The following is a 57098-nucleotide window of genomic DNA, read 5'->3' on the forward strand; positions in this document are numbered from 1 at the left end:
CTGCGCCCCGACGACCTGGCCGCCCTCATGACCGGCGCGCACCAGCCCGGCTGACGCCCGACCCCCGCGCGGGAGCGGCACCACCCTCCTGACCGCTTCGCCGGGTCCTCCTCGGCCAGCGCCGCGACGCTCTCGGCCTAGGTCACGTCGCACCGCCAGGCGGACGCCTGCCCACCGCGGGCCGTGATGGCCGAAGCGACCGAGGAGCCGTCCTCACGACGCGGGCGCCCTCGTCGGCCGGCCGTTTTCGCGAACGCCCGCCCGAGTCCCCGCGCGGGGGTCGGGCGTCAGCCGGGCTGGTGCGCGCCGGTCATGAGGGCGGCCAGGTCGTCGGGGCGCAGGAAGGACGGCGGCGGTGGCGGCCCCCAGTTGAAGAGGCCCTGGGCGCCTTCGAACGCCTCCGGCTTCCACAGCTGGTCCTCGAGGATGCAGTCCATGTCGGAGTAGTACTCGGAGAAGTTGCCCGCGGGGTCTTTGAGGTACCAGAAGAAGTTCGAGCCGGCGTGGTGGCGGCCGAGGCCCCACACATGGCGCTCGGGGTTGCCGTCGAGCATCGTGGTCGCGCCCCGGCCGACGTCGTCGATGTCGTCGACCTGCCACGAGGTGTGGTGGAGGAAGTTCACCGGGGCGCGCAGCACCAGCAGGTTGTGGTGGTCGGTCGAGCAGCGCAGGAAGGCTCCCTCGCCCTTGATCTCGTCGGAGAGCTTGAAGCCGAGGCCGTCGGTGAAGAAGGTCCGGGTGACGTTGAGGTCCGTCGATCCCACCACCGCGTGCCCGAGCTTGCGCGGCCGCACCGGGTCCGTCCGCAGCACGCCGGGGGCCCGGGTGCCGTGCCGCTCGATGCGGCCCGGCCCGTTGTACGGGGTGGGCGGCGTCTCGGGCTGGGCCAGCCGCCGTGCCACCCGCACGACCGCGCGGAACCCGGCGACCGGTTCGTAGGCGATGAGCGCGTCGGCGGTGCGGGTCGTCGGCAGGCCGAGCCCGTGCAGCCGGCTCGCCACGCGGTCCAGGTCGTCTGGGTCGTCCGCGCCGACGACGATCTCGATCAGACGCCGCGTGGGCGCGGCCACCACGCGCAGTTGGTCTCCGCCGTCGCGGGTGGCCAGCCAGCCGTCCTGCCCGGGGCTGAGGCCGAACTCGGTGTAGTAGGCGCTGGTCGCACGCGGGTCGGGGACCCCGATGGTGACCGAGGACAGCTGGTGGAGAGCCATGGCGGCTCCTTTCGCAGTAGATCGGGGTCCGCCGGTCGTCGGCCTGCCGCCCGAGGCGCACTCCCCGGCCGGGGCCCGCGCCACCGCACGCAGGGGCCGGGCGATCGCCCGGCCCAGCCGCCCCAATAAAACAGCATGGTGAATTTCGCCGAAGGGGGTGTCAAGCGCCGCGATCGTATTCATCATGGTGAATGACGAACCCGGATGATCTGTCGAGCCTCACTTGCTAGTGTATCCAACGATGATTAATATATCCAACCTCTGGCTGGGAACTAGCCCTGGAGGTCCGCAGATGTCCGACCAGATACCCGACCGGCTGCCCGAGGGCGGGACGGCAACGGTTCCGGACGAGCCGACCGCGGAGGCCGGCCCGCCGGTGGTGGGTGGTCGTCCCGCCGCCGAGGGCAAGGACGCGGTCGCCGGCGCCCTCATCCCTCAGGCCCTGAGCCGCCACCCGGACTGGGACCAGTGGGAGGAGCCGTGGTGGATCGCCACCGGCGTCAAGACCCTCCTCGCCGCCCGATGAACGCTCAGGAGACGCCCCAGCCGCCGGACGCGACCCGGTACGCGGCGCCCGTCGTGCAGGGCGACCCGGTGGAGGTGGCGGACCGGGTGTACGTCATACCCGACCGGCGCGTGCCGCTCGTCCCGAACATCGGGATCGTGGTCGGCGACCGCGCCGCGCTGGTGATCGACACCGGCGTGGGGCCGGGCAACGGCGCCCATGTGCGGGACACGGCCCGGCGGCTGACCGGCGGCCTGCCGCTGTACCTCGCCATCACCCAGCTCGACCCCGGGCACGGCTTCGGCGCGCAGGCGTTCAAGGGCCACGCCACGATCGTCTACAGCGCGGCACAGCGCGACCGCTCGCGCCACCACGCGACCGCCTACCTCGCGACCTTCCGCGGCATGGGCGGTGCGGTGGCCGGCCGACTCGACGGCATGGAACTGGTCGAGCCCGACCTGACGTACCAGGACCGGTGCGAGATCGACCTCGGCGGGGTGCGGGCCGTCCTGCGCGACTGGGGCCCGGCGCACACCGCGGACGACCAGACCGTCCTCGTCGACGGGCGGGTGCTGTTCGCCGGCGACCTGCTCCAGTCCCGGATGTTCCCGATCCTGCCGTACTTCCCGCCGTTCGACACGCACTTCGACGGCGACCGCTGGATCGAGGCGCTGGACGAGCTGATCGCGCTCGACGCCGACGTGGTGGTGCCCGGCCACGGCGAGGTCACCGACACCCGGCAGATCCGCGAGGTGCGCGCGTACCTCGCCCATGTGCGCGAGCAGACCGCGGACTCCCGCGCCCGCGGGGTGCCGTTCGACGACGCCGCCGCCGTGATCGAGCGGAACGCCCTTGCCCGCTGGCCCGGTTGGGAGGTGCCGCGCTGGATCCGCTACGCGGCCTTCGCCTACTACCACCAGGACAGGAACGAGGCGGTGCGGCAGTGAAGATCATCGGCCTGGAAGAGCACTTCGTGACCGGCGAGGTGATCGACGCCTGGCTCCGGCTCGATCCGCACTGGAGGGATCTGGCGCTGCGGCCGGCCACCCAGGGCGAGCCAGCCCGGCTGCTGGCGGACCTGGGCGCGTCGCGGTTCGAAGCGATGGACGAGACCGGCATCGACACCCAGGTCCTGTCGCTGACCACGCCCGGTCTGCAGAACCTGGCGCCTGCCGACGCCGTCGCGCTGCAGAGCGCGGTCAACGACGAACTGGCGGAGGCGGTGCGGGCCCATCCCGACCGCTACCAGGGATTCGCCGCACTGGCCACGCCGCAACCGGACGCCGCCGCCGAGGAGTTGGTGCGTGCGGTGACCCGGCTCGGGCTCAACGGCGCGATGGTGTTCGGCCGTACCCGGGAGCGCCACCTCGACGACCCGGTCTTCTCGCCGATCCTCGAAGCCGCGCAGGAACTGCGTGCCCCGCTCTACCTGCACCCGCAGTCGCCCCCGCCCGAGGTCCGCGCCGCGTACTACCGCACGGCGGACGAGCTGACGACGGCGGCGCTGTCCACCTTCGGCATCGGCTGGCACTACGACACCGGCGTGCAGTTGCTGCGGCTGATCATCGGCGGCGTCTTCGACCGCTACCCGGAGCTCCAGGTGGTCGTCGGACACTGGGGCGAAGTGGTGCTCTTCTATCTGGAGCGGATCGCGAAGATCCCTGGCCTCGCGCGCCTGGACCGCCCGCTGCTCGACTACTTCCGCACCAACCTCTACCTCACCCCCAGCGGCATGTTCAGCCGCCGGTACCTGGGCTGGGCCGCCGACATCGTCGGCACCGACCGGCTGCTGTTCGCCACCGACTACCCCTTCGAGTTCGCGCCGGCCGGCGGCGCCCGCGCCTTCCTGGAGCAGGCGGACCTGACCGCGACCGACCGCGAACAGTTCGCGTCGGGCACCTGGGAGCGGCTGTGCGCGGGCATCCGCCGCGCACCACTCGCCGACCGAACCGGCTGAACCAGATCAACCGGACTAACCGGACTAAGGACCACAAGGAGCTACAGCCATGCCCCAGCAACCCGCACGCACGACCCCGCCGGTGGTCAACGTGTCGAAGGTCGGCTACGTCGGCTTCCGGACGCCGGATCTGGACCGGCTGGTGGAGCACTACACCAAGACCCTGGACTTCGTGCTCGTGGAGCGCGACACCCGGCGGGCGTTCCTCACCACGTCCTTCGACCACCACTGCGTGGTCCTGGAGCAGGCGCCGGAGAAGCAGTCCCGCAGCTTCGTCGGCTTCCAGGTCGCCGAGGACCTCGACGCGGCGGCCCGTCGGCTGCGCGAGGCCGGCTACCCGGTGGAGCGGCGCACCGACATCGCGCCGGCCACGCCGACGGTGCTCGTCGTGGAGGAGCCGCTGACCGGCACCCCGATCCACCTCTACGACGCCCAGTCCGGCAGCGGCGTGGACGGCCAGGAGACGCTGCGGCCGACCAAGCTCGGCCACGTCGCCGCCTTCACCCCCGAACTCGGCCCGCTCCAGGACTTCTACCAGGACCTGCTGGGCTTCCGCTGGTCGGACACCGTCGGCGACTTCTTCGTGTTCCTGCGGTGCAACTCCGACCACCACGCCGCGAACTTCATGGCGTCGAAGAAGTTCACCGGCATGCACCACGTCGCGTTCGAGACCCGCGACCTCAACCATCTCCAGACCCTGCTGGACCACCTGGCCACCCGCAGCACCCGGCTGGAGTGGGGGCCGGGCCGGCACGGACCCGGCCACAACATCTTCACCTACCACCGGGACCCCGACGGCAACAACATCGAGCTGTTCACTCAGCTCGACACCATCAGCAACGAGGCCAACGGCTACTTCGAGCCGCGCCCCTGGCACGAGGACCACCCGCAGTACCCCAAGACGTGGGAGGTGGACCTCGCCACCATCAACAGCTGGGGCCCGATCCATGACGGCCAGATCGACCACTGAGCCCACTAAGACCACTGAAACCACTGAAGGCCCGCGGCAAGGGAGCGTCATGCAGGACGACTACGACGAGTACGGCGGGAACGAGACGGTCGACGTGGTCGTCATCGGCTACGGCCCCGTCGGGCAGGCGACGGCCGCCCTACTCGGCGGCAGGGGCCACCGCGTGGCGGTCTTCGAACGATGGCCGAGCCTGTACGGGCTGGCCAGGGCCGGACACGTCGACCACGAGATCATGCGGATCTTCCAGTCGATCGGCGCGGCCGAGGCGGTCGAGCGCGACGCCCACCTCGCCGACCGGTACGTGTTCCGCAACGCCGAAGGCGAGACCCTGATGGCGTTCGACTACAGCGCGCAGGGCATCTCCGGCTGGCGCAGCGACTACATCGTCTACCAGCCCCGCGTGGAGGACGCCCTCGACGCGGCGGTGCGGGCGTGCCCATCGGTGACGGTGCACCAGGGCTGGGAGGCGTCCGACGTCCGGCAGGACGCCGAAGGCGTCGAGGTCACCGTCCGCAGGGTCGAGTACGACGCGGCCGGCACACGCGTCCACGCCGGTCGGCCGCACACGGTCAGGGCCCGCTACCTGGTCGCGGCAGACGGCGCGAACAGCTCGGTGCGCACGCGGCTGGGCATCGCCTGGCACGACCTCGGGTTCCGCTCGACGTGGCTGGTGGTGGACCTGGTGCCGACCGGCCCGATGTCGTTCGACTTCGACAACGGCCAGGTCTGCGACCCGGCGCGCCCGCACTGCCTGTTCCAACTCGGCAAGGAGCACCGGCGGTTCGAGTTCGCGGCCATCCCCGGCGAGGACCCCGCGCGGCTGGCGGAGGAGAAGACCGCCTGGGAGCTGATGGCCCGCTACGAGGTGACGCCGGCGAACGCGCGGATCGAGCGGCGGGCCGTCTACACCTTCGGCTCGTCCATCGCGCAGCGCTGGCGCTCCGGCCGCGCCTTCCTGGTCGGTGACGCCGCCCACCTCATGCCGCCGTTCATGGGGCAGGGCATGTGCACCGGCATCCGCGACGCGATGAACCTCGCCTGGCGGCTGGACCTGGTGCTGACCGGCCGCATGGAGGACGAGCTGCTGGACGGCTACGAGACCGAACGCGCCCCGCACGCCGAGACGCTGGTCCGCATGTCCATCGCGGCCGGGCAGGTCTCCTGCACCTTCGACCCCGAGGTCGCCGCCGCCCGCGACGAGGCGTTCCGCACCGGCACCGTCCCGCCGCTGGACCCGTTCCCCGCGCTCACCGCCGGGCTGCTCACGGGCGGGGACGACCCGGTGTCGGGACGGCTGGCGCCGCAGGGCCGTATCCGCCAGGGCGGACGCACCGGGCTCTTCGACGACCTCACGGGCCGCGGCTGGATCCTGCTCAGCACCCGCCCGGTCCCCGGCCCCGCCGACGACCGCGTGCGGGACCGGCTCGACCGGCTCGGCCTGCGCACCATCGTCGTCGACGAGGCGGCGGACGTCGACGGCGGCTACGCCTCGTACTTCGAGGCCGAGGACGTCGCGGCGATCGTCTACCGGCCGGACTTCTACGTCTTCGGCAGCGCCCGCCGCGCCGAGGACGTACCGGCCCTGCTCGAACGCCTCGCGGCGATGCTGCCGCCGCGACCGGCGGACGCCGCCGGTCCGGACTCACCCGCGCCCGCGCAGAGGCAGGCGTACTCGACGCAGGGAAGAAAGTGATGGACAGGAATTCGCAGGGCGCCACGGAACACGGCGTCATCGTCGTCGGCGGCGGCCCGTCGGGACTGGTCGTCGCGGCCGAACTCGCCCAGGCCGGCGTGGACGTCGTGGTCTTCGAGCGCCGCACCGGCGTCGTGCAGTCCAGGGCGGGCACGATTCTGCCGCGCGTGCTGGAACTGCTGGACGCGCGCGGCTGGGCCGACGAGATCATCGCGCGGGCCCACGAGATCCTGCCCAACCCGCTGTTCCGCACCCACATGTGGGCCGGCATGAAGCCGGTCGAGTGGCACCACCTGGACTCCCGCTTCGGCTACCGGCTCGTCCTGCCGCAGAACATCACCGAAGAGGTGCTGATCAAGCGGGCCTTGGAGTGCGGCGTCACCATCCGCCGCGGCATGACCGTCGAGACCGTCCGGCAGGACGACACCGGCGTGGAGGTCACCGCGGTCGACGCCGAGGGTGTGCGCCGCAGCGTACGGGCCGCCTACGCGGTGGGGTGCGACGGCGGCCGCAGCGTCGTGCGCGAGCAGGCGGGCATCGCGAGCACCGGCCACCCGGCGACCTTCACCGGCATCGTCGCGGACGTCCGTATCGACAACCCGTGGGCCGAGGGCCGCCGGATCGTCGACAACGACCGCGGCTGGCTGGCGTCCTTCCCGTTCGGAGAAGGCGTCACCCGCTTCAACCTGGTGCACGCCGACCGCATGCACGCCGACCCCGCCGAGCCGGTCACGGTGGAGGAGGTCCGCACCTGTCTGCGGGAGATCCTGGAGACCGACCTCGACTTCGCGTCGCTGCACTGGGCCTCGCGGTTCAGCGACGCCACGCGCATCGCCGAACGCTTCGCGCAGGGCCGCGTCCTGCTGGTCGGCGAGAGCAGCCGCATCCACTACCCGGCCAGCGGCGTCGGCATGAACTTCTGCATCCAGGACGGATTCAACCTGGGCTGGAAGCTCGCCGCCGTCGTCAACGGCCACGCCGACCCCTCCCTGCTGGACAGCTACGACGCCGAACGGCGGCCGGTGGCCGAGGAGTTGCTGCGCAGCGTGGCCGCGCAGTGCGCTGTGCAGTTCGCGTTCTCGCCGCAGGCGGTGGTGTTCAAGCGCTGGTTCGAGTCGGTCGTCATGCCCGTCCCCGAGGTCAACCGGCGGCTGGCGCTGGAGCTGAACGGCCTGGCCCTGGCCTACCCGACCGCGCCCGACGCCGGGCCCCTGGCGGGCCGGCGGATGCCCGACCTGGAGCTGCGGCTGCCCAGCGGCACCACCACCGTCGGGGCCCTGTTGCGCGGCCAGCACATGCTGGTGCTCGACCTCACCGGGGACGAGCTGCTGCGCGGCCTAGCGTACGCCGCCGCACCGGTCGACGTGGTCAGCGGTGTGCCGGTGCGGCTGCCGGAGGACCTGCGTACGGCGACCACCGTCCTGGTGCGTCCCGACGCGTACGTCGCCCGGGCCTGGACGGGCGGCGAGCAGGAGGCCGACGTCAAGGCGGAGATCCAGCGGTGGCTGGCGCACGCCCGGTGAACGGCCGTGGGCGTACCGCCCGGCCGAGCGGACTCGGCGCCGACCGGCCCGGACGGCCGGCGCCATGACCACCGGCACCGAACAGCGCCCGGCCCCGCAGGCGGTCGCGCTCCCCGCTCTGCTCGGGCGCGGCCGGGTGCGCGGCGCCGTCGCGATGCTCGGCCCGGCCTTCGTCGCGGCCGTCGCCTACGTGGATCCGGGGAACTTCTCGACCAACATCACCGCCGGCGCGGAGTTCGGCTACCAGTTGGTGTGGGTGGTGGTGCTCGCCAACCTCATGGCGATGCCGGTGCAGTTCCTGTCGGCGAAGGTCGGCGTCGTCACCGGGAGGTCGCTGCCCGAACTGTGCCGCGACCGCTACCGCGCGCCGGTGCGCTGGGCGCTGTGGGCGCAGGCGGAAGCGGTTGCGATGGCCACGGACCTGGCCGAGTTCATCGGCGCCGCGGTCGGCCTGAACCTGCTCTTCGGGGTGCCGATGGTGGTGGCCGGGCTGATCACCGCGGTCACCGCGTTCGCGGTGCTGGCCCTCCAGGTGCGGGGCTACCGGCCCTTCGAGCGGGCGATCGCCGCGCTGCTGCTCGTGGTGACCAGCGGATTCGTCTACGAGGTGGTGGGCGCCGCGCCGAGCCCGGCCGCAGCGGCCCACGGCCTGTGGCCGTCCATACCCGGGGGAGACGGACTGTTCCTCGTGGTCGGCATCGTCGGGGCCACGGTCATGCCCCATGTCGTCTACCTGCACTCCGCCATGACGGCCCGGCGGGTGCACGCCCGCGACGACGCCGACCGGCGCAGGGTGCTGCGCTTCGAACGCTGGGACGTGATCATCGCCCTCGGCCTGGCGGGCGCCGTCAACCTGGCGATGCTGGTGACCGCGGCAGGGCTCTTCCACGGCTCCGGGGCCGCGGCGGTCGCCACCCTCGAGGAGGCGCACGCCGGATTCGCCCGGTCGATCGGCGGCGCCGCGGCGACGGTCTTCGCCGTCACGCTGCTCGCCTCGGGCATCTCCTCCTCGTCGGTCGGCACCTTCTCCGGCCAAGCGGTGATGGCCGGCTTCGTCGACCGCACGGTCCCGCTGGCGCTGCGGCGTCTGGTCACGATGCTGCCGTCGCTGGCCGTCCTCGCCGCGGGCCTCGACAGCACCTCGGTGCTCAACGCCAGCCAGGTCCTCCTGAGCTTCGGCATCCCCTTCGCGCTGGTCCCGCTCATCGCGGTCGCCCGCGACCGGCGCGTCATGGGCGCCTTCGCCTGCCGTGGCCCCGCCGTCGTCGGCGTCGGCGCGATCGCCGCGGTGATCACCGCCATGAACGCGTTCCTGATCGTGCACACCGTCACGGGCTGACCGTGCACACTGTCACCGGCACACCGTCACCGGCCGACCGGGCGGCGTCACGCGCCGGCGCGCAGTACCTGCTCGGCCTCCGGGGCGAGGGCGCGGACGCAGGTGCGCAGCCGCTCCAGGTCGCGGTGCGGGTCCAGCGCGTCGAAGACCAGGGAAGCGGAACGCGCGTAGTGCAGGACGAGCTCACGTACCGCCAGATCCGGGTCGCCGCTGCGGGCCGCGTCCAGGATCGCCCGGTGCTCCACCCGGCGCTCGTCGCTGTGCTCGGTCACGGCGAACCGCAGCCGGTAGCGCTCGCAGTGTTCAGCGAGCCGATCTATCTCGGCGCACACCCGCGGTCCGGCGCCGGCCACCAGGACGTGGTGCATCGCGTGGTGCGGCGCGCGGACCCCCAGCGCGTCGCCGGCCCGCTCGTAGTGGTCCATCTTCGCCATGCTCGCCTCGAGTTCGGCGAAGTCGTCCGAGGTCAGCCGCGGCACCGTGACACGGATCGCGGTGGCCTCCAGGGAGATGCGCATGAGGTACAACTGCTCGAAGTCCGCGGCCGACAGCGCCGCCACCTGGACCGGATGGTTCGGCTTCGCCACCACGAGACCTTCGCGCTGCAGCAGGCGCAGCGCTTCACGCAGCGGCGTGCGCCCGACGTCGAAGCGATCGGCGAGGGCCCCCTGCGAGATGCTCAGCCCGGCTTCCAACTCGCCGTGCAGGATGGCGGTCCGCAGCCGGTCGTGGGCTGCCGCGACGTTCTGGCCGTCGCGCTTGCGCCCCGCTTCCTGCGTCTGTTCGGGGTCGGTCGGACCGGGACGTGAGTGGCTCATCCGCTCTTTCTCATCACTGGATACTTCGCGCACCACGGTATATCACCGGGCGCGCACGGTCGTGTGTGTCCGGCGCACGGGGCCGACGCCCCCGCCCCGCTGTTTTCCATGCCGTCACACCCATGGGACATACATCCAATAGTTCCTATTATATCCAATTAACATCATTGGACACTATCCAACCCGGGAGGCGGCCCTTCGCCGCCTACGACCCGGGCAAGGACATGCTGTACGGCCACGCCAAGCCGAGGAAGGGCCGGACGAGGTTCACGGAACCAGCACGCCACCAACGAACGGCTACGCGACCTGGTCGACAGGGCAGACGTCGCCTGATGCCGTACTGGCGGAAATCACCATGCTGATCTATCGTGAGGCACCGTGGGAGCAGAGACCTGGAAGTCCGCGGGTACGGACAACGAACGGCACGTCGAGCTCCCCGGATTCCGGCGCGCGGACTGGACGCCGGCCCCTGCCGGCGCGCAACCCACCCGCCCGGCCGCCGTCGCCAACGCGCTCGAAGTCATGGCCCAGGCCGAACCCGGACTCCGCCTGGGAACCAAGGACGAGTTGCGCGCCCACTTCGGTGTCTCAGTCGGGACCTTCAACGAAGCGCTGCGCATCGCCCAGGGCCGCGGCGTGGTCACGGTCCGGCGCGGTCCCGGGGGCGGTCTTTTCGCCCGCCGGCAGTCGCCCCTCATGCGCCTGGGCAGTACCCTGCTGACCTTGGACGAGGGCGCGGCGGAGTTCGTCGCCGACGCCTTGCGCCTGCGCAAGGCCCTCGACCCCCTTGTCATGGAGGACGCGGTCGCGCATGCGACCGCGTCCGACGTCGAGGAGCTGCGCGCGGTCGTACGGCGGATGGAAGCCGCCGTCCGGGACGCGGACATCGAGACGTTCGCGCGCGTCAACTGGTCGCTGCACGCGCGCATCGCCGAGATCAGCCGCAGCCCGCTGCTACGCACGTTCTACCTGAGCCTCATCAAGGTCCTGGAGTCCCAGACGCTGGAGGCGGCGCCCGCGGACGCGGCCCCGGAGACCGCTCCCGAGGATTCCGAAGCCCGGGGGGACATGGCAGCCCGCTGCGAGTTGCACGCGCGGCTCGTCGAAACGGTCGCTCGGCACGACAGGGACGAGGCGCTCGCCGTCATCAAAGAGCACAACGACACCGACAACGCCGTGGTCGGCGCCGGACGCGCATCCTGACCGCCCCGGCCACCGGCATGCCGGGTACGAACTTCATCAGCAGGACGAAGAACCGGGTGAATACCCGAGGCGGCGGAGGCTTCTTTCCGTTTCGGTGGGCCCACCTTTGCCGGCCGGCTCCCGTTCAACGATGCCTAGCCTGACTAGAAGGCGCCATACGTCAGTGGAGGGATCACGCTGGAGAACTGGGCAGTCCGGCGCGTGCCCGGAGCGAGCCGCCCATTCTTGGGGGGACTGAGTGGCAATACTCTCACCGACTGGTCCTGTCATCGCCTGGCCGGGCTTGCAGAGCCCGTGAGTGCAGGAGGCGATCAGGCTCCGGGCGTGCGCCACCGCCTTGTCCTCCCGTCCCTTCAAGGCGTCACGCCGGGCCCCCTTGACGCTCTTGTCACCTCTCTTGTCGTAGTCCTTGAAGGCGTCTGCCCCCTTGGCCTGTCGCAGCTTCTCGACCACGAGCTTGTTGCTGCCGCCCTGTGCCCCTCCAAACGCTTGGAAATGCAGCAGCAGCCAAAGGTCAAATGACGGATGCGAGAGGGCGAGCTCGACTTTGGACTCGGCTGCGTTCTTGACCGCCTGAGGGATGTCATCCCACTGGTCGCGATCGAACAGCGCCCACGCCTCATCCTCACCGGCGGCATCCCGTGCGGCTTCGACGACCCTGGAAGGCGTCTGCCCGTTCCTGCGACACACCGGCTGGATCCGGAAAGGCCGCCTCCCCTGGCCATCGCCATCCCCGAACTGCTCGTTTAGATACTGCAAATAGTCGGGTTCTGTGGACTCACCCTCGCAGGCCACATACAACACCTGTACTTCACGAGAGCGCGGACTGGATCTTGGTACCAGCGGACGTTCGTCTTCCAGACGCCCGCGTCTTCTCCGCCTTCCCTGTTCCCGCTCTTTCCCCATCCGCCCGGTCACGCCGTAGCCTTCGCCTTATTCCCGGACAGTTCACGAACGATCTCCCCTGCGGTCACCCGTGGCACCCCACCGTAACGACCACGTAGATAACCACGTTCCAGGTTCTCCTCCTTGCGCGGCTTAGCCTCCGTAAGCGGATACAGTTCGGTCTCTCCTGAGCGTTGCTTCGCTGTGATCCACACCTGATCACGGTCGAGCGGACGGTCAAGCACCTCACTGCCCAGCAAGGTCGCGTCATGCGTAGTGAAGATCAACTGCGCATCGCGCGGATTGGATGTGGGATCTTGGAAAACGCGTACGACCTCGGCCGCGAGTGCAGGGTGCAGACTCGAATCCAGTTCGTCCACCAGCAGGACCGATCCCTGGTCCAGGACAGTGAGCATGGGTCCCAAGAAGGCAAACCAAGCATGAGTTCCTAGAGATTCTTCTGTACGGAAATCCAAGGGAATCTCTCCGCCGTCCGGTGTACGGTGCCACAGCCTGAACTCGCCACTCTCAGGGTCTGTGTCAAGGCGAGTGACTCCCAAGTCAGCCGATTGCAGCAACTGCACGATCCGCTGGTGGTAAGACCCTGCATGCTCTGAGCGTGTCAGCAACCGCTTGGTCCAGTTCATTCGGGCAATGAGATCTCGTCCCGGTGTCTCCAACCACAGGTTGCTGAGGAACCATCTGTGTATCGATGACAGCTGAGGGTCGTTGAGAGTCGCAGCGACAGACAAGAACAGAGCGTTCGGGCGGGTCAGCTTTACCAGGGGTTCTCGTTCTCCTTTGAATCCCTCTCCCCTGAAGATGAATTCTCCACCTTCCGAGTCCGGGCGGTTCACCTCTCGGTCGAACCAGACGTTCCGGCGGCCGTGCGGATACGCGTGCAGCCACTCCGCCTCCACCCGCTCGTCCGACAGCTCAAAACCATAGGTGTAGCGGACGGGATCCCGGCCCAGTACAAGGTCCACTTCGAACAGGCTTGTCTCCTCACACGACGTGGAATCAAGCTTGAAGGGCTGCCGGGGAACCACCCCTGGCGCCTTGGCCCAGTCCGCGAAAGAATCACGCACCGCGTCACGCATCAGCCGGAACCCGCTGAGCAGGTTGGACTTCCCCGACGCGTTGGCTCCGAATACGCCTAGTGCGGGTTGCACCGAAACATCCCGTCCCCGGTACTTGAGACCCGTCCTACGCCCCGAACCCTCATCGAATTCAGTTGCGATCAGCGACAGCTCATGCTCGTTACGGAAGGAACGATGGTTTGCCAGCCGGAAACGGATCAGCACCGTAGACCTCCTATCGAGACACGGCTCTCCGCCCTGCCATCCACGGCTTGGTACACAGAACCTGCATGAAATAGCCTATGACGCCCCTCTAGCGGATGCCAGCATAGGACTCCCTGTTCATGCCGGTGCGTGATCTACGCCAGTGAAGTGCAGCGCTCCTCAGGGTTCCTGGGAGCCTCGGCCCCGGGACGACCCTGATCTCCGCCCCCTTGTCCGCCCACGCCCTGCGCTCACCTATCCGGCTCATCCCATGAACGTTATAGGCGAGGCAAGCGCCGGATCGTTGGATCGGGAGGCTGGGGCTCCTGGATCGTCGCCGGGCCGGATTTCACCGTCCACCTGGCCCACACGACCTTCCCGGGGCGGTTGGGCAGAGGAAAGACCTCGAACTCCCCGGCCAAGGCCGCCACGATCGCGAGTCCGCGCCCATGGACGGATTCCGGCTCCGGGTCGAGCTCGTGGGGATGTCCCAGGCCGTGGTCGGTGACTCGCACGCATAGAACACCGCGTGTCCGCCACAGGGAGAGCCGGATCGGTGGCGCGCCGTGGCAGATGGCGTTCGCGAGAAGTTCATCCACCACCAGGGCGACATCATCGGCCAACTCTTCAAGAGTCCAGCGGCTCAGCGTCCTTCGGACCTGCCGGCGGACGCCGGGCACCGCCGCGAGGTCATGCGGAATGTCCCAACTGGCCGCGTGCAGCTTGCCAGGAATCGTGATCATGGGGGGTTCTCCGAAGTGGGGTGGGCCACTGAGGCGGTTGCCGGTCGTGGCGAACGTCCGCTGTGTGGGGTGATGTTGTCGCCTCGGCTTCGCTCATCTGCCGGCGCAGTTCTCCGACGCTGCGGGCGATGACGATGAGCGCGACAGGTGTCGACCATGTGGCGACGGCGTAGAAGCGACGGGTCCCGACGCCGTACCAGATGACCCAGGCGGGGGTCACCTGATCGAGTTGCTCCGCGGCCGCGCGCTGAACGACGTCCCACTTCCGTTGGCGCACGGGCACGGGCGCCGTACCGTGCCGATGCCGCCCTGGTGAGTCAGTCCTGCCCACGCCGACCGGACCGTGCCGCCGTCGTGAAGACCGCCCATGCCCCGAAGGGCGATCCTCTACCCGTGGCGGCCGTCGTGAGCCCGTCCAGGCATGACATGGGGATGATTTCGCTGAGTCGATGAGCCATGCACGGAAAGTAGCCATGCGCGAGGGCGTCGATGGGGACAACCTGTCCCCGTGCTCATGCGGCCGGAAAGACTCCCATGTCCTCGGCCAGCTTGACGGCCTTGGCCTTGAGGGTGCCGGTCGATCGGCGGACGAGTTCCACGGTGACGCCGCGCGTCAGCGGGGAGAAAGGGGTGGCTTCAGGAGAGGTGGTCCAGGCGCGGACGAGGAAATGGTGCGCCTGTCCGAGGTCGCGGCGCTGGAGGTGGCCTGCCGCGATCTCCCCGAACAGCCGCCCCTGGCGCTCACGGGAGGGGATGTCCTCAGGCTTGATCGGCTCGGCCCTTCTGACCGCTTCGCCGTAACGGCGCAGTTCGGCGGCCACGCTGACTCCGTGGAGGGCGACGTTGGCCTGTCCGAAGACGGTCTGAGGATGGGCATATCCCCCGGGCAGAGCGTGCGCCACCGATTCGGCGGTGTCCCAGTATCGCCAGGCCGTGCCGTCCTGCCCCTGGTACGCGGCGCTGATGGCCATGTGCAGACACAGGCTTCCATACAGGCCCGCCACGTCGTCGTGGCCTTCCACGCGCGCACGCAGGTCGTTCGCCGCGCCATCGACGATCCGGAAGGCGGCATCGGCGTCCGTACCACGCAGAACGTGGCCGTACGTCCAGGCCGCGAACGCCAGGCTCACCGGCTCGTCGGCCGCCTGTGCGGCGCGCACGGCTCGGTCGGCGATGACCCGGGAGACCTCCGGCTCCACCAGGTCCACCGCGAGATGCTGCGCCAGCCCGTAGGCGCTCGCCAGCCCGGCCTGAGCGGTACGCCGCTCGACGCCGTCCAGGACAATGGCCGCGTCCTCGATCTCCGAGATGAGCCCGGGGAGGACACCGGCGACCGCCGTACGGTTGCCCGGGAGCGTGTGCCAGGCGATCCACGCCTGTCTTACTCGCGCGACCAGCGCGGGCACGTCGAAGTCGGCCGCGTCGCGGGACACCGGGCGGAGCGACGTCACCTCCACGATCTCCCGTACCGCGGCGACGCTCGGGTGGTGCGGGGCATCCCAGGCACTGACCGGAATCGGCGTATCACCGTCGATGAGAAGCGAGAGGTCATCCACACGAAGAACATGCGCCAGGCGGATCAGCGCGGGAACGGACACCCCTCGCTGCCCGGCCTCGATCTTCTTCAACCAGTCCGCCGAGTACCCGACCAGCCCGGCGAGCACCGTGCGACTCATTCCCCGCTTTTCACGCATATGCCGAATACGCTCACCCGTACTCAAACTCGGCGGAACATCCATGACGTCCTCCACCACATGGCGGGGCGGATCCACAGCCAGCCTACGGCTCACCACCCAAGCTGGGGACGTAACAAAGCACGTGGCGACGTCCCAAGTACCCGAACACTCGATCAATCGAACCGGACGATTCACGCTCGCGCGGAATGGTGATCTCGCCGTATATGAGAAGCTGGCACCCATTCGTGGCCAGCGGTTTCAGGGCCGGGACTCAAGGGTCAGGTGGGGCGGCGTAGGGGCGGGCGGTGGGTCCAGGTGGCCCAGCGCCACAGCCATTCCAGGGGGCCCTGGCTGTAACGGCGCAGCCACAGGGTGGAGACCAGCCATTGGGGGACGAGGATGGCTGCCGCGATCAGAAGCACCATCGCGTCGGACCAGCCGTCCGGTGAGCCGCCGATGAGGCGGGCGGTCACCAGGACGAGGACTGTGGCCGACAGGTAGTTGGTCAGCGCCATCCGGCCGAGCGGCGCGAAGACCCCCTGGAGCACGGGCCGGAGTGGCGTTCTGAGCAGGAGCAGCAGGGCGCACACGTACGCACCCGCGATCAGCAACCCGGCGATGGCGAACCAGGAGGTGAAATCGTCCGTGCCGGCGGCCCCGGAATCGATCTGCATCCAGGCGGCGGGCACCGCCCCCGCCGCGAAAACCAGGCCCAGCGTGGCTGGAACACGGACGGAACGGTCGATCCGATCGATCACGCCGTACCGGGTCAGCGCCGAGCCCAGCAGGAACAGCCCGGGTACCAGTGCCACGTGGTTGCTGCCGAAGATCGGCGGTAACGCGATAAGGACCCCGGCGAGGCCCGCGACGGCCCAGCGCGGCAGCCAGGTGGAGGGCAGCAGCACCACTAGGCCGACGACGGCGTAGATGGTCAGGATATCGCCCCGCCACAGCAGGAACATGTGCGCCAGGCCCATGGCGAGCAGCACCAAGAGCCGGCGCAGCAGGAGCACGCGCGGGCGGGAGACGCGGCCTTCCACGGAGTTCAGCAGCAGCGAGAACCCTATGCCGAACAGCAGCGAGAAGATCGGGAAGATGCGCTGGTCGACGAACAGGCCCAGCCCCAGCCCGGCGCCATCCTCACTCGCCGCCGTGACCACCGGCCGGGTGACCGATCCGGTGTCGAGCATGTGGGCGATCGGCTTGACGTTGGCCAGCAGGATCCCGCACAGGGCGAACCCGCGCAGCACGTCGAGCGCGACGATACGCGGCCTGCCAGAGGAGGCGGTCGTGAGTGGCTGTTCCGGTCTCGTGGCTTCCGGCGCCGGGGGGTGCGTTGCAGAAGGCATGAGGCCTCATCCTGCGGTCCCCCCTCCGAGACCGGATCGGTCGAACGTAGGGTTCGCGGCGACCCGAACCGTACTTCCGGCCGGTTCAGCCGCGAGTAGCCGATCTTGGTGAACACAGCCGGGGTGATCAGGGAGTGGGGAGGACCTCAGGGGACAGGGGGAGGATAACTCTGAATGTGGAGCCGGCTCCTATGGCTGTTTCTACGGTTACGGTGCCGCCGTGGGCGGTTACGAGGCCGGCGACGATGGCGAGGCCCAGGCCGGTTCCTCTCGTCGCCGACTCGGCGTTGGCGTCGCCTGCGGTACGGGTCCGGGATGGATCGGCCGCGGCGGAACTCAGGGACGGGTCGTGCGCGGCGCCGTTGCGCGACGGGTCGGAAGGGTCGGGGATCGCGCGGGAGGACTCGGTGCGGGTGCGGGAGGGGTCGGCGCGGTAGAAGCGTTCGAAGACGCGTTCGGCCTGGTCGCGGGTGAGGCCGGGGCCCTTGTCGATCACTTCGACGAAGGCGGTCACCCCGTCGACGCCCGCCCGTACGCGGATAGGTGTACCCGGCGGCGTGTGGGTGAGCGCGTTGGTCATCAGGTTGCCGAGGACCTGCCGTAGCCGTACCTCGTCGCCGGAGACGATGGGGGCGACCTCGCCCGCGACCTCCAGCGCGATCTCCCGGTCGGCGGCGAGGATGCGCGCGTCCTGGACGGCTTCGGCGGCGAGGGCGAGCAGGTCGACCGGGCTCATGGTGAGCGGCCGCTGCTGGTCGAGGCGGGCCAGGAGCAGCAGGTCCTCGACCAGGACGCCCATGCGGGCGGCGGCGTCCTCCACGCGGCGCATGAGCCGGGCCGGGTCCCCGGCGGGGTTCTGCCGGTAGAACTCGGCGTAGCCGCGGATCGAGGTCAACGGGGTGCGCAGTTCGTGGGAGGCGTCGGCGACGAAGCGGCGCATGCGTTCCTCGGACGACCGGGCCGCCGCCTCAGAGATCTCCCGGGCGCGGAACGCGGTCTCGATCTGGGCGAGCATGCCGTTCAGGGACGCGGCCAGGCTGCCGACCTCGGTGCGCGGGTCGCGGTCGGGTACGCGCCGTCCGAGGTCGCCTGCCGCGATGGCCGCCGCGGTGTGTTCCATCTCGACCAGCGGGCGCAGGCTCCTGCGGACGATCACCACGCCGACGACGGCGAGCACGATCATGACGACGCCGCCGCCGAGCAGCTCGCTCATGATCAAGCGGGAGGTGATCTGATCGACCGAGTTCAGGTCGATCGCGATGATGACGCTTCCGATCCCCTCGATCGGGACGATCCGGACGCGCCAGCTTCCCCCTCCTGTGGCGGCGGGCACCGTCTGCGCGGCCACGACCGAGGCGGGGGACGGGGACGGCAGTACGGGTTCGGGCACGGTCTCGGCCTCCAGCCCGACGGCCTCGGCGACGACCCGCCCGGCGGCGTCGCGGACCTGGATGAGCCCGTCCGGCGGCACCCGGCTGCCGAGGCCGAGCCCGGGGAAGCGTTGCAGGCGCCGTCCGACGTCGTGGGCCCACGTGTCGAGCTGCTGGTCGACGCGGTCGACGAGGTAGCCGCGCAGGACGGACACGCTGCTCACGCCGATCCCGGCGAGCGCGATGGCGACGAGGGCCAGCATGGCGGAGATCAGCTTGACCCGCAGCGGCGTGCGCGCGAACAGGGACGGGGTGGGGGGCATGGGCCGGGGGGTGAGGGTCATCGGGGTGGGGTGCGGAGGACGTAGCCGACGCCTCGCAGGGTGTGGATGAGGCGCGGGGTGGTGTTGTCGATCTTCCTGCGCAGGACGGAGACGTACGATTCGACGATGCCGGCGTCGCCGCGGAAGTCGTAGTCCCACACGTGGTCGAGGATCTGCGCCTTCGACAGCACCCGCCCGGCGTTCGCCATGAAGTAGCGCAGCAGCTTGAACTCCGTCGGCGAGAGCGGGATGACCTTGCCGTACCGCCAGACCTCGTGGCTCTCCTCGTCGAGCTCGATGTCGGCGAAGGTCATCCGGGGCGGGGGCGACTGCGGGTCGCCCGCCGTGCGGCGCAGCACGGCGCGGATGCGTGCGATGACCTCTTCCAGGCTGAAGGGCTTGGTGACGTAATCGTCCCCGCCGAGGGTGAGCCCGCGGATCTTGTCCTCGGTGGCGTCCCTGGCCGTGAGGAAGACGACCGGCGTGTGCGCGCCGCCACCGCGCAGGCGTCGGACGACGTCGAACCCGTCCATGTCCGGCAGCATGACGTCGAGGACCATAAGGTCGGGCCGGTGGCGCTGGGCGGCCTCGACCGCGTCGGTACCGCTCGCGGCCGTGGCGACCTCGAATCCGGCGAATCGCAGGCTGGCGGCGAGCAGTTCGAGGATGTTCGGGTCGTCCTCGACGATCAGTAGTCGGGCTTCAGACGATTCGGTCACGAACCTATAGTGGCGTGACCGGCCTAAGCGCGGATGAAAGACATGATGTGCCGGGCGATCGCGAGGCTGGACGTGGCCCCGGGGGAAGGGGCGTTGCGGACGAGGACCACCCGTCCGTGGACGTCCACGACGAAGTCGTCGACGAGGCCGCCGTCCCTGGCCACGGCCTGCGCGCGCACTCCTCCGGTGGTCCGCATGAGGTCGTACGACGTCAGGGTGGGCACGTAGCGGCGGGCGGCCTTGAGGAACGCGCCCTTGACCAGCGAGCCGTACACCTCGGTGACGCCGGTCCGCCAGTGCCGGGCGGCGAGCCTGCGCATGCCGGGCCACAGCAGGATCTCACGCAGGTCGCGGACGGAGACGTCGCGCCAGGTGTACCCCTCGCGGGCGAGGGCGAGGACGGCGTTGGGCCCGACGAGCACCTCTCCGTCGATGCGCCGGGTGAGGTGCACGCCGAGGAAGGGGTAGCGCGGGTCGGGCACGGGGTAGACGAGGCCGCGGACGAGGTCCTTGGCGCCGCCGGTCAGCTTGTAGTACTCCCCGCGGAACGGAATGATCCGGACGTCCCCGGCGTGTCCGGCCATGGCGGCGACGCGGTCGGATCCGAGGCCGGCGCACGCGACGAGGCGGTCGAAGTCGAACCGGCCGTCGCCCGCGTGTACCCGTACCCCGGAGGCGGTCTCGCGCATTGCGCGCACCGGATGACCGAGCAGGACGGAGCCGCCCGCCTCCCTGACGTCCTCGGCGAGGCGGCGGGCGACGGCGGGGAAGTCGGCGATGGCCGTGTGGGGCGAGTGGACGGCGCCGACGCCGACCGCGTGCGGCTCGACCTCGCGCAGGCCGAGGGCGTCGAGTTCGGCGATGCCGGGGACGCCGTTCTCGCGGGCGCGTTCGGCGATGCGCCGCAGCCCGGCGCGTTCGGCGCCCGTCGAGGCGATGACGAGCTTGCCGACCTCTTCGTACGGAATGTGGTGCTCGGCGCAGTACTCGCGCAGCAGCGCGACGCCGGTCCTGCACAGGCGTGCCTTGAGCGAGCCGGGGGCGTAGTAGATGCCGGCGTGGACGACGCCGCTGTTGTGGCCGGTCTGGTGGGCGGCGACGCGGTCCTCCTTGTCCAGGACGGTCACCGTGGCGCCGCGCGCGGCCAGCTCGCGGGCGACCGCCAGCCCCAGGATGCCCGCGCCGATCACGCCGATTCGCTCAGTCACAAGTAGTTATTTTCCTAGGTTTGGGTAGCACGCGCCAGGCAGGGCGAAATGTCCGGGCCAGCAGGCCAGGATCTTCACAACCGACATAACACCTATACCTCGACTCGAACGGACATTCGATACACTTCCCGACGTGTACCTTCCACCCGGGTGGCCGTCCGAGGTCCTCCCCCCAGGGAGCCCGGACTGGGAGACGTCGGCGGTGGCCTGGCTGCTCGACGCGGTCCCGCCCGACTACCGGGCGTACGGAGTGCTGCGCCGCCACCCGCTCGCCCTCGCCCGCATGGCGCGCCAGCACGTGAACGCCACCGTCGAGGCCGCCCGCGCCGGGTACCGCACCGCGGCCGTCGACCTCAAGGAGCACCTGCCGCCGCACGCCATCGAGGCCGTCCTCGCCGCCTACCGCCGCGAGGGCCCCCGGCTGGTACAGCTCGCCGCCTCGATCGAACTCGTCGAACAGGCGCTGCGCGGCGAACCCTTCGTCGCCCGCATGGACGACTCGGGACAAAGAAGATCGCCCAGGTAAAACCATGGGTGTGTCGATCCCAAGACTCACTTGAGTCACAGGAGTCCGCGTTTCAGCAGGGCATACCTCGACAGGCACGCCGACATGATTCGTACTGGTGTTCGCGGCGTGCTCGCCCCGCCCCGTCGGGGTAGTCATCCGAACGAGGGGAAGTTCATGATAAAGACCCATGCTCTGGTATCCCTGCCTCAGCGTGTCCTCCTTCTCGGCGCCGCCGCCTCGCTCGTCGCGGTCCCCACCGCAGGGCTCGGGACCGCCGCCGCCGCGGCCACCCCGGCCCCGCCCCAGTTCCCGCCCGCCTCCACCGCCTGCGTGACCGGGAACGGCGGGTTCGAGCAGCCCGCCGGGCTCGTCCACGCGGGGAACCTCAGGACCGACATCCCCGCCTGGCACACGACCGCCACCGACGGCGCCATCGAGATCTGGGGACCGGGCAACGCCGGCGCCAACGGCGGGGAGGTCGCCGCCGACACCGGGACGCAGTTCGCCGAGCTCAACGGGACGCAGGTCTCCACCCTCTACCAGGACGTCGCCACCCACCCGAAGACGATCCTGGTGTGGCGGCTCGCCCACCGCGCTCGGAGCACCAGCGCCGACAACAAGGACGTCATCCACGTCAAGATCGGCACGCCGCACGCGCAGACCGTCCAGATCCCGCTCGGGCAGACCTCGGGCGACATCTCCGACGGCGGCATCCAATGGGGCCACTACGCCGGGATCTACCGCGTGCCCAGGGGCCAGAAGGTCACCCGGATCTCCATCGAGTCGGTCTCGTCGGCCGCGGGCTCGCCTAGCTACGGCAACTTCCTCGACTCGTTCGAGGTCATCTGCACGCCGCCCTGCCCGAAGAAGAGGTTCGGTCCGAAGGCGTGTGACGCGCTGGGGCTCCCGCTGTCGCCCTACATCCCCGTCGCCAAGCCCCGGCATCCCGCCACCCCGGTCCGTCCGGGCGTGAAGCCGCCGCACCCGGCCATCCCGGCAATCCCAGCCAAGCCGGTCACCCCGGTCCAGCCCGCCGTGAAGCCGCCGCAGGCGGTCACCCCCGCCACCCCGGAACAGCCTCCGATCGTCCAGCAACCGCACTCGGTCACCCCGACGATCCAGGACCCGTCGGCACAGCCGGTCACGAAGCCGCAGCCGGCGAACCCGGCCCTGAACCCAGGGCAGCCGACCGTGCAGCCGCGGCCCGCCACCGGGGGGCTGCCGGCCGACCCGTGGCAGCCGTCCATGAAGCCGCAGCAGGCGGCCCCGGCGCAGCCTGCGGGTACGAACCAGTCCGGTACGGCCCAGTCCGGTACGTCTCAGCCGGGCGGGCAGTCCGCCTCCCCGCAGGCGCCCGCGTCGCAGGCCGCCCACGCGGCCACGCCGCTGCCCCCCGCGACCGCGCCGCTGCTCCCCCGCCCCGCGAGGTGACACCCATAGGGATCACACCCGGCTGAGACCCGGCCGGGACGAACGAGAGCCTGCCGGCGGACCACCGCCCGGCAGGCTCTTTCCATGTCAGGGGCCGGGTCAGCCGACGCGGCGGGCCAGGACCGCGATGATGCCGGTCGCCCCCAGCGCCACGCCCAGCCACAGCGCGATGACCCCGGCCGGGACTCCGCCGTCGCCGTCACCCGAGCCGGCCGCCGCGTGCGAGGCCGAGGCGTCCGGCGCCGCCGCCACGCGCGTGGGCGTCCCGCCGCTCGTACGGGCGGGCGCGGGCGCCGCCCGCTCGGGCAGAGCCGAGGCCGGGAGCGGCACCGAGTACACCGGGCTGGACGTCCCCTCGGTGCCGGTCAGCAGGAACCTGCCGTCACGGGTGTAGGTGATCGACTCGGCCTGGTCCAGCGCGGGCATGGTGACGCGGCCGATCAGGTCGCCGGGCGCCCGGTAGAGCGAGGCGGAGAAATAGGTGCGGATCACGAAGCTCGACCCGTCCGGGGCGTACGCGGCGTCCGTCGCCATGATCGGCGCCGGGCCCACGCGGCGCAGGATGTTCACCTTGTCCGTGCGGAGCTTCTCGGGCGCCGCGTAGATCGACCCGGCGAACTCCTTGCTGACGACGTACAGCCGGCCGGTCTTCGGGTGCACCATGATGCCCTCGGCGTTGCGGTTGCCGTCCTTGTACTTGAAGCGGTACCGCGTCGCGTGGACGGTCGCGTCGGCCATCTTCTTCGGCTCGGGCACCTTGTAGATCGAGTAGTCGGGCCAGCCGCCGTTGAGGTTGTCCCCGATGTCGGCGAACCACAGGAAGCTCTGCCCGGTCGCCGGGTCCACCGAGGCCGCCATCGCCTCCCAGTCTCGGGCCCCCGCCCCGGCGATCGTGAACGTGGCCAGCGTGCCGCCGTCGGGGCCGACGGCGTAGAACTGCGGGCCGGCGCCGCTGTCGTTGTGCGTGTAATAGACGTCCTTGTGCGTGGGCGAGACGGCGAGGCCGCTGGACTCGGTGATGCGCGGGTCCTTGAAGCGGAACAGCAGCCGCCCGGTGCCGTCGCCGGCCTTCGCGGCGCGGTCCGCGCCCGTCACATCCGTGCTCACGTTCAAGCCCGTCACGGCGTACGCCGAGGCCGCCGCGACGCCCCCCGCCGGCACGGACGCGAGCGCCGCCAGAACGCCCGCAGTCACGACCACCCGTCTACTCCCCATTGGCACATCATGCCCCGCGAGCAGGCGCGGCGCGCTCGACCGCCCGCGCCGGGTCGGGGCTGGAGTTGGGATAGGTCTGGTCGAGATACCGTCTCCGGCGGGCCGCCCGCCAGGTCTTCCTGACGTACGACACCTTTCCCGGCCCCACCGCTGGGCTGGAGTCCACTCCAGGTGCTTAGGGTGAGGTTCATGGATTACGCACACCTCGGACGCGCCGGTCTCTCCGTGAGCCGCCTGTGCCTGGGCACCATGAACTTCGGGCCCGAGACCTCGGAAGAGGACTCGTTCGCGATCATGGACAAGGCTCACGACCTGGGCATCAACTTCTTCGACACGGCAAACGTCTACGGCTGGAAGAAAGGTGAGGGAGTAACCGAGCAGATCGTCGGACGGTGGTTCGCCAAGGGCGGCGGGCGCCGGGAGAAGACGGTCATCGCCACCAAGCTGTACGGCTCGATGGGCGACTGGCCCAACGAGACGCACCTGTCCGCGCTGAACATCCGCCGGGCGTGTGACGCCTCGCTCAAGCGGCTGCAGACGGACTACATCGACCTGTACCAGATGCACCACGTCGACAGGAGCACCCCGTTCGACGAGATCTGGGAGGCGATGGAGGTCCTCCGCCAGCAGGGCAAGATCATTTACGCGGGTTCGTCCAACTTCGCCGGGTGGCACATCGCCAAGGCGCAGGAGGCGGCCGCGCGGCGCCCGTTCTCCGGCCTGGTCTCGGAGCAGTCGCACTACAACCTGCTCGTCCGCGAGGTCGAGCTGGAGGTCCTCCCGGCCTGTGAGGACTACGGGCTCGGCGTGATCCCGTGGAGCCCTCTGGCCGGCGGCCTGCTGGGCGGCGTGCTCCGGAAGATCGACAAGGGCCGGTCGGCCTCCGAGAGGATGCTCACGGAGCTGGAGAAGCACCGCGACAAGGTCGAGCGGTACGAGGCGTTCTGCGACGAGCTCGGCGAGGACCCGGCCAACGTGGCGCTGGCCTGGCTGCTCGCCCAGAAGGCCGTCACCGGTCCGATCATCGGCCCGCGCACGATCGGGCAGCTCGAAGGCAGCCTGCGGGCCCTGGAGATCGAGCTGGACGAGAAGGCGCTCGCCCGCCTGGACGAGATCTTCCCCGGCCCGGGCGGCCCCGCCCCCGAGGCCTACGCCTGGTAGCACCTGAGCCGCCGGAACGTCGAGGCCGTGATCCCCGATCCGCCGGGGGTCACGGCCTCACTCGTCAGAGGGGCTCAAGGGGACCTGGGCAGGGGCAGAGCAGGGACAGAACGGCTCAGGCGGGCTCTTCAGGAGAGCAACGCGCCGATCACCACGATGACCACGAGCAGCGCGAGCACTGCCGGCAGCAGCCAGCGACGGGGACGGTCCACGTATTGGAGCCTAGTCGTGTCCGCCCAGTGGCCAGCACCCGACGGGCTCGTAACGGACCTTGGGCCCGGGGTGGCTGCGCATGAGGTGCACCGCGTCCGCGCGCCACGACGTGCCCGCGAACTCCTTCAACACGGCCGTCAGGGGCGTGACGTCCAGCCCCTCCCGGGGACGGGCCCGCGCGAGCGTGAGGTGCGGGTGGTAGGGCTTCTTCTCCTCGTACGCGGCCCCGGCGCGGCGACCGGCGGCGGCGACCGAGGCCGCCAGCCGTGAGAGCACCGCGCCCCCGCCCTCGACGCCGAGCCAGACGACGCGGGCCCTGCGGGCGGACGGGAACGCGCCCGCGCCCTGGAAGGCCAGGGTCATCGGCGGGTACCGCCGCGCCGCGCGGGCGAGCCGCGTCCTGAGGCCGCGCAGCGCGGTCTCAGGGACCTCCCCGAGGAAGGCCAGCGTGAGGTGCCAGGTCTCCGGGGCCGTCCAGCGCAGGCCGGGCCACTGCTCGACGTGGGGCTCGACGGCCGCGGAGACCTCAGCGAGCGCCTCCGGGCACGGGGACAACGCCACGAACAACCGCACCATGCGTCCTTCCCGCGGCGAACCTGGTGAGCAGGATGGCGAGCCCGACCCCGGCCAGGCACATCACCCCGCAGATCACGGCCCCGAGGCGTGGCCCGGCGAACTCGCCGATCCAGCCGATCAGCGGTGCGCCGATGGGAGCGCCACCGGTGAACACCAGGACATAGATTCCCATGACCCGCCCGCGCATCTCCGGCGAGGCGGCGAGCTGGACCGAGGAGTTCGCGGCGGTGTTCGTCGTGATCAGCGCCATGCCGGCCGGGACCAGCAGAAGCAGGAACGCCAGGTACACGGGGGCGAGGCCGGCGGCGATCTGGGCGAGGCCGAAGACGACCCCTCCGGCGATCAGCAGCCGCCGCGTGGGACGGGCGCGGCGCGCGGCCAGCAGCGCCCCGCCGAGGGCGCCGACCGCGAACACGCTGGACGCGACGCCGAACGACGAGGCGTCCTGGCCGAAGACCTGCTTGGCCATCAGCGCGATGCTCATCGAGAAGCTCGTCGCGAACATCGCCACGAACGCCACCAGGAGGATCGGCATCAGCAGCTCAGGACGCCGCCACACGTACCGCAGGCCCTCGCGGAGCTGGCCCTTGCCGCGCGCGACCGGTTCGGGCGTGCGCAGTTCGGAGGTGCGCATGAGCAGCAGGCCGGTGATCACGGCGGCGAACGACACCGCGTTCAGCAGGAAGATCGGCCCGGTCCCGCCCAGCGCGTAGATCAGCACACCGGCGAGCGCCGGTCCGACGACCCGTGCGAGGTTGAAGGTCGAGCTGTTGAGGGCGATCGCGTTGGCCAGGTCGCGCCGGCCGACCATCTCGACGACGAACGACTGCCGGGTGGGCACCTCGACGCACGAGACGAGGCCCAGCATGAACGCCATCACGTACACGTGCCAGGTCTGCGCGTGCCCGGTGATCGTCAGCAGGCCCATCGCCAGCGCGAGCAGCCCGAGCAGCGACTGGGCGGCCATGAGCAGCGGGCGCTTGGAGTACCGGTCGGCCAGCATGCCACCCCACAGGCCGAACAGGACGACCGGGAGGAACTGCAGGGCCGTGGTGACGCCGAGGGCCGCCGAGCTGCCGTGGGTGAGCTCCAGGACCAGCCAGTCCTGGGCGGTGCGCTGCATCCACGTGCCGACGTTCGACACGACGCTGCCGGACACGAACAGACGGTAGTTGTAGTTGCGCAGGGACCGGAACATCCCGCCGCGCGAGCGCGGAAGCGGTTCGGCGCCGCGCGTCTCCTCGGCCTGGACCGCTCGCGGCTCGGATTCCCACACCTCGGATTCCCGCACCTCCCCCACCGCTGTCCCGGCGTCTTCCACGGCCTGGGAACGGGTCACATCTGCGAGAGCTTCTCCAGGATCGGCGCCGCGGCCCGCAGCGTCGCCCGCTCCTCGGGCGTCAGCTCCTCCAGCCGCTTGGCAAGCCACGCCTCTTTCCGTCGGCGTTCCTCCTTCAGCAGCCCCCGGCCGGCCTCGGTCACGCTGACGGTCACCTGCCGCCGGTCGGTCGGGTGTGGGGTGCGGGCGAGCAGCTCTCGTTCCTCCAGGGCGGCGATCACCCGCGTCATCGAAGGGGGTTGCATCTTCTCCAGCTCGGCGAGCTCGCCAGGCGTTATAGCGGAGTGCCGCTCGACGGCGGCGAGAGTCGCGAGCTGGGTGGGGGTCAGGGTGTTGGCTCCGGCCTGTCGCCGCAGCCGTCTGGTCAGGCGCGCCAGCGACACGCGCAGCGCGGAGGCCAGCTCGGCGTCGCTGCGTGGGCCCGGTAGGCGTCCCGTCCTTGTGGTGGTGTTCGTCATAACTCATTACCTTTGCTAACTATATACCCCGTGTCGGGATTCCCACACGACCCCCACGAACGTGACGGATGTCCGAAACGCCGAAATGCCGGAGGCGGAGATCATTTGCTACGTCTTGCCACAGTGGGGCGCGCTCCGCAACCGGGCCCAGCGCGGACGGCTCGGCACGGACGGCTCGGCGCGGACGGCTCGGCGCGCGCAATCGGGGATCAGACGAGCCGGATCAGACGGGCCGGGTTCAACCCGGCGCGGAGGACGGGGACACGCGGATCAGGCGAGGGCGCGGAGAAAGGGGGTGACGCGCGGTCAGGCGGAGGGCGCCGAGGACGGGGACACGGCGGGCGGCACCGTCGCGTCGTCCGCCGCGGGCGAGCGCAGCGTCCGCACGTCCCGCGGCAGCAGGGCCAGCCCCGATGCCACGATCATCAGCGCCGCCGCGCCGTACTGCGTGGCCGACAGGCCGATCTGGGCCGCGATCGGGCCCGCGATCAGCGCGCCGACCGGCATCGCCATGACGGAGCCGAGCGCGTCGTAGGCGGAGACCCGCGCCAGCTTGCCGGGCGGCACATTACGGGCCAGCGTGACGCTCCACTGCACGACCATGATCTCCATGGCGACGCCGATCACCACCGCGGCCAGGCATATCGCCACCAGGGGCCACCGCATGGCCAGCGACAGTGGGGACAGCGCGGTGATCGCCCCCATGCACACCACGACCAGAAGGGGCCTGCGCGGGGTGAACCGCAGCGAGACAAGCCCGCCCACGATCAGCCCGAGCGCCTCGGCCGACATGATCGCCCCCCAGGAGGCCGGGCCGCCGAGATGGGCCTTGGCGACCGGCGGGCCGAGCACCTGGAAGCTGCCGTACCAGGCCATCAGGACGACCCCGTACTGCAGGACGATCGTCCACAGCCAGGAGTGACTGCGGAACTCCGACCAGCCCTCCCTGAGCTCGCGCAGCATGCCCGCCTCCTCGCCCGCCGCGGGCTCGTGGCCGGGCGCGCGGATCGCGAGCAGCATCGGGATCGTGCCGAGCAGGCCGACGCCGCAGACCGTCATCGCCCAGCCGGGGCCGACGGCCGCGACGACCACGCCCGCGACGGCGGCGCCGCCCATCTGCGCGCCGTTCATCGCCAGCCGGCTGAGGGCGTTGGCCTGTTGCAGCAGCGGATCGGGCACGATCTTCGGCAGCAGGGCCTGCGAGGCCGGCCAGAACACGGCCATGCCGACGCCGTTCAGCGTCTCCAGCACGATCATCTGCCACAGCCGGGCGTCGCCCGCGAGCACGAGGACGCCGAGCAGCCCCTCGGCGACCGCGATCATGACGTTGGCCGCGACGATCACCCGCTGCGGCGGGACGCGGTCCGAGATGACGCCGCTGATCAGCGTGAACACCAGGGACGGGGCGATCTGCGCCGCCAGGACGTACGAGAGGTCGGCGGTGGACCCGGTGGCGTCCAGGACGGCGAACGAGACGCCCACCATCGAGAACGCGACGGCCGCCGGGGCGAGCAGCCGGTCGGCCAGCAGCAGCCGGAAGTCGCGGATCGCGAGCACCGGGAAGCGGCGGGCGGCGACGCGCCACAGCATGGCCATCGTCCGATCCGTGCGAGGGCAGAGGTGCTCCGACGTTAGTCAGCCGGTTCCGGCGGTCGCAATCGGTTTTACGCGCGACGTCAGCCGAGCTGGGCCGCCCCGCGTACGGCCCGCGCCCACCCCTCCGGCCTCCCGATATACGCCACATGTCCCTTATCGGGACGAAGAGTGATCTTAGGGATGGCGGATTACATTCCTCCGTCCGGCCCGTGAAAGGGCCGTCCCCCGGCGAACCGCGGCGACGGCCCTCCCTCCCGACATGGCCCCCTCCGGGAAGCACGGGCCTACACGCGATCACTGGCCCTTGCTGAAGTCCTCCTGGGTGTAGGACCGGGGCTCGACGAGGACGAGCCAGTTGCCCTGGTTGTCGCGGATGACGGCCTCTACCCCGTACGGCCGGTCCTGCGGCTCCTGCAGGATCGTGACGCCCTTGGCGCTCAGCTCCTCGCACGTCTTGCGGCAGTCGTCGACCTGCAGCCCGAGGCCCCCGCTCTGGCCCTTCTCGAGCTGCCGCCGGAAGAAGTCCGCCACCTCGGCGTCCAGCGGCGGGCCGGGCTTCATGAGCGTGATCTGGAGCTCGGGGTGGTCGGGGTGGCTGACGGTGACCCAGCGGAAGTCCTCGCCCATGGAGACGTCCTCCCGCGCGGCGAACCCGAGGACGTTCACGTAGAAGTCGCGGGCCGCGTCCTGGTCGAGGCAGTAGATCGTCGTGAGAGAGATGTTCGTAATCATGCAGGAGAAGCTACTCGTGCCCCCTGGCCTGCGACTTCTCCAAAATTGCACAATCAGTGATCTTGCTCGCCGCTCTGATCCTCGGGGCTCTCGGGGGCGTCGGGCGCCGTCGAGCACGTCAGGTCGAGCACCCCGTTCATGAACAGATAGCACCCAGGGATATGCGGGCCGCCGCGCGCCGCCCACCGGTCGCGGTACGCGCTCGGCGACTCGCCCACGAGTTGCGTGAACTTGGACGAGAACGACCCCAGGCTGGTGAACCCCACCGCCATGCAGATCTCGGTGACGGTCAGGTTGGCGACGCGCAGGAGATCCTGGGCCCGCTCCAGGCGACGGCGCGTGAGGTAGCGCATCGGGGTCTCGCCGTACGCAGCCTCGAAGCAGCGGATGAAGTAGTACTTGGAAATGCCGGCGACGGCCGCGAGCCCGTCGAGATCGAGGTCGCTCCGGTAGTCGCGGTCGATGCGATCACGCGCCTGCCGGAGGTGCGGCAACAACTCCACCGGCACCGTCCGCCGCTCCCTGCCGACCACACCACACCATAACCGAACCCGCCCAGTGCACCCGTGTCTTCCTCGTCCTCGCCGGCTGCCGGTCTTCCCCGCCCCGCTCTCCCCCCAAGACGGGCATCCCCGATGACGACCCGCACAACGCGCGCCCGCCCTCTCGGACCTCCCCGGCGAACCCGCCGCGGGACCCACCGACCCAGCGAGGAGGTGAAAATCATGACCTTCGACGTGGAGGCCCTGCAGCGCCTGCCGGACCGGAACCCGTCCAGTCGTACACAAATCGAGCCCCCCGCCACGACCACCCTGATCACCTGCGAGACGTACGTCACCGGGGTGGCGACGAACCGCGCCCTGAAAGCGGCCCGCGGCGGGGCCGGGCACGCCGCATACGTGCCCGCCCGCCGCGGGTTCACGCGTCCGGCACGGCCCGCCCGGCCGTGATCGGCGTCGGTCCGGGATGACCGCGCGCACCGACCGCCCCGCGCGCGGGAACCCCGGACCACAGCCCCGGCGGCAGGATTACCCGGCGTGCCGGGCGAGTCGCTAACCTGGGGCGCGATGAACCGGTTGACGACGTCGAGGGGTGGGCTCGACCTCGCCCGTTTCCCCGAAGACCCGCGCGACCCGCTTCGCGCCTGGGACGCCGCCGACGAGTACCTCCTGCGTCACCTCGACGGAATCGACGCCGCCCCGGTCGACCTGTCGGGCACCGTGGTCGCGCTGGGCGACCGGTGGGGCGCCCTGGTCACCGCGCTCGCCGGCCACCACCCCGTGCAGATCACCGACTCGTTCCTCACCCAGGAGGCGACCCGCGCGAACCTGCGGCGCAACGGCGTGGACGCGGGGGCGGTACGGCTCCTGACCACCCAGGACGCTCCGCCCGAGCGGGTCGACGTGCTGCTGATCCGGGTGCCGAAGAACCTCGTGCTCCTGGAGGACCAGCTTCACCGCCTCGCGCCGCACCTCCACGCGGGCACGGTCGTCGTCGCGGCCGGAATGGTCACCGAGATCCACACCTCGACGCTCAGAACGTTCGAGAAGATCCTCGGTCCGACCAGGACGTCCCTGGCGGTGAAGAAGGCCCGGCTCGTCTTCTGCTTCCCCGACCCGGCGCTCGTCCCGCCTCCCAGCCCCTGGCCGCGAAGCTACGCGCTGCCCGAGGACGTCGGAGTGGCGTCGGGCCGGACGGTCGTCAACCACGCGGGCATCTTCTGCGCCGATCACCTCGACATCGGCACCCGCTTCCTCCTGCGCAACCTTCCCCACCGCGAGGGCCGCGAGCGCGTCGTGGACCTGGGCTGCGGCAACGGCGTGCTCGGCCTGGCCGCGGCGCTGGACAACGGCGACGCCGAGGTGGTCTTCGTGGACGAGTCCTACCAGGCGGTGGCCTCCGCCGAGGCGACGTGGCGGGCGAACGTCGATGCCCCCGCGGAGTTCCTCACCGCCGACGGCATGTCCGGCATTCCGAACGGATCAGTCGACCTCATCCTGAACAACCCCCCGTTCCACACCCACCGCGCGACGAGCGACGCGACGGCCTGGCGCATGTTCAACGGCGCCCGCGCCGCCCTGCGCCGCGGCGGAGAGCTGTGGGTGGTCGGCAACCGCCACCTGGGCTACCACGCAAAGCTCCGCCACCTCTTCGGCAACTGCGAGGTCGCCGCCAGCGACCCGAAGTTCGTGGTCCTCCGCGCCGTCAAACGCTGACCCTGCCCCGCCCCTGCCACCGAAGGCCGAAATCTGTGACGACCATCAAGGAGCCCAAGAGCACGCGTGACAGGCTGCATCGTCTGGCCGCCGCCGATGGGGTGACGCTCGCCCAGGAGATCGACAAGCTGATCGATCAGCATGCGCCAAGGCCGAAGCCGTCGGTCGGCGGGTTCCGTAGCTCTCGGCCCCTGAGCGCGGAGGAGATCGACGCGGAACTCGCCGGCGGTTTCGGCGTCTGATGGCCGACAAGTGTACCGAGCGGCCGCCCCTCGGCTCATTGATCACGGATCTGACACTCCATCTCCATGCGAAGGCCGCCGCCCCCGGACACACCGCGCCGGAGGTTCTCGCCTAGGCTGGACTGCGTGAACGAGCCGAGCCCCCCGGATCCCGCCCCGTTGAAGACCAACGACACCGCGGCGATTCTCGCGGGCACGGGCCTGTGGGTCGTCGCGCTGGTCGTGCTGCTCGCCCTCGGTCTCCCGCCGGAGGACCGCTGGTGGATCTGGACGTGCGTCGCCGGCGTCGGCCTCGGCCTGTTCGGCATGTTCTACGTGTGGCGACGCGACCGGCGCGCCGCCGCGCGCGACCGGGCGCGGCCCGGCGACGGCTCCTCGCGCGTCAGCGAGCGGGCAACGGACGGCGGTGGCGGACGATCGTGAGGTCGAAGCCGTCGCCGCTGCCGTCCCGGGCGCCGTCCTCGCTCCACCCCTGCCCTCGGTAAAAGCTCCGCGCCCGCGCGTCGCGTTCGAACACCCACGCTGTGGCCTCCGCGTACCCGGCCTCGGCCAGGGCTGCGACGACGGCCGCGGTGTTCAGGTGTGCGAGGTACCCATCGGGCATGAGCCCGCGGAACGCCGCACGCCAGGACGCCGTCTGGACGGCGGTCAGGGCGGCGGCGTCCCGGGGGACCGCCCGCCGGACGCGGATCACCTAGCTGTCGAGGTCGGCCTCGGCGAGGAGCAGGGGGACGGCGTCCGGGTCGCGCAGGAGGGCGGCGACCGCGAGCCGGTCGCCCCACTGGCCGGTGGCCCAGGCGAGGCCGCGGGCGAGCCCTTCGACGCCGGTGGCGTGCACGGCGCCCTCGTAGAAGCGCCACGGCACCGGGACGCCGTCGACGGTCAGCTCGGCGTGGTCGACGTACGTGGCGGGCGCGGAGGGCAGCAGCGAGCGCACCTGGGCGGGCACCTGACGCTCCTCGCCGGTCGAGGTGACCTCGCCTCCGAACTCCTCCCCGGCGACGGGGACGTCGAGCAGTTCCGACAACGCCTCGGCGAGGTCGAACGGCGCCAGCACCAGCGGACGGGAGGCGACGAGCGCGAGCAGGTCGGGCGCCTCGACGACGACCGGCGGGCCCGCCGCGACCAGGCCTTCGACGTCGGCCTCGGCGGGGCCGTTGCCGCCGAGCGGGCGGCCGTCCTCGGCATCCGCGACGATGATGCGGCCGTTCAGCACGGCACGGACGGCGGTCGGCGGGGCCACGCGGGACGGCTCGACGGCGGCGAGGGCGATCCACAGCGACCTGAGCTGGGCGCGGTCGACCTCCAGGGAGGGGTCGGCCAGAAGATCGAGCAGTTCGTCCGGGCCGCCGTGCGAGGCGAGCAGGTCGGCGAGGGTGGTGCGCACGCCGATCATCGCGAGCGCGCCGGTGTCCAAGCCCTCGGGCGCGTCGCCGTACAGCCCGTACAGCAGCGGGTCGCCGTGGGGCAGGCGCAGGGAGGTGGGCCGCCGGCCGTCCAGGACCGGGTGGCGTGACAGCCACCAGGCGGTGTACGAGGGGGCCTCGACGATCTGCCCGTCGGCGAGCGCGCGCAGCGGCTGGAGCGCGGCCCGCAGCGGCGGGCGGGACAGCAGCGCCAGCGCCGACGGCCAGTCGGCGACGTATTCGAGGTCGCGGATCGCGGTGAACTCGCGGGCCACCGGCGGGACGAGGGTCTCGGGGACGACGTCGAGGACGGCCTCCAGCCATTCGTCCTCGGTGTCGAGCTCGTGGTCGCACTCGTCGGGGTCGAGCGGCACGTCGGAGTCGTTGACCACGGCGAAACCGTCCAGGACGCCCGCCGCGGACAGGACGTGCGTGCCGTACCGCTCGACCAGGTCGGGGGCGGCGACGCCGAAGGGGACGTCCTGGTCGATGAGCTTGGCCAGCGATCCCTCGCCGAGCAGCAGCTCGCCCGCGGGGTACAGCTCGCCGTCGGCGCCGCGCAGCGCGAGGGCGGACAGCCACGGGGCCTCACCCGCCGACAGCCCGGCGGCCTCGACGAGCGCGAGGACGGCCTGGGCGACCGGCTCGGGGTCGGCGCTGTCGAGGGACTCGGAGACGGTGGCGTGGGTGAGCGGGTCGTCCAGGACGCTACCCGGGGTGGCCTCGGCGGCGCCGAGCCGCAGCAGCAGCGGGTGCGCGGCCTCGGGGTGGACGACGCGCAGGCCGAGCGGGGCGAGCAGGGAGGCGTCGAGGGAGGAGTCGCCGAGCAGCAGCGTGCCGCGCGGCCCCCGGACGAGGCGGCCGTCGGCCAGGGGGACGGGCAGCGCGCCGAGGGCCTCGCGGTCATCGGCGGGCACGACGTCGTACACCGAATGCCACCAGGCGGGCGTCTTGTCGTCGACCGCGTCGCCGGAGAGCATGTCCACGACGTCCGACAGCTCTACCCGGCGCACGCCGAGGGTGGTGAGCGCCGGGTGGCGGCCGGCCCAGCCGGCGGGCAGCAGGCCGGGGACGGCGAAGGCGATCCGGTCCAGGAACCCGGCCGGGCCCTCGACCACGGACGCCTCGCGGCCGGAGAGCACGAAAAGATCGCCGGAACGCTCCGCGGGCTCCGCATCGGCGGGCGGGGAGATCGCGGGCAGCAGGGGCGTGTCCGGCAGGCGGCGCAGGACGGCCCGGCGGATCGCGGCGTCCAGCTCGCCCTTGCCCATCAGGCCGGGCACCAGGTCGAGCAGGCGGGGCGTCTTCGGCAGGGTCTTGAGCAGCTCGATGTAGGTCTCGGCGGCGCGTTCGACCAGGTAGTCGGCCAGGGGCCCGGACGCGACGTGCCGCCGGTCGGTGGCGAGGGGGAAGGTGGCGATCAGCAGGGCGGGCAGGTCGAGCGGCTCGTCGCTCGGGGTGGGCGCGTGGACGACGGGCGCGACGTCCTTGGGCAGCCGCCCGTCGCCGTCGGGCACGGCCCAGCGGACCAGCCAGTACGGCCGGGCGCGCTCCTCGGTGGGGCGGTCGGCGAACAGCTCGGCGACCTGCTCGGCGCTGAAGTCGCCGGAGGCCTCCACCACCTGCCAGCCGTCGGCGGTGATCGTGCGGGACTCGCCGTCGGCCTCGATCTCGATCGCGGCGAGGGCGGGCATGGCGAGCGGCAGCGCCGGGCCGGTCTCGGCGAGCATCTGGCGCACGGCCTGCTCGACGGTCTTGTCGCGCAGCGGCAGCCGTACGACGGTGTCGTAGCCCTCGGGCACGTCGACCGGCTCGGCCTCGAAAGGCAGGCGCAGCAGCGGGACGTGGCCGTCGCGCCCGGCCAGCTCGCGTGACAGGGTGGGCTCGGCGGCGACCAGCGCCGCGGTCTCGGCCCGCGACCAGCGGACCGCTCCGGTGGCGCGGGAGGCGATCAGCGGCTCGTCGCAGACGGAGACGACGGCCGCGAAGCCCACGCCGAACCGGCCGACCGAGCCGATCTCGTCGCGTTTGCCGGAGACCCGCAGCGTGGACAGGCCCTCGACGCCGGTCGCGTCGAGCGGGGCGCCGGTGTTGGCGGCGCTCAGCACGCCGTCGCGCAGGGTGAGCCGGAGGCGGCCGGGAACGCCGGCGCGCAGGGCTGCGTCGGCGGCGTTCTGGGCCAGTTCGACGATCAGGCGGTCGCGGTAGCCGCCGAGGGCGAAGTCCTCCTCGGCGTTGGCGTCCTCGCGGAAGCGGGCGGGCGAGGCCGTCCAGGCGGCCAGGACCGTCGTGCGCATGCGTTCGGTGCCAAAGATGTCAGTCACCAGTCATGTCCCAAGGTGGAGGGTGGCCGGCTGCCGCACAGCCGGAAACGCGTGAATTCCGCAGATATCATGGCGCGGCGCTCGGACACTTTCCGGCCATCGCCCAAAGCGGCGGCCGGTAAACCCGCGAAGAGTCAGGAATGGCCGAGCGACTCGGTGTCCTCTTCCTCGGTGTCCTCGACCGAGCCGGCGGCCGGGGCGCCCTCTTCCATGAGGTCGTAGCCCAGATCGTCCAGGATCGGCACCGCGTGCTCGACGCCCGTGGCTGCCACGGTGGCCTCGGAGTGGGCGCCGCAGCCGTGGTCGGCGGCGACGACCTTGCCGTCGTCGGGGGCGTACTCGTTGGCGCAGACGCCGAAGCCGAGCCGCAGCGCGCCGGCGAGCGGCCAGTAGAACCCGCAGGTGGAGCACTGCGCGGGCGCGGCGTGGGCGAGCGGGGTGTGCGGCCCGGAGTCGCCGGCGTGCCAGCGGTGGACCGCGCGGTCGCGGCCGATGGCCGACAGGACGCGGGCCCGGCCGAGCCCGTACTCGAAGATCATCTGCTGGTCGGAGTCGTCGTCGCCGGTCGCGGTGTAGCCGGGGGCGAGCCGGTCGTCGTCGTCGGAGGTGGGCAGCAGGTCGCCCACGCCGAGGTCGCCGGGAAGCAGCCGCTCGCTCCACGGCACCCACGCGGGGGGCAGCAGGGCCTCGCCGCCGGGCAGCAGGACGGTCTCGCTGATGGTCACGTTGCGGGCGCGGGAGGCGCGCGCGACCGTCACGGCCCACCGCCACCCGCGATAGGCGCGGTCGAGGCAGGCGAAGAAATGGGTGACGACGCGCTCGCCCTCGGCCTCGAAGCCGAGGTGCTCGCCCACCTCGCCCGGGCGGGCGATGGCCTCGGCGGCGGCCCTGGCCGGCTCCACAGCGGCGGCGCAGGCTTGGTCGACGGCAAAGGTGCGGGAACGAGTGCGGTTCACACGTCAATTCTCACCCATGCCGGGACCGAACAACACGCCTCCTGGTCGGGTAGGACTGTAAACCAAAGAGGTGGGCACGATCGCGGAGATCCATCGTCAAGGATCGCGGCGGCGGGCTTGGGGAGCTTGGGGAGGACGCGCGACGGGCCGACGATGGTGTCGCCGGTCAGATCACCGCGAGCATCACGAAGGGGAAGAACGGGCACTAACCGGCTGTATCCGACGTGAGCGCGCGGAAGGAGGGAGCGTGGACGACCCGGCCACCGATCACGGTGCCCTGTCCGCGCGCGTGTGATGGCGGAGGGCTGGGACCGCGCCCGCAGGTCGATCTCACGCGCCGCCCGCGCCACGGCCGGGGCCGGGCGCGGCACCTTCCGCGCCGGGCGCACGGCCGCGAAGAAGACCGCCCACGCCGGAGGCGCCGCCGCCAGGGGGACGGCCCGCGCGGGCCGGGGCGTCGGCCGCGCCACCCGCAGGCTCACCCACGCCCAGGGCGCGGGCCGCACGGGCCTCGGCCGACTGATCGAGCTGACCGCCGCCCACAGCGCCGGCGACGCCCTCGTGACGGTCGCCCTGGCGGGCACCCTGCTGTTCGGGCTACCGGTCGACCAGGCCCGGGGCCAGGTCGCGCTCTACCTGCTGATCACGATGGTGCCGTTCACCGTCCTCGCGCCCTTCGTCGGCCCGGTCCTCGACCGGTTCCGGTCCGGCCGCCGGTACATCATGGCGGGGACACTGCTGGCCCGCGGCCTGCTCTGCTGGGGCATGGCCGCCGCGATCGGCCCGTCCGACGGGCTCACGCTCTTCCCCGCCGCGCTGGCCGTCCTGGTGCTGTCCAAGGCGTACAACGTGTCCCGGGCGGCCACCATGCCGAGCGTCCTGCCCGCCGACATCGGCCTGGTCACCGCCAACGCGAGGGTCGCCCTGTTCGCCCTGGTCTCGGCGGGGGTGGCCGCGCCGGTGGCGGCGGGCCTGACGGCGTGGCTCGGCGCCGACTGGGTGCTGCGCGGCACGATGGTGATCTTCATCGCGGCCGGGGTCGGGGCCGTACGGCTGCCGCGCCATGTCGACGCGCCCGACCTGGAGGCCGAGGAAGGCGAGGCCGGTGAGGCGAGGCCGCGCTGGCGCACCCTGCTGAGCATCGGCCCGGTGGTCGGCGAGGCGATGCGCGCCAACGCCGCGCTGCGCGTCCTGTCCGGTTTCCTGGTGTTCTTCCTGCTGTTCCTGGTCAAGGACGGGCACCTGCGCGGGAACGGCCTTCCCCCGGAGGTGCTGATCGCGATCCTCGCGGGCGGCGCGGGCGCGGGCGGCCTGCTCGGCGCGGTGGTGGCGTCCTGGGTGCGCGGACGCCCGCCGCAGGTGATCGTGCTGTCCGCTCTCGGCCTCGCCACGGTGACGGCGGCGGCGTCGGCGTTCTTCTTCTCGCTGTGGACGGCCGTCGTGGTCGCGCTCGTCGCCGGGTTCGCCCAGGAGGTCGGCAAGCTGGCGCTGGACGCGGTCGTGCAACGCGAGATCGGCGAGGAGGTCCGGTCCTCGACGTTCGGCGTGGTGGAGGCGCTGCTGCAGATCGCGTGGGTGGCGGGCGGGCTGGCCGGGCTGCTGCTGTCGCTGGCGCCCGGACGCTCGGCGGGGCCGATCGGGCTGGCGATCGTCGCCGCCGCGCTGGTCGCCGCGCTCGCCTGGGTCCTCACGACGCGGCGGCGACGGCTGCGCGCCCGTCCCCGGCCCGTGCCGCACGCCCCGGCGCGGCACGCCCCGCCAAAGCACGCCCCGCCAGAGCATGCGCCGCCGCCGGAGCCCGAGGCGTGGACCGGCACCGCGGACGTGCGCCCCGCCGGCCCCGAGCCGTACGCGGACAGCCCGAGGCCGGGCGGGACCAAACCACTGACCAACCCGCACGGATGAACCGCCCGTACGGGATGTGTTCCCCCGCACCGGGCCGATGTGGAGCGCCCGGGTGAGGCGGGGAGGAGAATGCTCGGCGTCTCAGGCGTCGATGTCGTCGGCGACGGCGCGCAGCACGGTCGCGATCTTCCTCGCGTGCGCGGCGTCGGGGTGCTTGCCGCGCTGGTAGGAATTGGAGACGTCGTCCAGCAGCTTTATCAGGTCTTCGACGATAACAACCAGTTCGTCCGGCTTCTTGCGCTTAGCCTTTGGTTTCGCCGTCTTAGCGAGCGTCGGGGGCTGCTCCAGCACGCGGACCGAAAGAGCCTGCTGGCCACGGCGCCCCTCGGCGACACCGAACTCGACCTTCTGACCGGGCTTGAGCGCTTCCACGCCCTTGGGAAGCGCTGAGGAGTGCACGAAGACCTCACCGCCGTCGTCGCGGGTGAGGAAACCGAAGCCCTTGTCAGCGTCGTACCACTTGACCTTGCCAGTAGGCACAGGGTGACCTCGTTCAGACTGTCATGAATGGTGAATGGATGTAGGTTATGCCCACGCGGGGCATCAGATGACCGTCGAAACGGCCCCGATTTCGGCGACACGCCAGCGCTCGTACCACGGCCCGAACCCCGTCAAATCCTGCAATACTACGTCGGCTCCGTGATCACGCAGGGCATCGGCGGTGTAGGCGCCCGTGGCCACTCCGACGCTCAGCGCGCGGCCCGCCCGCGCCGCCGCGATGTCGCCCGGATGATCTCCGACGTAGGCGGCGGCGCCGAAGGACGCGATGGCCGTCCCCTTCGCCTCGCCGAAGACCGACCCCACGACCTCTTCGACCTCCAGCCCCAGCGCCGCGAGCGTGCGATGGGCGCTCGGCTCGTACTTGCCGGTCACGACGATGACGCGGCCGCCGTGGCGGCGCACCAGGGCGACGGCGTCGGCGGCGCCCGGCATGAGCGTCGTCATCGGGATCGCGATCTCCGGATAGAGCGAGCGGTACAGGGCGGCGGCGTCCGGGATGCTCTCGGGCGGCAGCCAGTGGGCCAACTCCTGTTCCAGCGGCGGGCCGAGACGGGCGACGACGGCGGCGCTGTCGATGGCGACGCCGAGACGGCTCGCCACCTCGTCGTATACCGCCGCGATTCCCGCGCGCGTGTCCGCGAGCGTCAGATCAAGATCAAACCCTACTGAATACACCCTTGAAGGATGCCAAATCCCGCGCGGCCCCGCGCACTCCGCGAGGTTACAGAACCCGGGCGCGCCCGAGCCCACGCGCCGTTTCGCCCGAACGGGCAAACAACGGGCCCCCGGTTTGTGATCGCCCGCCCGGTGTGCGACCACGCGCGGCCTCCTACGATGGAGGAAACGGTTTCTACGGCGAGCGGGCGTTTGCGGTGACGGTGGACAGAGGGTTCGGTGGCGATTGATGGACACCCGGTTCACTGAATGGCTGCGCGGCCTGCCGGACGAGCGGCTGCGCGCGCTGGTGGCCGGGCGCCCCGAGCTGATCACCCCCGTCCCCGCCCACCTCGAAGGGCTCGTGATCCGCGCCACCAGCCCCTCGGCGACCGGCCGGGCGCTCGACCGGCTCGACCGCTTCGCGCTGGCGGTCGTCGAGACGCTGCTGGTCGTGACCACCGAGGACGGCCCCGGCGTGCCGCACGCCGAGCTGCGCGCGGCGATCGCCCGGTCCGTCCCGTCCGACGCCGGGCCGCTGAACGGGCCGCTGCGGGAGGCGGTCGACCGGCTGCGCGGCCTGGCCCTGGTGTACGGCCCGGACGACGCGCTGCGTCCCGCGCCGGGCGTCCGAGACGTGTCAGACGCGCCGGCCGGGCTCGGCCCCCCGGCCGCCGAGGTGTTCCGGCACCACCCGCCCGAGCGCCTGGAGGAGCTCGTCCGGGCGATCCACCAGGGGCGGAAGGGGGACGAGACCGGGGTGAAGCGCCTGGCCGGGCTGCTGGCCGAGGGCGGCATCGTCGAGCGCCTGCTGGGGGACATCGGCCCGCAGGCCCGCGCGGCCCTGGACGAGCTCGCGTGGGGCCCTCCGGCGGGCCGCCTGCCGAACGCCCGGCGGGAGGTCAGCGTCGCCACCGCGCAGTCCCCCATCGAGGAGCTGCTCGCCCGCGGCCTGCTCGCCGCGACCGGCGAGGAGTCGGTCGTGCTGCCCCGCGAGGTCGGGCTGGTCCTGCGCGGCGGCCGGGTGCACCGCGACCTGCGCCCGGGCGCGCCGCCGCTCGCCGGGACGGCCCGCGACCAGGCACTGGCCGACCGCACGGCGGCCGGGCAGGCGTTCGCGTTCGTCCGCACGACCGAGGAGCTGTGCGAGCGCTGGGGCGTCGACCCGCCGGGCACGCTGCGCACGGGCGGCCTCTCCGTACGCGATCTGAAGAAGACGGCCCAGCTCCTGGACCTGCCCGAATGGACGGCCGCGCTGGTCATCGAGTCCGCGCACGCGGCGGGCCTGATCGCCTCCAGCGCCCCCACGGACGGCGAGTGGCTGCCGACGACGTCCTACGACGCCTGGCGGGTGAAGGCCACCGAGGACCGCTGGGAGGTCCTGGCCATGGCCTGGCTGACCAGCGACCGCGTGCCCGGCCTGGTCGGCGAGCGCGACGACCGCGACCGCCTGCTGAACGTCCTGCACCCCGAGCTGCGCAGGCCCACCGCCGCCGAGGTCCGGGTGCGCACGTTGCGCGTACTGGCCTCGGCCGGGCCGGGCCTCGCGCCGTCCGCCGAGTCGGTGCGCGAGCGGCTCGCGTTCGAGCAGCCGCGCCGCCGCGGCTCCTACCGCGATCAACTGGTGGGCTTCACGCTGCGCGAGGCAGAGCAGCTCGGGCTGACCGGCCTCGGCGCGCTGTCGCTGTTCGGCCGCCCGCTGCTGCCCGGCCAGGCCCAGGTCAAGGACGGCCCCGCCGGGCTGCTGGCGCCGCTGCTGCCCGAACCGGTGGACCACGTACTGCTCCAGGCCGACCTCACGGCCGTCGCCCCCGGGCCGCTGACCAGCGATCTCGGGCGCTGGCTCGCGCTGGCCGCCGATGTGGAGTCCAAGGGCGGCGCGACGGTGTACCGCTTCTCGGAGGACTCGATCCGCCGCGCGCTGGACGCCGGGTCGAGCGGGGACGAGCTGGTGTCCATGCTGGAGAAGCACTCGGCGACGCCGGTCCCCCAGCCGCTGCGCTACCTGGTGTCCGACGTCGCGCGCCGGCACGGCCGCGTCCGGGTGGGCACCGCCAGCTCGTACGTGCGCTGCGACGACCCGGCCGTGCTCGACGAGGTGATGGCCGACAAGCGCGCGGTCCCGCTGCGGCTGCGCCGCCTGGCGCCCACGGTGGTCGCGTCCCGCAGCTCCCGGGCGGTCGTGGTCGACTCGCTGCGCGCGTTCGGATACTCCCCGGTCGCCGAGTCGGCGGAGGGCGACGTGCTGGTGACCCGGGCCGACGCGCGGCGCACGGAGCGCCCGCCGTCCGTCCGTCCCCCGGTCGGCGCCTCGGCCCCGGACGCCGATCTCGTGGCGGCGGCCGTGCGGGCGATGCGCGCCGGGGAAGAAGCCCACCAGGCGCGCCGGCTGCCGTCCGCGGCGCCCGACGGGCAGGTGCCGCGCACGCCCTCGACAGGGACGGTCACGCTGCTGCAGGAGGCGATCCGGCAGGGCTCGCGGGTCTGGATCGGCTACCTGGACTCCCAGGGCCAGGCCACCAGCCGCATCCTCGAACCCGCCCGCATGGAGGGCGGCTACCTCACCGCCTACGACGAGACGCGCGCGGCCGTCCACCGCTTCGCGCTGCACCGCATCACCGGCGTCGCCGACGTGAACTGACCTTCCCCCCTTCCGTATGGTGGTACGACGACGTCCGGCCGAGGGAAGCGGGACTGATCCGGCCCGCCGTCTTGTTGGATAGGCGTACGAACCGGCGGCCCACGTACGAGCCCGGGGAGACCAGGGAGAACCGAGGGAGAAGAGGAAACGTGTCTGATGGCCCGCTGATCGTCCAGTCGGACAAGACGCTGCTGCTCGAAGTGGACCACGAGAGGGCGGACGAGTGCCGCAAGGCGATCGCGCCCTTCGCCGAGCTGGAGCGGGCGCCGGAGCACGTCCACACCTACCGGGTCACCCCGCTGGCGCTGTGGAACGCGCGTGCCGCCGGGCACGACGCCGAGCAGGTCGTGGACGCGCTGATCACCCACAGCCGCTACCCGGTGCCGCACGCGCTGCTGGTCGACATCGCCGAGACGATGTCCCGGTACGGTCGGCTGCGGCTGGAGAAGAGCGAGCACCACGGGCTCACGCTGACCAGCACCGACAAGGCCGTGCTCGAAGAGGTGCTGCGGTCCAAGAAGGTGCAGCCCATGCTGGGCGCGCGCATCGGCGACGACACCGTCGCCGTGCACCCGAGCGAGCGGGGCAACATCAAGCAGGCGCTGCTGAAGCTTGGCTGGCCCGCCGAGGACCTCGCGGGGTACGTCGACGGCGAGCACCACCCGATCTCCCTGGCCGAGGACGCGTGGAAGCTGCGCCCCTACCAGCGGGAGGCGGCGGACGCGTTCTGGCACGGCGGCTCCGGGGTGGTCGTGCTGCCCTGTGGCGCGGGCAAGACGCTCGTGGGCGCGGCGGCCATGGCCCACGCGCAGGCCACGACGCTGATCCTGGTCACCAACACGGTCTCGGCTCACCAGTGGAAGCAGGAGCTGCTCAAGCGCACCTCGCTGACCGAGGACGAGATCGGCGAGTACTCCGGGAGCAAGAAGGAGATCCGCCCGGTGACCATCGCCACCTACCAGGTGATGACGACCCGCCGACAGGGCACCTACCGTCACCTGGAGCTCTTCGACGCGCGCGACTGGGGGCTGGTGGTGTACGACGAGGTCCACCTGCTGCCCGCGCCGATCTTCCGCATGACCGCCGACCTGCAGGCCCGGCGGCGCATCGGCCTGACCGCGACGCTGGTCCGCGAGGACGGCCGCGAGGGGGACGTGTTCTCCCTGATCGGCCCGAAGCGGTACGACGCGCCGTGGAAGGAGATGGAGAACCAGGGCTGGATCGCGCCCGCCGACTGCGTCGAGGTCCGGGTCACGCTGACGGACTCCGAGCGACTGGCGTACGCGATGGCCGAACCGGAGGAGCGCTACCGCTTCTGCGCGACGACGCCGTCCAAGACCCGGGTCACCGAGACGCTGGTGCGGCGGCACGCGGGCGACCAGGTGCTGGTCATCGGGCAGTACATCGACCAGCTCGACGAGCTGGCGGAGCACCTCGGCGCGCCGGTGATCAAGGGCGAGACGCGGGTGAAGGAGCGCGAGCGGCTGTTCCAGGCGTTCCGCGACAAGGAGATCCAGGTCCTGGTCGTCTCGAAGGTCGCGAACTTCTCGATCGACCTGCCGGAGGCGTCGGTCGCCATCCAGGTGTCGGGGACGTTCGGCTCACGCCAGGAGGAGGCCCAGCGACTCGGCCGGGTGCTGCGCCCGAAGGCGGACGGCGGCGGCGCGCGGTTCTACTCGGTGGTGAGCAGGGACACGGTGGATCAGGATTTCGCGGCGCACCGCCAGCGCTTTCTGGCCGAGCAGGGTTACGCCTACCAAATCATCGATGCCGACGACGTGCGCGCCAGCGAATAAACACGCTGAGCGGCACGCCGCCGTCCCCCCCAAATGCTGTCTTGAGAAAACTTTCAGCCGAGACAGACATTCAGATCCACGAAATACCCCTGGACAACACCCTCACCCCCTCGCTCATTGGCTCCCACGGCGCCAACTGCGACATACCCTATGATCTAACCAAATCACAGGGATTGTCCCGCTTTTTCGGGATTTTGGTATACGGCGACGCAGCGTATCGGCCAGATCACCGACCGACTAACCCGCCGACGTAAAGCACGGCCAGCGCGATTAGCCAGGAAGCCGTCGCAATCCCTACCAACAGGAGGGACTTTTCCGGGTATTTCCGGAATAGGGGTGGAAGAAGGGCCGCCGCCGTGCACGTCGCGGCGGCCACCGCGAAGAGACCGGAGAGCAGGGAAACCATGCCGAGCCGGTCCATACAGGACTCGGGCGGCTCACCGCTGCCGCAGAACGCCTGGAAACCCCAGCCCGCGAAGACGGAGACAACCCACAACCCGCCGAGGAGCAGGTTCGCCAGGGCCGGGATGACCGGAGAGACCGCCACCGGAGTACGCGTCGTCACCCCCACGGCGTACCCAAAGGCCAACTCTCGGCAAACTCCGGGGCAAGGGCCACATCACACGCCGGCGCGGACACGCGTCACTCTGGCGACACGGCGCGTGCGGGGCCGGACGTACTAGGCTTGTGGGTTCGTGCGTTTTGACGACCACCTCCGACCCTGAAGGAGTACGTCCGCATGCCCGGACATCAACTGGCCCCTGACATACCTGACCAGAACCCCGATTCCTCCGACGCCGAACCCGGCAAATCCCCCTCCCACCCCATCGCCTCCACCCACGGGCCCGGCGAGCCCCCCGACCCGGCGGACGTCCTGGAGGCCGAGCGCGCCCACCTCGCGGCCTCCCACGCCGCGCTGCGGGCGATGCGCGAGCACGCGCAGTCCCTGTCGGCCGACGCCGCGGGCGACTGGGTGTCCCAGCAGGTGCTCCAGGGCCTGCTCGACCAGCGCGTGGCCGCCCTCGCCGACCACCCCGACACCCCGCTGTTCTTCGGCCGCCTCGACCGCGCGGGCGACGACGACCTCCCCCTCACGATCCACGTCGGCCGCCGCCACGTGCACGACGACAACAGCCGTCCCCTGGTGATCGACTGGCGCGCGCCGGTGTCCCGGGCGTTCTACCAGGCCCGCCCGTCCGACCCGATGGGCGTGCGGCGCCGCCGCAGGTTCGGGTTCCACGGCGGCGCCCTCACCGCCTACGAGGACGAACCGCTGGACCAGGGCACGACGCTCCAGGAGTCCCACATCCTCACCGAGGAGATCGAGCGCCCGCGCACGGGCCCGATGCGCGACATCGTGGCGACGATCCAGCCCGACCAGGACGAGATCGTCCGCGCCGACCTCGGCAGCACGGTCTGCGTCCAGGGCGCCCCCGGCACCGGGAAGACCGCCGTCGGCCTGCACCGGGCCGCCTACCTGCTCTTCACCCACCGCGAGAAGCTGTCGCGCTCGGGCGTCATGATCGTGGGGCCGAACCGCGCGTTCCTCTCCTACATCTCCTCCGTCCTGCCCGCCCTCGGCGAGGTGCGCGTCGACCAGACCACCGTCGCCGGCATCCTCGGCGACCACGCCGCCCCCGAGGACGCCGCCGTCGCCGCGCTCAAGGGCGACGCGCGCATGGCCCCCGTCCTGCGCCGCGCGCTCTGGCTGCACATCAGCAAGCCCGAGGAGGGCCTGCTGATCACCCGCGGCGTCAACCGGTTCCGCGTCCCCGACCACGAGGTGCGCGAGATCGTCGCGTCCCTGCGCGGCACGACGCGGTACGGCCCCGGCCGCGCGGCGCTCGCCCAGCGCCTGGCCCACGCCGTGCTCGTGCGCATGGAGCAGCGCGGCGAGTCCCCAGACGACCGCGTCCAGGACGCCGTGGCCAGGTCCAAGCCGGTCAAGCAGCTGATGGACGCCGTCTGGCCGCGCGTCACCCCGCAGCAGGTGCTGTTCCGCCTGCTGTCCGACGGCGAGTTCCTGGCCCGCGCCGCCCGCGACGACCTCACCGCCGAGCAGCGCGAGACACTGCTGTGGCGCAAGCCGCCGCGGTCGTGGAAGTCCGCCAAGTGGTCGGCCGCCGACGCGGCGCTGCTGGACGAGCTGACCGACCTCATCGAGCGCACCCCCACGCTCGGCCACGTCGTCGTGGACGAGGCGCAGGACCTGTCCGCCATGCAGCTACGCGCCCTCGGACGTCGCTGCCGCACCGGCTCGGCGACCGTCCTCGGCGACCTCGCCCAGGGGACGACCCCGTGGTCGGCGCGCTCGTGGGAGGAAGTGCTGCACCACCTGGGGTTCGCCGAGGGCATGGTCACCGAGCTCACGCTGGGCTTCCGCGTCCCGCGCGAGGTGCTCGACTTCGCCGCGCGCCTGCTGCCCTCCGTCGCCCCCGCCCTGGCCGCGCCGCGCTCCCTGCGCCCGGGCGCGGGCTCGCTGTCGATCCTCAGGACCGGCGACCTGACGTCCGCCGTGACGGCCGCGGTGGAGCGGGCGGCCGGCCGGGAGGGGTCCATCGGGCTGATCGCCGCGGACGCCGCCGTCCCGGCCTTCTCTGCGGCGCTCACGACCCGCGGGGTCGGCCACGACGTCCTCGGCCCCGACTCCTCCCCCGGCGAACGCCTCTCGGTGATCCCCGCCACGCTCGCCAAGGGCCTGGAGTACGACCACGTCATCGTCGCCGAGCCCGCCGACATCGCCGCCGCCGAGGAGCGCGGCCTCGCCCGCCTCTACGTCGTCCTCACCCGCGCCGTCACCAGCCTGACGGTCCTCCACACCACCGACCTCCCACCCCAGCTCACCGGCGCCGCAACCTAGTTGATCAACGAGGTCGGACGCCCCTAGCATCCCCTCGTGTCCCGAAAATCACCCAAATTACGCCATTTGACGGCCACCACTCTCACCGCCGTCGCGCTGGCGGGCTGCGGAAGCGTCGACTACATGGCCTCGCAGCTCACCGACAAAGAGATCATCGACCCGGAACGGCCGTTCGCGAACTCTCCCTCGGAGCATTTCGGCGACGGCCAGAAGGGCATCGCCATACCGCGGGCCCAGGCCGTGAAGGGCTACTCGGAACAGGACGTCGCGGCCGCGTACAAGACGAGCAAGGAATTGCTGGTCGCGGCCCATCTCGACCGGCGGACCGTGATCGACGGCCGTACGGACACCTTCGCGGGCATGCTCGACCCCGAGCAGCGCGAGCACTTCCTCAAAGACCTGGACAGCAAGGACCCGAGCAAGAACACCCGGGGCTGGGTGACCAGCTTCGCGCCCGGATTCGTCGATCTGGTGGGCGATGTCATCAAGGTGCAGGGCACGATGTCGGCCGTGTCCACGGTGGAGGACGGCGACCGCCAGATCGACGTCCTGTGGGACTACCGCATCGTCTACGCCGTACGGCCGAAGGGGAAGAACACGCCGATCGACCGGACCATGCAGCACGTCAAGGGGACGTTCCAGTTCTGGAGGAACGACCCCAAGGGGAAACTGCGGCACTGGATAGGCGAGACCAATTACGAGACGTTCAACTCTCTGTGCGAGCCGGACGACGACTTCCTGCGCCCGGACTTCTACAGCCGCGGCGGCGGCAAGGGACCCGAGGACGACCCGTACGACGACGCGTCCCCCAAGCTGCCGGACGGCGAGTGCGGGGTGTCCGGCGACGTCTGACGAACACGCCGTGCCGGAGGCGCGGCCATAGGCACAGCCTCTTCGCCGCCCGTCGTGGCGGCGAAGAGGGCGCGGCCGGGTCAGGCGCGTTCGTAGGTCAGGGACAGGACGCCCGTGGTGAAGGTCTTGGAGTCGGCGAGCTTCAGCGGGATCTGCTTGTCGTTGCCGTCCTCGAACAGGCGCACGCCCTTGCCGACCACGATCGTTTCGGCGAAGCGGCGATCGCCAGGATGCTCCCACGCTAGGTTGCATCGGCGATGATGACAGTCCCGCGCCGAGGCCGTGCGCCCCGGAGAACCCCGGAGCGGGTCACAGACCACGGACGGTCACCGGGCGCCGGGCCGATAATTGGACGCGGTCCGGGGCGCCCTCCTGTTACGTTCGGGGCCATGGCTGAACAGGGACGATCGGGCCCCCGCATCCGCACCGCCGTCGACGAGGACGTGGACGCCGTGCTGGCGTTCTGGCTGAAGGCCGCCGAGGGGACGGACCGCCACGACACCGCCGGCGGATTGCGCCGGCTGATCGCACGCGACCCGGACGCCTTGATGATCGCCGAGCTGGACGGGCGGATCGCGGGCACGCTCATCGCCGGGTGGGACGGCTGGCGCTGCCACCTGTACCGCCTCGCCGTCGACCCGGCGCACCGCCGCAAGGGCATCGCCGGTACCCTGCTGGACGCCGCCGAGCGGCGCTTCGCCGAGTTCGGCGGGACGCGCGCCGACGCGATGGTCCTGCACACCAACACCCTCGCCCACCCGGCGTGGACCGCCGCCGGGTACACGCGCCAGGACGACTGCGCCCGCTGGGTCAAGCCGCTGGCCACCGGCGAGGCCTGAGGTCCATCGTGGAGCGGCGCCAACTGTGGTGCCGCTCCACTTTTAGGATCGGAGCTCGGGCTTCCTCCAGACCCCACCTCACGATGACACCTTTGCCTCCGGCTCGAAGTCAGCACCACCTCTTCCTCTAGGTGGTCACTCACCCGCACCGATTCGCCTCAGAGTTACAGCAGTACGTGATCGGGCTTGGTCAGCTGACTTTCAACTGCTCGTCACCGAAGTCCGCAACAAGTTTCAGAACGCCACCGAGGGCGGCGACGTAGCGGTCCAGGACCTCGCGGGTGGACACATCGCCCTTCTCGATCTGGGAGACGCGTCCCACAGAGATACCCATGCGCTCAGCGACCTGTAGCTGGTTGAGGCCGCGGCGTTTGCGCATCTCGGCAAGTGGCCATCCCTTGCGACTCCTCGCGCAACTGCTGCACCTCGTCCTCGAACCGCTCGGGTCCCCCCGCGGTTTCGATCGCGCGCTCCAGGTGATCACTGTCACGCCACTTTCGGTAGCTGCTCACTGGTTCATCTCCTTACGCCGCTCCACCAAGTAAATCTCGTACAGGTGCTCGGCTCGCGGGATCGCGTTCCGATACAGCGTTGCCAGCCGAGCGGCGCTTCGCCGAGTTCGGCGGGACGCGCGCCGACGCGATGGTCCTGCACGCCAACACCCTCGCCCACCAGGCGTGGTCCGCCGCCGGGTACACGCGCCAGGACGACTGCGCCCGCTGGGTCAAGCCGCTGGCGACCGGCACGGCGTGACATCCCTGACGCAGCAGGCTCGCCCCGACCGGCATGCCTCATACACGGTTCGTGTCCCTCGGTGCAGGGTTTCGCCTCGGGCTTCCTTCCCACCACGCCTCACAGCGGCGCAGTTGCCTCCGGCTCAGCGTCAGCACCACCTCTTCCTCCAGGGGACTTCCACCCCAAGCGATCGCCCATGCCGGGCGTACTGCGAAAGGGGCCCGCGACGATCGTCACGGGCCCCCTCAGCGGGTGCTACTAGAACTTGTCGTTTCTGACGCCCTCAACGAAGGCCACCCACGCGCCAGCCTCGACCACCAGGGCCGGGACTGTGAGGTCCTTGCTGTCACGTACGGCACGACGCCCTCCTGTCAGCCCGACGACCTCGACACAGTTGCCACCGCTGCCGCCTGAGTGGGAGGACTTCTTCCAGATTGCCTGGGTTAATTCCGCGTTCTGCTCCATGGCCTCTCTTATCTCTCTGATCTGGACAAGGGACGCCCGCCGGGGTAGCGCCTCGGCACGGATGACCCATGTCGATCATTAGAAAGCAGCTGGACTAGCGAGCGCCCTCGCCTGCGCAATCGAGGGGACTTTCACCCCCAAGCGATCGTCCATGCCGGGCATACCGCGAAAGGGCCACTCCCGGAGGTCCGGGAGTGGCCCTTTCGCGTTAACTGGGAGCCGGAGGCTCAGAAGTCCATGTCGCCGCCGCCGGGCACGGCGGGAGCGGCCGGGGTCTTCTCGGGCTTCTCGGCGATGACCGCCTCGGTGGTGAGGAACAGGGCCGCGATGGACGCGGCGTTCTGCAGCGCCGAGCGGGTCACCTTGGCCGGGTCGATGATGCCGGCCTCGAGCAGGTTCACGTACTCACCGGTGGCGGCGTTCAGGCCGACGCCCGGCTCCAGATTGCGGACCCGCTCCACCACGACGCCGCCCTCGAGGCCGGCGTTCACGGCGATCTGCTTCAGCGGCTCCTCGAGCGCCTTGCGCACGATGGAGGCGCCGGTGGCCTCGTCGTTGAAGAGCTCCAGCTTGTCGAACGCCTTCGCGCCCGCCTGGATCAGGGCCACGCCACCGCCGGGGACGATGCCCTCCTCGACGGCCGCCTTCGCGTTGCGGACGGCGTCCTCGATGCGGTGCTTGCGCTCCTTGAGCTCGACCTCGGTGGCCGCGCCGGCCTTGATGACGGCGACGCCGCCGGCCAGCTTGGCGAGACGCTCCTGGAGCTTCTCGCGGTCGTAGTCGGAGTCGGTGTTCTCGATCTCGACGCGGATCTGGTTCACGCGGCCCGCGATCTGCTCGGGGTCGCCGGCACCGTCGACGATGGTGGTCTCGTCCTTGGTGATGATGACCTGGCGCGCGCGGCCGAGCAGGTCCAGGGTGGCGGTCTCGAGCTTGAGGCCGACGTCCTCGCTGATGACCTGGCCGCCGGTGAGGGTGGCGATGTCGCTCAGCATGGCCTTGCGGCGGTCACCGAAGCCCGGGGCCTTGACGGCGACGGACTTGAACAGGCCGCGGATCTTGTTGACGACCAGGGTGGCCAGGGCCTCGCCCTCGACGTCCTCGGCGATGATCACGAGCGGCTTGCCGGACTGCACGACCTTGTCGAGCAGCGGCAGCAGGTCCTTGTTCGCGGAGACCTTGGAGTTGACGATCAGGATGTAGGGGTCGTCGAGGACGGCCTCCATGCGCTCCGGGTCGGTCACGAAGTACCCGGAGATGTAGCCCTTGTCGAAGCGCATGCCCTCGGTGAGCTCGAGCTCGAGGCCGAAGGCGTTGCTCTCTTCGACGGTGATGACGCCTTCCTTGCCGACCTTGTCCATCGCCTCGGCGATCATCTCGCCGATCTGGGTGTCGCCGGCGGAGATGGAGGCGGTGGAGGCGATCTGCTCCTTCGTCTCCACGTCCTTCGCGATCTTCGAGAGCTCCTCGCTGACGCGCTCGACGGCGGCCTCGATGCCCTTCTTCAGGGACATCGGGTTGGCGCCGGCGGCGACGTTGCGCAGGCCCTCGCGGACGAGCGCCTGGGCGAGCACGGTGGCGGTGGTGGTGCCGTCACCCGCGACGTCGTCGGTCTTCTTCGCGACTTCCTTGACGAGCTCGGCCCCGATCTTCTCCCACGGGTCCTCGAGCTCGATCTCCTTGGCGATGGAGACACCGTCGTTGGTGATGGTGGGAGCGCCCCACTTCTTCTCCAGCACGACGTTGCGGCCCTTGGGACCAAGGGTCACCTTGACGGCGTCGGCGAGCTGGTTCATACCGCGCTCGAGACCGCGCCGGGCGTCCTCGTTGAACGCGATCATCTTGGCTGCCATACGGCTAGACCTCCCAGATACAGGGTGGCTTGCGGCGGATCGAGCCGACGCCCGCGACGGCATGTAGACCCGGTTCCCACGACACCTGTCGCCGTGGATCAGCCGGGCCCCGACGCCTCGATCCAGGTTTGTCACTCTCCACACGAGAGTGCCAACGAACTGTTTAGCACTCTACCCGGTCGAGTGCAAGCGACCACCCCTATGACCTGGGAGGCACAGCGATTTGTCCGACCGTATGCACAATATTGGATCTGCGCTCATCGGCGGGGAACGCATGTGCGGGAATCCGCAGCTGGGGCAGGTACCGGGATGAGAGAAGGCCCGGGCCGCGATGAAGCGCGGACCGGGCCCTCCAACTCGTGACTGTGGGTAGACCAGTGGATCTCCCGCCGCGGGCCGGACTACGCCGGCCGCGTCACACAGTCCGCACGGACTCTGCCTGTGGACCCTTCTGGCCCTGTGTGATCTCGAACTCCACCCGCTGACCCTGTTCGAGCGACCGGTATCCCTCCGACAGGATCGCCGAGTAGTGGACAAACACGTCCTTACCACCGTCTACCGCGATGAAGCCGTAGCCCTTGTCCGCGTTAAACCATTTGACGGTGCCCTGCGCCACTTTCCGACTCCTCTTGCTGGGCTCCGGACCCCGCCCACTCCTCCGCGAGGCCCGTGACCTTCGGAACCGAGACGCATGCGAACTCCTCGGCCACGTCGATCGTTCTCGACCATACCTGTGGCATGCCTTGGCGCAACAGAGTCAAACACCAAACTACTTCTTGACGTTCGCTCTAAGCAGTACGCGACTATTTCATACTTGCGTTTAGTTAGTTGACAATTACACTACCGAGAGGGCCCAGTAAGGCTTCTATTGTGATAGCTGGGCCGTTCACGGGCCCAGAACGCGCGAACGCCCGCGCATCCCGAGGGACACGCGGGCGTCCGGCGCCGCCGATGGTCAGCCTCCGGCGACCGCCGGGATCACCGAGACCTGAGCGCCCTCGGGCGTCACAGTGTCAAGTCCGTCGATGAAACGGACGTCCTCTTCTCCGACATACACGTTGACAAAACGGCGGATGTTGCCCGTTTCGTCCAGAATACGGGCCCCGATTCCGGGGAAGTCCGCATCGAGCTTCTGCAACACGTCGCGAAGCGTCGCGCCTTCACCCTTCACCTCGGCGGCACCGTCGGTGTACGTACGGAGAATCGTCGGAATCCGCACAGAAACGCTCATTTATCGGGACCTTTCAGGAGTTTTCGACGACAGCCGTACGGAATGCGTCGAGAGAGGGGCGGATGACCGCGGTCGGCCGGGCCTCGTCGGAGACCGCGTCCAGGGTCTTCAGGCCGTCGCCGGTGTTGAGCACGACCGTCTCGGCGTCGGGGTCCAGCAGCCCCTTGGTCAGCAGCTTGCGCAGCACTCCCACGGTGACGCCGCCCGCCGTCTCGGCGAAGATGCCCTCGGTGCGCGCGAGCAGCCGGATGGAGTCCACGATCTCGGCGTCGGTGACGTCCTCGACCGCGCCGCCCGTGCGGCGCGCGATGTCGAGCACGTACGGCCCGTCGGCGGGGTTGCCGATGGCCAGCGACTTGGCGATGGTGTCGGGCTTGACCGGCTGCACGACGTCGCGCCCGTCCTTGTACGCGGCGGACACCGGCGAGCAGCCCTCGGCCTGCGCGCCGAAGATCTTGTACGGCCTGTCCTCGACGAGCCCGAGCTTGATCAGCTCCTTGAAGCCCTTGTCCACCTTGGTGAGCTGGGAGCCGGACGCCACCGGGATGACGATCTGGTCGGGGATCCGCCACCCGAGCTGCTCGGCGATCTCGTAGGCGAGCGTCTTGGAGCCCTCGGCGTAGTACGGCCGCAGGTTCACGTTGACGAAACCCCAGCGGTCGCCGAGCGGGTCGCCGATGAGCTCGGAGCAGAACCGGTTGACCTCGTCGTAGGTGCCCTGGATGCCGACCAGGCGACCGCCGTACACCGAGGCCATGACGATCTTGGGCTGCTCCAGGTCGGCCGGGATGAAGACGCAGGCGTCGAGCCCGGCGCGGGCGGCCGCGGCGGTGACGGCGCCGGCGAGGTTGCCCGTGGACGAGCACGACAGGGTGTGGAAACCGAAGGTGCGCGCCGCCTCCAGGGCGATGGCGACGACCCGGTCCTTGAAGGAGTGGGTCGGGTTGCCGGAGTCGTCCTTGACGTGCAGGCTGCGCAGCCCCAGCTCGCGGGCCAGGTTCTCGGCCTTGACGAGCTTGGTCCAGCCGGGGGCGAGGTTGGGCTTGACGCCGACGTCCACGGGCACCGGCAGCAGCGCCCGGTAGCGCCAGATGTTGGAGGGCCCGGCCGCGATCTGCTCCCGCGTGACCGGCGCGGTGCCGTCGAAGTCCGGGCTGTTCCAGGTGTAGGCCACTTCGAGTGGCCCGAAACACTCGATACAGGCGAAGGTGGGGCCGAGGTCGTACCGGGTACCGCATTCGCGGCAAGAGAGAGCCACGGCGGGACCGAAGGAGTTGGAAGTGGTGATCTCAGCTGTTGCGAGCGCCATGAAGCGAGGCCTTTCCCTCATCTTCGCCCGGACCACCTTGGTCACGGGCCGGAATTGGCACCTGTCCCGGCCGGTCTCACTGGTCTAGTGCCGCGACATTCGGAGACGCGATGACCACAGCCGGGAGGGTTGCCGGGGCTTCGCAGGGCCGGTCCCTCCACCCCTCTGGATGAGCAATATGCAGTTGTGAACCCGCCGTCATGACAGGCAGGCCGACATCACTGTACCTCGCGGCCCAGCGAGATGACCCCGCGTCTCAAACGGCGAGACGTCTCACGGCCGAGGGGTGGTTCAGGTGAACCTGCCGTACTCGTCGCCGAGGACGCCCTGGACGTACTTGCGGGCTTGGTGGATGCGCGACTTGGCGGTGCCGAGCGGGATGCCGAGCTGGTCGGCCACCTGGTTGTAGTCGAGCTCGCAGATGTCGCGCAGCACCAGCGCCTGCGCGAGTTCGGGCTTGTCGGCCTCCAGCGCCTCCATCGCGTCGAGCAGGTCGAGCCTGGACCCGGCGATGACGCTCACCCGGCGCGGGTCGGCGCGAAGGTCGGGCAGTTCCTCCGACGACTGCTCGGCGGCCCGCCGCTTCAGCGAGCGGTACGTCGTGCGCGCGCAGTTGGCCGTGACGATGTGCAACCAGGTGGAAAAACGTGCCCTGCCCTCGAACCTGCCGATGTTGCGCGCGACCGCCAGCAAAGTATCCTGGCAAGCCTCTTCCGCGTCCTGGTGGTAGGGCAGCAGCCGCGCGCAGTGGCGAAGCACGTCGGGCTCGATGCGGCGGAGAAGCTCCCCGAGGGACCGGTGGTCGCCTTGGGCCGCGGCACGGGCAAGCTCCTCGGTCGTCTCGTCAAGCGCCATGTCGGAGCCCTCCTCGGCCGCGAGGCCCTCGCCTCGCCCTGACCACCACCACCGGCCCATCTTATTGGGAGCGTTAAATTTAAATAATCTGCCGCCAGGTGAGCATCCCAACGTGGAGAAGAAGAACGGCGCGGGACGACCGCCGCACGGCGGACGAGGAGTGGTAAGCGGATGAACACGGTTCTCATGGCCTCCAACCGGGGCCCGGTCTCGTTCACGCTCGCCGACGACGGCACGCTGACCATGCGCAGGGGCGGAGGTGGCATGGTGTCCGGCCTGTCCGAGATCGCCAAGGCCGCCGACGTGCTGTGGGTGTGCGCCGCGCTCTCCGACGGCGACCGCAGCGCCGTGCGCCGGGCCCCGGGCGGCCGGCTCGACCAGGCGGGCTACGACACCGGCGCGGTGCGCATGCTGGACATCCCGCCCGCCACCTTCCACCGCGCGTACAACGCGGTGGCCAACTCCACGCTGTGGTTCGTCAACCACCTGCTCTACGACACGCCGAACTCGCCGCAGTTCGACACCCGCTTCCGCCGCGAGTGGGAGTCCTACCAGGACTACAACGCCGCGTTCGCGCTGGCCCTGGCCGAGGAGGCCGCGCACGGCGCCCGCGTCATGATCCAGGACTACCACCTCACCCTCGCCCCCGCGATGCTCCGCGTGGAGCGCCCGGACCTGCGCGTGGCCCACTTCTCGCACACGCCGTGGGCCCCGCCGGAGTACTTCTCGCTGCTTCCCGACGACATCTCGGCCGAGCTGCTGTCGGGCATCCTCGGCGCCGACCGCGCCGGCTTCCTCACCGCGCGGTGGGCGTCGGCGTTCATGGACTGCTGCGAGGTGCTGCTCGGCGCTCGCGTCGACCGCGCCGCGCGCACCATCGCGTACGAGGGCCGCACGACGCACGTCGGCGTGCACCCGCTCGGCGTGGACGGCGACGCGCTGTGGGCCCGCGCGCTGGAGCCGGACGTCGAGTCGCACATGACGGCGCTGCGCGAGCGCGTGGGCGACAAGAAGCTCATCGTGCGCATCGACCGGACGGAGCTGTCGAAGAACATCGTCCGGGGCCTGCTCGCCTACAAGCAGTTCCTGACCGACCATCCGGAGTGGCACGGCAAGGTCGTGCACCTGGCGTTCGCCTATCCCTCCCGGCACGACCTGCCCGAATACCGCGAGTACACCGCGGCCGTGCAGCGCTGCGCGACCGAGATCGAGGACGAGTTCGGCGGCGAGGACTGGGATCCGCTGATCCTCAACGTCAACGACGACTACGCCCGCTCGCTCGCGGCCTACCGCATTGCGGACGTCCTGCTGGTGAACCCGATCCGGGACGGCATGAACCTCGTCGCCAAGGAGGGCCCGATCCTCGCGCCGCACTGCGCGCTGGTGCTGTCCCGCGAGGCCGGCGCGGCGAGCGAGCTGGGCGCCGACGCGCTGATGGTGAACCCCTACGACGT

At 70.9% G+C, this 57098-nt stretch carries 54 protein-coding genes and 1 riboswitch (1 of these 55 running past the window's edge); of the genes, 23 read left to right on the forward strand and 31 right to left on the reverse strand.

Going from position 1 to position 57098, the window contains the following annotated elements:
- Positions 1 to 287 precede the first annotated feature (287 nt).
- On the reverse strand, positions 288 to 1211 hold the full coding sequence (locus AB0H21_RS38825) for a VOC family protein (RefSeq protein WP_358526749.1): 924 nt from the start codon (positions 1209 to 1211) through the stop codon (positions 288 to 290).
- Between the two features lie 292 nt (positions 1212 to 1503).
- Between AB0H21_RS38825 and AB0H21_RS38830 the strand changes: the two genes are divergently transcribed.
- From AB0H21_RS38830 to AB0H21_RS38860, 7 genes are all read left to right on the forward strand, one after another.
- The gene (locus AB0H21_RS38830; protein WP_358526751.1) at positions 1504 to 1737 is read left to right on the forward strand and encodes a hypothetical protein; all 234 of its coding nucleotides are present in this window, start codon (positions 1504 to 1506) and stop codon (positions 1735 to 1737) included.
- The gene (locus AB0H21_RS38835) at positions 1734 to 2663 is read left to right on the forward strand and encodes an MBL fold metallo-hydrolase (protein WP_358526753.1); all 930 of its coding nucleotides are present in this window, start codon (positions 1734 to 1736) and stop codon (positions 2661 to 2663) included. Before AB0H21_RS38830 ends, AB0H21_RS38835 begins: the two co-directional genes overlap by 4 nt.
- A complete protein-coding gene (locus AB0H21_RS38840) occupies positions 2660 to 3673 on the forward strand; it encodes an amidohydrolase family protein (protein WP_358526755.1) in 1014 nt (337 codons plus the stop codon). The genes AB0H21_RS38835 and AB0H21_RS38840 overlap by 4 nt, the downstream gene beginning before the upstream one ends.
- Before the next feature lie 49 nt (positions 3674 to 3722).
- Entirely contained in the window at positions 3723 to 4643 is a 921-nt protein-coding gene (locus tag AB0H21_RS38845; protein WP_358526757.1) for a VOC family protein, read from the forward strand.
- Between the two features lie 49 nt (positions 4644 to 4692).
- A complete protein-coding gene (locus tag AB0H21_RS38850) occupies positions 4693 to 6336 on the forward strand; it encodes a bifunctional 3-(3-hydroxy-phenyl)propionate/3-hydroxycinnamic acid hydroxylase (RefSeq protein ID WP_358526759.1) in 1644 nt (547 codons plus the stop codon).
- Positions 6336 to 7859: an FAD-dependent monooxygenase gene (locus AB0H21_RS38855; protein ID WP_358526761.1), complete on the forward strand. Its 1524-nt coding sequence runs from the start codon at positions 6336 to 6338 to the stop codon at positions 7857 to 7859. The genes AB0H21_RS38850 and AB0H21_RS38855 overlap by 1 nt, the downstream gene beginning before the upstream one ends.
- 64 nt (positions 7860 to 7923) lie before the next feature.
- Entirely contained in the window at positions 7924 to 9198 is a 1275-nt protein-coding gene (locus AB0H21_RS38860; protein ID WP_358526763.1) for an Nramp family divalent metal transporter, read from the forward strand.
- 47 nt (positions 9199 to 9245) lie between these two features.
- Here AB0H21_RS38860 and AB0H21_RS38865 read toward each other — a convergent pair whose 3' ends face one another.
- A complete protein-coding gene (locus AB0H21_RS38865) occupies positions 9246 to 10016 on the reverse strand; it encodes a GntR family transcriptional regulator (protein ID WP_358526765.1) in 771 nt (256 codons plus the stop codon).
- A gap of 378 nt (positions 10017 to 10394) precedes the next feature.
- Here AB0H21_RS38865 and AB0H21_RS38870 point away from each other — a divergent pair, with 378 nt between their 5' ends.
- Positions 10395 to 11219 carry an FCD domain-containing protein gene (locus tag AB0H21_RS38870; protein WP_358526767.1) on the forward strand — a complete coding sequence of 275 codons (825 nt, stop codon included), beginning with the start codon at positions 10395 to 10397 and terminating at the stop codon, positions 11217 to 11219.
- A 36-nt stretch (positions 11220 to 11255) separates the two neighbouring features.
- On the opposite strand, the gene AB0H21_RS38875 is transcribed toward AB0H21_RS38870, so the two are convergent.
- The 8 genes from AB0H21_RS38875 to lhgO all read right to left on the reverse strand — a co-directional run bounded on the left by AB0H21_RS38875 (position 11256) and on the right by lhgO (position 20775).
- Positions 11256 to 12023: an RloB family protein gene (locus AB0H21_RS38875; protein WP_358526769.1), complete on the reverse strand. Its 768-nt coding sequence runs from the start codon at positions 12021 to 12023 to the stop codon at positions 11256 to 11258.
- A 110-nt stretch (positions 12024 to 12133) separates the two neighbouring features.
- Entirely contained in the window at positions 12134 to 13408 is a 1275-nt protein-coding gene (locus AB0H21_RS38880; protein ID WP_358526771.1) for an ATP-binding protein, read from the reverse strand.
- Between the two features lie 257 nt (positions 13409 to 13665).
- On the reverse strand, positions 13666 to 14130 hold the full coding sequence (locus AB0H21_RS38885; protein ID WP_358526773.1) for an ATP-binding protein: 465 nt from the start codon (positions 14128 to 14130) through the stop codon (positions 13666 to 13668).
- A 512-nt stretch (positions 14131 to 14642) separates the two neighbouring features.
- Positions 14643 to 16049, reverse strand: a complete 1407-nt coding sequence (locus AB0H21_RS38890; protein WP_358526774.1) for a helix-turn-helix transcriptional regulator — start codon at positions 16047 to 16049, stop codon at positions 14643 to 14645.
- A 35-nt stretch (positions 16050 to 16084) separates the two neighbouring features.
- Complete coding sequence (locus tag AB0H21_RS38895) at positions 16085 to 17155, reverse strand: DUF418 domain-containing protein (RefSeq protein WP_358526776.1); 1071 nt, start codon at positions 17153 to 17155, stop codon at positions 16085 to 16087.
- 127 nt (positions 17156 to 17282) lie between these two features.
- Positions 17283 to 18869 carry a HAMP domain-containing sensor histidine kinase gene (locus AB0H21_RS38900; protein WP_358526778.1) on the reverse strand — a complete coding sequence of 529 codons (1587 nt, stop codon included), beginning with the start codon at positions 18867 to 18869 and terminating at the stop codon, positions 17283 to 17285.
- The gene (locus AB0H21_RS38905; protein ID WP_358526780.1) at positions 18866 to 19567 is read right to left on the reverse strand and encodes a response regulator transcription factor; all 702 of its coding nucleotides are present in this window, start codon (positions 19565 to 19567) and stop codon (positions 18866 to 18868) included. The genes AB0H21_RS38900 and AB0H21_RS38905 overlap by 4 nt, the downstream gene beginning before the upstream one ends.
- Positions 19568 to 19590: 23 nt before the next feature.
- Entirely contained in the window at positions 19591 to 20775 is a 1185-nt protein-coding gene (gene lhgO / locus AB0H21_RS38910) for an L-2-hydroxyglutarate oxidase (protein WP_358526782.1), read from the reverse strand.
- 133 nt (positions 20776 to 20908) lie between these two features.
- On the opposite strand from lhgO, the gene AB0H21_RS38915 reads away from it, so the two are divergent.
- Both AB0H21_RS38915 and AB0H21_RS38920 read left to right on the forward strand, forming a co-directional pair.
- A complete protein-coding gene (locus AB0H21_RS38915; RefSeq protein WP_358526784.1) occupies positions 20909 to 21301 on the forward strand; it encodes a hypothetical protein in 393 nt (130 codons plus the stop codon).
- Between the two features lie 156 nt (positions 21302 to 21457).
- Complete coding sequence (locus AB0H21_RS38920; RefSeq protein WP_358526786.1) at positions 21458 to 22714, forward strand: hypothetical protein; 1257 nt, start codon at positions 21458 to 21460, stop codon at positions 22712 to 22714.
- A 99-nt stretch (positions 22715 to 22813) separates the two neighbouring features.
- Here AB0H21_RS38920 and AB0H21_RS38925 read toward each other — a convergent pair whose 3' ends face one another.
- Positions 22814 to 23929: a hypothetical protein gene (locus AB0H21_RS38925; RefSeq protein ID WP_358526788.1), complete on the reverse strand. Its 1116-nt coding sequence runs from the start codon at positions 23927 to 23929 to the stop codon at positions 22814 to 22816.
- Positions 23930 to 23936: 7 nt separating this feature from the next.
- On the reverse strand, positions 23937 to 24095 hold the full coding sequence (locus AB0H21_RS38930; protein ID WP_358526790.1) for a hypothetical protein: 159 nt from the start codon (positions 24093 to 24095) through the stop codon (positions 23937 to 23939).
- Positions 24096 to 24118: 23 nt separating this feature from the next.
- On the opposite strand from AB0H21_RS38930, the gene AB0H21_RS38935 reads away from it, so the two are divergent.
- Positions 24119 to 25090 (forward strand): aldo/keto reductase, encoded by a 972-nt coding sequence (locus tag AB0H21_RS38935; RefSeq protein WP_358526792.1) that lies wholly within the window; start codon positions 24119 to 24121, stop codon positions 25088 to 25090.
- Between the two features lie 222 nt (positions 25091 to 25312).
- Here AB0H21_RS38935 and thpR read toward each other — a convergent pair whose 3' ends face one another.
- The 6 genes from thpR to AB0H21_RS38965 all read right to left on the reverse strand — a co-directional run bounded on the left by thpR (position 25313) and on the right by AB0H21_RS38965 (position 30537).
- A complete protein-coding gene (gene thpR / locus AB0H21_RS38940) occupies positions 25313 to 25879 on the reverse strand; it encodes an RNA 2',3'-cyclic phosphodiesterase (RefSeq protein WP_358526794.1) in 567 nt (188 codons plus the stop codon).
- Positions 25830 to 27218 carry an MFS transporter gene (locus AB0H21_RS38945; protein WP_358526796.1) on the reverse strand — a complete coding sequence of 463 codons (1389 nt, stop codon included), beginning with the start codon at positions 27216 to 27218 and terminating at the stop codon, positions 25830 to 25832. Before AB0H21_RS38945 ends, thpR begins: the two co-directional genes overlap by 50 nt.
- Positions 27215 to 27676: a MarR family transcriptional regulator gene (locus AB0H21_RS38950; RefSeq protein ID WP_358526798.1), complete on the reverse strand. Its 462-nt coding sequence runs from the start codon at positions 27674 to 27676 to the stop codon at positions 27215 to 27217. Before AB0H21_RS38950 ends, AB0H21_RS38945 begins: the two co-directional genes overlap by 4 nt.
- A 306-nt stretch (positions 27677 to 27982) precedes the next feature.
- A complete protein-coding gene (locus tag AB0H21_RS38955) occupies positions 27983 to 29272 on the reverse strand; it encodes an MFS transporter (protein WP_358526800.1) in 1290 nt (429 codons plus the stop codon).
- Between the two features lie 294 nt (positions 29273 to 29566).
- Positions 29567 to 30004, reverse strand: a complete 438-nt coding sequence (locus AB0H21_RS38960) for a VOC family protein (RefSeq protein WP_358526802.1) — start codon at positions 30002 to 30004, stop codon at positions 29567 to 29569.
- Positions 30005 to 30057: 53 nt separating this feature from the next.
- A complete protein-coding gene (locus AB0H21_RS38965) occupies positions 30058 to 30537 on the reverse strand; it encodes an AraC family transcriptional regulator (RefSeq protein ID WP_358526803.1) in 480 nt (159 codons plus the stop codon).
- A gap of 192 nt (positions 30538 to 30729) precedes the next feature.
- On the opposite strand from AB0H21_RS38965, the gene AB0H21_RS38970 reads away from it, so the two are divergent.
- From AB0H21_RS38970 to AB0H21_RS38985, 4 genes are all read left to right on the forward strand, one after another.
- Complete coding sequence (locus tag AB0H21_RS38970) at positions 30730 to 30954, forward strand: hypothetical protein (RefSeq protein WP_358526804.1); 225 nt, start codon at positions 30730 to 30732, stop codon at positions 30952 to 30954.
- A 117-nt stretch (positions 30955 to 31071) separates the two neighbouring features.
- Positions 31072 to 32220, forward strand: a complete 1149-nt coding sequence (locus tag AB0H21_RS38975) for a methyltransferase (protein WP_358526805.1) — start codon at positions 31072 to 31074, stop codon at positions 32218 to 32220.
- Positions 32221 to 32255: 35 nt separating this feature from the next.
- Positions 32256 to 32462: a hypothetical protein gene (locus AB0H21_RS38980; RefSeq protein ID WP_358526806.1), complete on the forward strand. Its 207-nt coding sequence runs from the start codon at positions 32256 to 32258 to the stop codon at positions 32460 to 32462.
- Between the two features lie 126 nt (positions 32463 to 32588).
- Positions 32589 to 32885: a DUF2530 domain-containing protein gene (locus tag AB0H21_RS38985; RefSeq protein WP_358526807.1), complete on the forward strand. Its 297-nt coding sequence runs from the start codon at positions 32589 to 32591 to the stop codon at positions 32883 to 32885.
- Here AB0H21_RS38985 and AB0H21_RS38990 read toward each other — a convergent pair.
- The 3 genes from AB0H21_RS38990 to AB0H21_RS39000 all read right to left on the reverse strand — a co-directional run bounded on the left by AB0H21_RS38990 (position 32845) and on the right by AB0H21_RS39000 (position 37148).
- Positions 32845 to 33156, reverse strand: coding sequence for a hypothetical protein (locus tag AB0H21_RS38990; RefSeq protein ID WP_358526809.1), 312 nt, complete (start codon positions 33154 to 33156; stop codon positions 32845 to 32847). The two genes, AB0H21_RS38985 and AB0H21_RS38990, sit on opposite strands and share 41 nt — an antisense overlap.
- Complete coding sequence (locus AB0H21_RS38995) at positions 33157 to 36192, reverse strand: hypothetical protein (RefSeq protein ID WP_358526810.1); 3036 nt, start codon at positions 36190 to 36192, stop codon at positions 33157 to 33159.
- A 134-nt stretch (positions 36193 to 36326) separates the two neighbouring features.
- A complete protein-coding gene (locus AB0H21_RS39000; protein ID WP_358526812.1) occupies positions 36327 to 37148 on the reverse strand; it encodes a DUF3027 domain-containing protein in 822 nt (273 codons plus the stop codon).
- 294 nt (positions 37149 to 37442) lie between these two features.
- Here AB0H21_RS39000 and AB0H21_RS39005 point away from each other — a divergent pair, with 294 nt between their 5' ends.
- The gene (locus AB0H21_RS39005) at positions 37443 to 39053 is read left to right on the forward strand and encodes an MFS transporter (protein WP_358526814.1); all 1611 of its coding nucleotides are present in this window, start codon (positions 37443 to 37445) and stop codon (positions 39051 to 39053) included.
- An 81-nt stretch (positions 39054 to 39134) separates the two neighbouring features.
- Here the strand turns inward: AB0H21_RS39005 and AB0H21_RS39010 are convergent, their stop codons facing one another.
- Both AB0H21_RS39010 and AB0H21_RS39015 read right to left on the reverse strand, forming a co-directional pair.
- Positions 39135 to 39533 carry a cold-shock protein gene (locus AB0H21_RS39010; RefSeq protein WP_358526815.1) on the reverse strand — a complete coding sequence of 133 codons (399 nt, stop codon included), beginning with the start codon at positions 39531 to 39533 and terminating at the stop codon, positions 39135 to 39137.
- A 63-nt stretch (positions 39534 to 39596) separates the two neighbouring features.
- Positions 39597 to 40229 (reverse strand): haloacid dehalogenase-like hydrolase, encoded by a 633-nt coding sequence (locus AB0H21_RS39015; RefSeq protein WP_358526816.1) that lies wholly within the window; start codon positions 40227 to 40229, stop codon positions 39597 to 39599.
- A gap of 229 nt (positions 40230 to 40458) precedes the next feature.
- Between AB0H21_RS39015 and AB0H21_RS39020 the strand changes: the two genes are divergently transcribed.
- Together AB0H21_RS39020 and AB0H21_RS39025 are read left to right on the forward strand one after the other, a co-directional pair.
- The gene (locus AB0H21_RS39020; protein ID WP_358526818.1) at positions 40459 to 42849 is read left to right on the forward strand and encodes a helicase C-terminal domain-containing protein; all 2391 of its coding nucleotides are present in this window, start codon (positions 40459 to 40461) and stop codon (positions 42847 to 42849) included.
- A 149-nt stretch (positions 42850 to 42998) separates the two neighbouring features.
- Entirely contained in the window at positions 42999 to 44645 is a 1647-nt protein-coding gene (locus AB0H21_RS39025; RefSeq protein ID WP_358526819.1) for a DNA repair helicase XPB, read from the forward strand.
- A gap of 226 nt (positions 44646 to 44871) precedes the next feature.
- Here AB0H21_RS39025 and AB0H21_RS39030 read toward each other — a convergent pair whose 3' ends face one another.
- Positions 44872 to 45210: a hypothetical protein gene (locus tag AB0H21_RS39030; protein WP_358526820.1), complete on the reverse strand. Its 339-nt coding sequence runs from the start codon at positions 45208 to 45210 to the stop codon at positions 44872 to 44874.
- Between the two features lie 174 nt (positions 45211 to 45384).
- On the opposite strand from AB0H21_RS39030, the gene AB0H21_RS39035 reads away from it, so the two are divergent.
- The 3 genes from AB0H21_RS39035 to AB0H21_RS39045 all read left to right on the forward strand — a co-directional run bounded on the left by AB0H21_RS39035 (position 45385) and on the right by AB0H21_RS39045 (position 49196).
- Positions 45385 to 47505 carry an AAA family ATPase gene (locus AB0H21_RS39035; protein WP_358526822.1) on the forward strand — a complete coding sequence of 707 codons (2121 nt, stop codon included), beginning with the start codon at positions 45385 to 45387 and terminating at the stop codon, positions 47503 to 47505.
- Between the two features lie 66 nt (positions 47506 to 47571).
- Entirely contained in the window at positions 47572 to 48357 is a 786-nt protein-coding gene (locus tag AB0H21_RS39040) for a hypothetical protein (protein ID WP_358526824.1), read from the forward strand.
- A 389-nt stretch (positions 48358 to 48746) separates the two neighbouring features.
- The gene (locus AB0H21_RS39045; RefSeq protein WP_358526826.1) at positions 48747 to 49196 is read left to right on the forward strand and encodes a GNAT family N-acetyltransferase; all 450 of its coding nucleotides are present in this window, start codon (positions 48747 to 48749) and stop codon (positions 49194 to 49196) included.
- Between the two features lie 190 nt (positions 49197 to 49386).
- Here AB0H21_RS39045 and AB0H21_RS39050 read toward each other — a convergent pair whose 3' ends face one another.
- Entirely contained in the window at positions 49387 to 49575 is a 189-nt protein-coding gene (locus AB0H21_RS39050) for a helix-turn-helix transcriptional regulator (RefSeq protein WP_358526827.1), read from the reverse strand.
- A gap of 212 nt (positions 49576 to 49787) precedes the next feature.
- Here AB0H21_RS39050 and AB0H21_RS39055 point away from each other — a divergent pair, with 212 nt between their 5' ends.
- Positions 49788 to 49949: a hypothetical protein gene (locus AB0H21_RS39055; RefSeq protein WP_358526829.1), complete on the forward strand. Its 162-nt coding sequence runs from the start codon at positions 49788 to 49790 to the stop codon at positions 49947 to 49949.
- Between the two features lie 240 nt (positions 49950 to 50189).
- On the opposite strand, the gene AB0H21_RS39060 is transcribed toward AB0H21_RS39055, so the two are convergent.
- The 6 genes from AB0H21_RS39060 to AB0H21_RS39085 all read right to left on the reverse strand — a co-directional run bounded on the left by AB0H21_RS39060 (position 50190) and on the right by AB0H21_RS39085 (position 55644).
- Positions 50190 to 50396 (reverse strand): DUF397 domain-containing protein, encoded by a 207-nt coding sequence (locus tag AB0H21_RS39060; RefSeq protein ID WP_358526830.1) that lies wholly within the window; start codon positions 50394 to 50396, stop codon positions 50190 to 50192.
- A 227-nt stretch (positions 50397 to 50623) separates the two neighbouring features.
- Positions 50624 to 52249 (reverse strand): chaperonin GroEL, encoded by a 1626-nt coding sequence (gene groL, locus AB0H21_RS39065; protein WP_358526832.1) that lies wholly within the window; start codon positions 52247 to 52249, stop codon positions 50624 to 50626.
- Between the two features lie 415 nt (positions 52250 to 52664).
- On the reverse strand, positions 52665 to 52865 hold the full coding sequence (locus AB0H21_RS39070) for a cold-shock protein (RefSeq protein WP_354845365.1): 201 nt from the start codon (positions 52863 to 52865) through the stop codon (positions 52665 to 52667).
- 339 nt (positions 52866 to 53204) lie between these two features.
- Positions 53205 to 53480 carry a MoaD/ThiS family protein gene (locus AB0H21_RS39075; RefSeq protein ID WP_358526834.1) on the reverse strand — a complete coding sequence of 92 codons (276 nt, stop codon included), beginning with the start codon at positions 53478 to 53480 and terminating at the stop codon, positions 53205 to 53207.
- 13 nt (positions 53481 to 53493) lie between these two features.
- Positions 53494 to 54789 carry a threonine synthase gene (gene thrC, locus AB0H21_RS39080; RefSeq protein WP_358526836.1) on the reverse strand — a complete coding sequence of 432 codons (1296 nt, stop codon included), beginning with the start codon at positions 54787 to 54789 and terminating at the stop codon, positions 53494 to 53496.
- 14 nt (positions 54790 to 54803) lie between these two features.
- Positions 54804 to 54965: riboswitch (SAM riboswitch) on the reverse strand.
- A gap of 115 nt (positions 54966 to 55080) precedes the next feature.
- The gene (locus tag AB0H21_RS39085) at positions 55081 to 55644 is read right to left on the reverse strand and encodes an RNA polymerase sigma factor (protein ID WP_358526838.1); all 564 of its coding nucleotides are present in this window, start codon (positions 55642 to 55644) and stop codon (positions 55081 to 55083) included.
- Between the two features lie 171 nt (positions 55645 to 55815).
- Between AB0H21_RS39085 and AB0H21_RS39090 the strand changes: the two genes are divergently transcribed.
- Positions 55816 to 57098, forward strand: the 5' portion of a protein-coding gene (locus AB0H21_RS39090; RefSeq protein WP_358526840.1) for a trehalose-6-phosphate synthase. It continues 145 nt past the right edge of the window; the window shows 1283 of its 1428 coding nt (coding positions 1–1283); its start codon is at positions 55816 to 55818; its stop codon lies off the right edge, out of view.

The organism is Sphaerisporangium sp. NPDC051011 (assembly GCF_040653595.1).
In the GTDB taxonomy this organism is placed as follows: domain Bacteria; phylum Actinomycetota; class Actinomycetes; order Streptosporangiales; family Streptosporangiaceae; genus Sphaerisporangium.

Bases quoted from the DNA above. Each gene is read 5' to 3' on its own strand.
- AB0H21_RS38855 (WP_358526761.1), top strand. From the start codon at position 6,336: ATGGACAGGAATTCGCAGGGCGCCACGGAACACGGCGTCATCGTCGTC.
- AB0H21_RS38825 (WP_358526749.1), bottom strand. From the start codon at position 1,211: ATGGCTCTCCACCAGCTGTCCTCGGTCACCATCGGGGTCCCCGACCCG.
- AB0H21_RS38975 (WP_358526805.1), top strand. From the start codon at position 31,072: ATGAACCGGTTGACGACGTCGAGGGGTGGGCTCGACCTCGCCCGTTTC.
- AB0H21_RS38895 (WP_358526776.1), bottom strand. From the start codon at position 17,155: ATGCCTTCTGCAACGCACCCCCCGGCGCCGGAAGCCACGAGACCGGAA.
- AB0H21_RS38900 (WP_358526778.1), bottom strand. From the start codon at position 18,869: ATGACCCTCACCCCCCGGCCCATGCCCCCCACCCCGTCCCTGTTCGCG.
- AB0H21_RS38970 (WP_358526804.1), top strand. From the start codon at position 30,730: ATGACCTTCGACGTGGAGGCCCTGCAGCGCCTGCCGGACCGGAACCCG.
- AB0H21_RS38865 (WP_358526765.1), bottom strand. From the start codon at position 10,016: ATGAGCCACTCACGTCCCGGTCCGACCGACCCCGAACAGACGCAGGAA.
- AB0H21_RS38960 (WP_358526802.1), bottom strand. From the start codon at position 30,004: ATGATTACGAACATCTCTCTCACGACGATCTACTGCCTCGACCAGGAC.
- AB0H21_RS38860 (WP_358526763.1), top strand. From the start codon at position 7,924: ATGACCACCGGCACCGAACAGCGCCCGGCCCCGCAGGCGGTCGCGCTC.
- AB0H21_RS38950 (WP_358526798.1), bottom strand. From the start codon at position 27,676: ATGACGAACACCACCACAAGGACGGGACGCCTACCGGGCCCACGCAGC.
- thpR (WP_358526794.1), bottom strand. From the start codon at position 25,879: ATGGTGCGGTTGTTCGTGGCGTTGTCCCCGTGCCCGGAGGCGCTCGCT.
- AB0H21_RS39020 (WP_358526818.1), top strand. From the start codon at position 40,459: ATGGACACCCGGTTCACTGAATGGCTGCGCGGCCTGCCGGACGAGCGG.
- AB0H21_RS38830 (WP_358526751.1), top strand. From the start codon at position 1,504: ATGTCCGACCAGATACCCGACCGGCTGCCCGAGGGCGGGACGGCAACG.
- groL (WP_358526832.1), bottom strand. From the start codon at position 52,249: ATGGCAGCCAAGATGATCGCGTTCAACGAGGACGCCCGGCGCGGTCTC.
- AB0H21_RS39050 (WP_358526827.1), bottom strand. From the start codon at position 49,575: ATGCGCAAACGCCGCGGCCTCAACCAGCTACAGGTCGCTGAGCGCATG.
- AB0H21_RS39075 (WP_358526834.1), bottom strand. From the start codon at position 53,480: ATGAGCGTTTCTGTGCGGATTCCGACGATTCTCCGTACGTACACCGAC.
- AB0H21_RS38835 (WP_358526753.1), top strand. From the start codon at position 1,734: ATGAACGCTCAGGAGACGCCCCAGCCGCCGGACGCGACCCGGTACGCG.
- AB0H21_RS39035 (WP_358526822.1), top strand. From the start codon at position 45,385: ATGCCCGGACATCAACTGGCCCCTGACATACCTGACCAGAACCCCGAT.
- AB0H21_RS38925 (WP_358526788.1), bottom strand. From the start codon at position 23,929: ATGGGGAGTAGACGGGTGGTCGTGACTGCGGGCGTTCTGGCGGCGCTC.
- AB0H21_RS39060 (WP_358526830.1), bottom strand. From the start codon at position 50,396: ATGGAGCAGAACGCGGAATTAACCCAGGCAATCTGGAAGAAGTCCTCC.
- AB0H21_RS38890 (WP_358526774.1), bottom strand. From the start codon at position 16,049: ATGGGTGCCAGCTTCTCATATACGGCGAGATCACCATTCCGCGCGAGC.
- AB0H21_RS39085 (WP_358526838.1), bottom strand. From the start codon at position 55,644: ATGGCGCTTGACGAGACGACCGAGGAGCTTGCCCGTGCCGCGGCCCAA.
- AB0H21_RS38850 (WP_358526759.1), top strand. From the start codon at position 4,693: ATGCAGGACGACTACGACGAGTACGGCGGGAACGAGACGGTCGACGTG.
- AB0H21_RS38955 (WP_358526800.1), bottom strand. From the start codon at position 29,272: ATGGCCATGCTGTGGCGCGTCGCCGCCCGCCGCTTCCCGGTGCTCGCG.
- AB0H21_RS38845 (WP_358526757.1), top strand. From the start codon at position 3,723: ATGCCCCAGCAACCCGCACGCACGACCCCGCCGGTGGTCAACGTGTCG.
- AB0H21_RS39045 (WP_358526826.1), top strand. From the start codon at position 48,747: ATGGCTGAACAGGGACGATCGGGCCCCCGCATCCGCACCGCCGTCGAC.
- AB0H21_RS39005 (WP_358526814.1), top strand. From the start codon at position 37,443: ATGGCGGAGGGCTGGGACCGCGCCCGCAGGTCGATCTCACGCGCCGCC.
- thrC (WP_358526836.1), bottom strand. From the start codon at position 54,789: ATGGCGCTCGCAACAGCTGAGATCACCACTTCCAACTCCTTCGGTCCC.
- AB0H21_RS38885 (WP_358526773.1), bottom strand. From the start codon at position 14,130: ATGATCACGATTCCTGGCAAGCTGCACGCGGCCAGTTGGGACATTCCG.
- AB0H21_RS38920 (WP_358526786.1), top strand. From the start codon at position 21,458: ATGATAAAGACCCATGCTCTGGTATCCCTGCCTCAGCGTGTCCTCCTT.
- AB0H21_RS38935 (WP_358526792.1), top strand. From the start codon at position 24,119: ATGGATTACGCACACCTCGGACGCGCCGGTCTCTCCGTGAGCCGCCTG.